Source organism: Hahella sp. NBU794 (genome assembly GCF_050749805.1).
Classification (GTDB): Bacteria; Pseudomonadota; Gammaproteobacteria; order Pseudomonadales; family Oleiphilaceae; genus Hahella.
On sequence record NZ_CP192738.1, the window covers coordinates 689,094 to 746,198 of the forward strand.

Genomic DNA, 57,105 nt, shown 5'->3' on the forward strand with positions numbered 1-57,105 from the left:
ATACACGCCGCGGGCGTCAAAGCGTACGTCCATAGATTCGCTGATGGCGTGCTTGATACCGGCGCCCAGATTGTATTGGGTTTCCTCGTCTCTGCCGCCTTCATCGTATTTAAAGGCGTAGTTGCCGACGCCGCCGACTAGATATGGACGCCAGGCTTCGCCCGGGCTGAAGTGATATAGGGCGTCTAGGCGATAAAAGATGCCATTGAGGTAACCCGTGTTGTGTTTTCTTTCGAGGTCTGCGCCACCGAAGAGAACCTCTGCGGAAATGGCTGGCGTGAAGTTATAACCCAGGCCTGCAGCAAGGTTCGGATCGTCTTCAATTTGACGCTCATGGTCGAAGAATGTGTAGCCGAGCAGGCCGGTGAAATACGCACCTTTTTCGCGACCGTCGGCAAGCGCCGGCTGCGCGGATGCAATAGCGCCCATAAGTAAAATAGATGGGAGTAGTTTTGCTTTCATTGCCACCTCTTTGTGTAATCTATTCCCGAACCTGCCGGCTCGGGGGAACTTTCCAAAAATAAAAGGGATTAAGGGATTTATTGAGTTTCTTGATAAATGTGGACATCCCTTTGGGGGAACGGAATGGTGACGCCTTCTTCGTCGAAGCGCTTCTTCACGTTCTCATGCATGTCGAAGTACAGCGGCCAGTAATCCGCAGTGACGACCCAGGGGCGTACGGCGAGATTAACGGAGCTGTCCGCCAGCGCCATGACGGCGATCACGGGGGCTGGATCTTTCAACACGCGTGAATCGGCTTCCAGCATGGATTTAATTATATTTTTAGCTTTGTCGATGTCGTCGCCGTAGCTGATGCCGAATACCATGTCCACACGTCTGGTTGCTTCCGCTGCGATATTGATCAGGGGATTATTCGCCAGATTGGAGTTGGGAATAATGACCCGGCGGTTATCCGGCGTCATTACGACCGTGGTGAATATCTGGATTTCCCTGACTGTGCCGATGTAGCCGGCTCCATCTATCACGTCGCCGACTTTGAAAGGCTTGAACACCAGGATCATGATGCCGCTGGCGAAGTTCGACAGGTTGCCCTGCAGAGCCAAGCCAACAGCCAGACCGGCGGCGCCTAAGACGGCGATAAAGGAAGTCGTTTCAATGCCCACCATTTGCGCAACGCTGACCAGCAGCAACGCCTTGAGACCTACTGACGCAATGCTGTGCACGAACTTGGTGAGTGTGGGATCAAACTTCTTCTGCAGGCGGTCATCTGTGAACTTGAGCGCTCTGTTGATCAGCCACATACCTACTATGAGAGTAATGATGGCGAGCAACAATTGCGGCGCGTACTCCATCACCAGTTCGACGCCCTTATCTAAATACTGATCTAGGTTCTCCATTGAAGACTCCTTAGCGGTTTTAGTTCTTATGCGTCAGCGCCCGCCACCTGGCATGGGTGGGGTTGGGTATTGCATTGCAAAGGATGACGGCGAGCGCGCGGACATTGAAGCCAGACAGCGCTAGTCTAGCAGAAGCCGCCGCGCTGCCAAGCGCTTTTACGCGCAGAATCCTGGAGTTAGCCGCGCAATAAGTGCATTTCCGTAGGTGTGACGAAAATCTGACGCAAATTCCAAGCTAGAGTCTACGAAAAGTTTTCATAACCGGATTCCCTTGATTTGGCGCTATTTGTGACATAATGGCCGCTATTTTCTGGAATTTTCGTCTTATTCGATAATTTACGTTCAGTAGTGGATGAACCTCTCATGTCGGACTTATTACTGCCTTTGCTGCAGCGCACGTTGCCTCGCAGCGCGCTGCGGGTGGCTGCACCGCCGCTTATTCCTGAAATCCGTCTGTATCTATTCGACCCTGCGGTGATGGAAGGACCGCTCTCCCATGATGAGGCTCAAGCTGTCGTCGCTGAACCGGCCTACTGGAGTTTTTGCTGGGCCAGTGGGCAGGTGTTGGCGCGATATATTCTGGATCACCCTGAGCTGGTGGCGGGCAAAACGGTGTGGGACATCGGAGCGGGGTCCGGCGTGGTGGCGATTGCCGCAGCGCTGGCGGGAGCCTCCGCCGTCATGGCCTGTGACCTGGATTTGGCGGCGCAAGTGGCGGCGGCGGAGAATGCGGTGTTGAATGGCGTGCAGGTGAGGGTGTGTGAGACGCTGCCGTCTGCCGACAAGCCTGATGTGATCACGGCGGCGGATGTTCTCTATGATCGAGACAACCTGCAATGGTTGCCGGAGTGGCGGGATAAAGCGTCGAAAGTGCTGTTAGCGGATTCGCGGGTGCGTAATCTGTCGGCGCCTGGATATGAGTTAAAGAAGACTGCGTCTGGCAGAACGTTTCCGGATCTCAATGAATTTGAAGAGTTTAATGAGGTGAGAATTTACGAGAGCGGGCGCCATATCCCAGGCGAAAAAAAAGGCGACTAATCAGGTCGCCTCATTTGGAATAGGTTTTGGATTCCGATCCGCCGTTCCTTGGTAAAGCGCCATCCTATGCGCCAACTTTATCCTGTTTTTATTCCTGGATTAACTCCAAAAATTCCCTCAAGCATCAATCCTTATCCTTGCTTCCCTTCGCTTCCTGCGAAGAAACCATCCTGGCTGGATTCCATTTCCTTGTCTGCCTTGACGGTTGTAAATATACCTCGGGCCGAATGACCTTTTTGTGACAATCTTCAAGAGCGAGTGCGCCGCTTAACTCAGGCTGTTTTGGAAAGGTTATATAAAACAACGTATTACGAAATGTCTCAGCAAGTAAATCCGTAATGATTACAGTAACTTCCGCTAATTTCCTACGGCTTTGTGAGATATTTCGCACAAGATTTCAGGTCAATGTCTTACTACTAATACATTAGTGCATTTTCTGTAGAAGCCTGCTTACCGGGGAAATCCGGTGGGCGGTTTCAGTAGGAGGCTTTGGGTGGGCGGGCGGAGACGACCAGCCAGTTCGCCAGGGACACGCCAATCGCAATGCCGATAGTATTAGCCACAATATCTCCAAGGCTGCCGTCCCGGTAGGGAATCAAGCTTTGCAGGCCTTCAATGAGCAGGCCGTAGCAAGTCATGGCGATAAAAACATGAACGACCCGGCTATTGCGGTGACTCCACATGGCCATACCGCTCATTACGGCGAAAGAAAATGCATGCCGTATTTTATCGTTCACTGTTCCCAGTGGCGTGTACTCGTTGGGAGTGAGGGCAATGACCAGCCCCACCACCATCAATACGTAGAAGGCGACACGGGTGGACCAATGTCCTCCAAGAACGATCAAGCTTTTATATAATTGAGACAAACTGAACATGGGAAAGCGCTTCCTGGGCATCAAAACATGAAATTATATCTGTACGCCGACAAGCTGAGCATTACCATCTTGAGAGAGGGCAAATTGCCTTTACATGGGCTGGCCGGCTTGCACGATCCGTTTCTGAGTCCAGAACTTCCTTTAGCGGTCGCTCCGGTTAGGGATATCACTCAAGCGGAGTTCGTGGCGGAAGTAAAGCGGCAATATGACGCGCTTCCAGAGGATCTGAGCAGTCTGGTCACCTTCGAGTATTATCTGCAGCAGGCCAAGCATAAACGCAAAGAAATAGAAGCCATATTATTGCAGGGTGTCGCGAGCGATCCTTTGTTTCTCAGCCCTCGTTTTATGCTGTCGTTGGGGGTGCTTGGTCTGTTTGAATCTGTTGAAAGTATTGCGCTGTGGCGGTTTCAGGGGGATCGCCATCGAGGTGTCGCGCTGGAGATAGATCCTGATAAGGCGGGACTAATGGACGGGCACTATCAAGACAGCCCGCAAACATTCAAAAAAGTCGAATATTGTGACGAGCGGCCGCAGACTGGCGCATTCGGCTTCAGTCCTTTGTTTCAGCGCTCCACTGAGTTTTCTGGAGAGGGGGAATGGCGCTTGTTGCGCCCTCTGGATACGGGACAAAAGCAAATACATTGGGATGGTGAGGCATTGTCCCTTTGTAAGTTTCCCTCCAACGCCATATCTGCGATCATGTTCGGCTGCGCCGTGGACCCTGAACTGCGAGATGCGTTGACGCAATTGCTTCAGGTGGATATGCGCTACCGTCAATTGCGGACATTTCAAATGAAAATGAGCGCGTCCCGGTTTCGCCTTAGCGCGGAGCCTTTAAATTGAGTGCTACGGCGGCTCTCACTAATTTTTTGTATGAGGCAGAAAGGAAAAGAGCGTGAAATTATTCGCTAAAGGTTTTAACGACCTGCTGGAAGGGTTTCGCCTGATTCAGCATCCCAAGCTGCGGGTCTTTGTCATTATCCCTTTGATTATCAATATATTGGTCTTTATCGGCTTCATCTGGGGCATGAGCGCTTACTTCTCCGGCTGGGTGGACGCCATGGTCAGCTGGCTACCAGACTGGCTGTCTTTCTTGCGCTGGTTGGTATGGCTGGTTTTCGCCATTCTGGTGGGCGTTCTGGTGTTTTACACCTTTGTGTTTGTCGCCACACTGGTTGGCGCTCCCTTCTACGGTTTGTTGGCGGAGCAGACGCAGAAGTTGCTGACTGGAAAAGAGGTGGATGAAGACACCCCTTGGAAGCAAGTGATCATGAATATTCCCGCCAGTGTTTGGCGAGAGATAAAGAAGTTTCTTTATTATCTTCCTCGTGCGCTTGGGTTGTTTTTGCTCAGCTTCATCCCTGTAGTGAACTTGGTGTCGCCGTTGCTATGGGCGGTATTCTCCTCCTGGATCATGGCGCTTGAGTTTGTGGATTATCCTGCGGATAACAACAAGCGCAAAATTGATGATGTGATTCGTTTCATGCGCGAGCGTCGCAGCCGGACGTTGGGCTTTGGCTTAGGCGTTTGGGGCAGCACTTTGATTCCTATCGTGAATTTGGTGTCCATGCAGGCGGCGGTCGCCGGCGGCGTTAAATTCTGGCTGGAGGAGCACGGTCAGTTACCCAAAGCAAACCCCGCTTCTGGCGCAGGAGTAACGGTGAGGTAATCCTGCTGTGGCGGCGTGGTCGTTACGCCGCCGCTTAAGTACTGAATAAAGTGGGAATTTTGCCAGACAGTGCTAGCCTTATAGTTATGTGATTAACGGAAAGTGTAGCTCTGACATGGCTTTAAAGGTGTTGGTGGTTGATGACGCGAGTTTCGTCCGGGATATGGTCAAGCGGGCGATGCGAACCTATTTTCCTCAGGTGACGGTGGAAGAAGCCATCAACGGGAAAAAAGCGCAGATCCTGATGAATAAGACGCACTATGATCTCATCCTGTGCGACTGGGAAATGCCGGAAATGTCAGGACTGGAGTTGTTGCAGTGGGCGCGTGGACAAGACGCCTACAAGAAAACGCCCTTCGTTATGGTGACCAGCCGGGGGGATCGTGGCCATGTAGTGGAAGCGGTGCAGAGCGGCGTTTCCGATTATCTGGGCAAACCCTTCAGTCCTGAAATGCTGGCGCAGAAAGTGAACAAGCAATTGGCCGCCAAACTTAAACGCGCTGCTGGCGAAAAGTCCTCTTCGGCCCGTCCGGGCTCTGATTCCGCTTCCGTATTGATGCAGGCGTCTGACAGCGCCAAGCAGGCTTCGGCTCCAGCTGCGACGCCAGGCCCGTTTGCTGACAGTGCGGCCCTGTTGACTGGCGGCGCCACTGCGCCCAAAAAATCAGCGCCGGACCCAACCTCTGGCAAGAAAGCGCTGGCGCAGATTCGCTTTGCTGAGTTCAACCTGCCCTGTGTGATCAAGGCTATTACTTTGACTGAAGTGAAAGTGATCGCCAAACGGGGGCAGAAGTTTCCGATGATTCTTGATCCCGCCGTGGTTGATATAGAAGTCGACGATGGCGAAACTCTGGAGCGGATCAACGGCTACGTGCACATGCTGCAGGCGGTGGAGAAGCGGGTGGACACGGACTTTATCAGCATCGTTATTCGGTTTGTGGATGAAGACCCGGATAAGATGGCGTCGCTGTCCAAGTTTATCGCCAAATTCTAACCCTGTTTAATCTCTGACATCCTCGGCTTCCGCCAATGCTTCCGCAGAAGCCATGCGACTGCGAGGGAAGTGGCAGGTGAAGGTGCTGCCTGCGCCGATGTGGCTGGTGATTTCCAGCTCGCCATCATGGTTGATCAGGACATGTTTGACGATCGCCAGTCCCAACCCTGTGCCGCCAGTGTCCGCGGCGCGAGAGGGGTCAGCCCGGTAAAAGCGCTCCGTCAGTCTGGGAATATGCAGGGGATCGATGCCAATGCCGCTGTCCCTTACGGCGAAATGCACGCCTTTCTTATCCTCGAACCAGCGCACCCGAATCTCACCATTGGGAGGCGTGTATTTCACTGCGTTCATAACGATATTGGAAAAAGCGCTGTGTAATTGCGTTTCGTTGCCAGTAAGTCCAGCGCCGCTCTCCAGATTCAGCTCTATGCGGTGGCCTTTTTCCTGGCTCAGGGCGCGAGCGTCGTCGCAGATAGCGCGCAGCATGCTGTCGACATCCACCAATGTGGCTTTGAAGTTGGAGCCGTCATTCTCTATGCGGGAAAGCAGCAGTAAATCATTGACCAGGGCTTCCATACGCTGCGCTTGTTGCTGCATCTGATTCAAGGCGCGATTCCAGCGCGGCGGCAGCTCATCTGCGTTGTCGATGAGGGTCTCCAGATAGCCGGATATGACCGTCAATGGCGTACGCAGCTCATGGGATACGTTAGAAACGAAGTCCCGTCGCATCTCTTCCAGACGATATAGCCGCGTCACGTCCTGCACCAGTAGCAGGCGGTCGTCTTCTCCGAACAGCGTGATATGAAACTGTAACTTCAAGTTGGGATTATTGGGGGCGTTGAGGATCAACGGTTCCTGGTATTTCTTGGAGGTGAAGTAGCGCTTGAAAATGGGCGTGCGGATCAGGTTGTAAATCAACTGGCCCCGGTCGGTCGGATACTTGAAGCCCAGTAGTTTCTCTGCGGATTGGTTCCACCAGTCCATGGCGCCTTCGCTATTAGTCATGACGACGGCGTCTTTAAGGGCGTTGGTGGACTCCTGGATGCGGTCGATCATGGCTTGCAGTCGATCGCGGGAGCGGTAGTGCTGAACCTGGAGACGATGAATACCGTCGAACAGATCTCCCCATAAGCCACGGCTCTCGGGAGGGTCTTCCATTTTCGCCTGATACAGCCAGCGGTGCATGCGAAACGCCTGGGTGAGCGTCCATCCCAGATAGGCGGTGAGGCCGAACACCAGCGCCCAAGCTACTGAACCGATAATAAGGCCGACAACGATACAGCCCAGCAAACTGTAAACCAGTAGCCGTACATAATGACGCCAGTGATTGCGCATGCGTTTTATGAATACTTCTTTTGGAATTATTTATTTTTTAAGACGGATCGCGGCGCTTATGGCGCTCGGGTCGAAAAGCGATAGCCCGTCCCACGCACGGTTTGAACCAGATGATGATGACTGGGCTCCAGCGCTTTGCGTAAACGTCGAATATGCACGTCCACCGTGCGTTCTTCCACGTAGACGTTGCCGCCCCATACCTGATCCAAAAGCTGCCCGCGAGTATACACCCGTTCTTGATGCGTCATAAAGAACTGCAGGAGCTTGTATTCCGTGGGGCCCATGTTGAGCGCATCGCCCTTGGCGGTGACGCGGTGGCACACTGGATCGAGGCGCAGTCCTTCGACTTCAATGGGGGTTTCCATGCCTTGTACGGCGGTGCGGCGCAGCACCGCTTTCAGACGCGCGACCAGTTCTCTGGGAGAGAATGGTTTGGTGATGTAATCGTCTGCGCCCACTTCCAAGCCCTGGACTTTGTTGTCCTCTTCGGTTTTGGCTGTGAGCATGATGAGAGGGATTTCCGAGGTGTTTTGATCGCGCTTCAGTCTGCGTGCGAATTCAATGCCGCTGACGCCGGGAAGCATCCAGTCCAGCAGTATAAGATCAGGCTTCTGATCAATGATCAACGCATGCGCTTCCCGCGCGTCCCCTGCCTCCAGGTAGTCATAGTCAGCCATTTCCAGAGCGACTGCGATCATTTCCCGGATGGCGGGCTCATCGTCCACAATGAGAACTTGTTTGCTTGCCATGCAAAACACCTTTTTGAATACTCGATTGCCGAATTATTACAACGGCGTTTTGTTACAAGTATATGACAGGCGCTTAATTAATGTGATGGAAATGAGCCAGGCTGTTTGCAGTCGGGCTGTAAGCGAGGCGGGACGGGCTTTAGGGCCGGAAAATAAACTCCAGAACCAAACCGAGAAACACAGCTGCGCCGACCCAGTGATTGTTAAGGAACGCCTTGAAACAGTTCTGGGAAACGCGGGCGCGAATCAGGTGCTGCTGATACACAAACAGCACGGCGGCGACGATCAAGGACATTTGGAAGTAAACGCCCAGCTCGTATTGCGCGCCAACCATGAACAGGATGCCCAGCGTCAATACCTGCAGGCCCGCCACGGCGGCGCGATCAGCCTCGCCAAATAGAATGGCGGTGGATTTGACCCCGATCTTAAGATCGTCTTCCCGGTCCGCCATGCCGTACATGGTGTCATAAGCGACGGTCCATACCACCGTTGCGGTATACAGCAGCCATGCCTGCTGGGGAACGGTGTCCAATTCTGCAGCGAAAGCCATGGGGATGCCCCAGGCGAAGGCCGCGCCCAGTACGACTTGGGGCAGGTAAGTATGGCGCTTCATGAAGGGGTAGGTCGAAGCCAGCGCCAGCGCTCCAGCGGAGAGATAAATTGTCAGCGCGTTGGTGAACAGCACCAGTATGAAAGAAACCCCCACCAGAACGCCGAACAGGGTGAGCGCCTCTTTTTCCGTCACTCGATTCTGCGCAAATGGACGGCCTTTGGTGCGCTCGACGTGCATATCTATGCGGCGGTCGGCGTAGTCGTTGATGACGCAGCCTGCCGAGCGCATCAACAGTACGCCGAAGACGAAGATGAACAGGTTCTTGATGGAGGGAGCGCCCTCCGAGGCCAGCCATAGCGCCCACAGTGTCGGCCAGAGCAACAGATAGGTTCCGATAGGGCGGTTCAGTCGCGTGAGGTCGATATATACCGGCAATTTCGCCTTGAATTGTTCCGCCAGGGATGGAAGTGGACGCCCTTGGGATTTCATAGCCAAACAGAATCCTGATTTAGTGTGTGGTTTGCAACTGCGTTCAAGCTTAGCCGCCCAGCAACTTGTTTTCCGCCTGTTCAACCTGGTCCGCCGATCCATGCAGGATCAACGTATCGCCAGGCTGCAGAATGAAATCACCGGCAGGGTCGAAGAATTCCTCATCACCGCGTCGAATACTGTCGACATTACAGGCGGCCAGTTTCATCTGCGCCAGAGAACGATGACAGCTGTAAGCGCCATCCGGCAGCGTCAACGCATGCAGTTTTTCCAGCGGCGTGCCGTCAGCGCCGACCAACTGGGAATTAATGCCCGGGTAATAACCGTGCAGCATTTTGTAGCGGCTACGGCGCACTTCTTCGATTTGACGATGGATCTTCCTGGCCGGCGCGCCCATAAGAGTAAGCACTTGAGTCACCAACATCAAGCTGGCCTCCAGCGTCTCCGGAACGATTTCCGTCGCTCCCGCTTCCTGTAGCAACGACATTTTTGAGTCATCCGCCGTACGCACCAGGATAGGCACATTGGAGCCGGTGGAGCGGACCTTGCGTATGACCGCCAGACTCTTGTCCACATCTGCGTAGGTGATGATCAGCAGACGAGAGCGCTCCAGGCCCAGCGCCTTGAGAATATCCAACCGCTCGGAGTCGCCATAGTGCACGGGTTCGCCTGCGGCCGCAGCTTCTTTTACCCGCACAGGGTCCTTGTCCACGGCGGTCATGGGCATGCTGCTGCGACGCATGAAGCGGGCGACGGTCTGCCCGACCCGGCCGAAACCGCAGACAATGGCGTGGCCTTCTAACTCGGAACAGGCGTCGGTCAACGCCTCCACGCGGGTTTGAGCGACGCCCTGTGCTTTATCGGAGGGGAAGCGGGCGCTGAGATAGCGCGCCAGATTCATCAGCCAGGGCGTCAATGTGATACTGAGAATGACGGTGGTGATCACCACTGCGCCAGCTTGTTTGGATATCAGCTGGAACTTCTCGCCCAATGCGAAGAGCGCGAAACCAAATTCGCCGCCCTGGGCCAGATAGAGACCGGTCTTCAGCGCCACGGCTCTGTCTTTCTGGTGACGATAGGCGAGGGCGCCAATCAGCGTCGCCTTGGCCAGCAGGAGCATTGCAGTGATGAGGATAATCCACGGCCAGTTGGCGAGCACTTCCTGGAAGTCCACGATCATGCCTACGCTGATAAAAAACAGGCCCAGCAGAAGGTCGCGGAAAGGGCGAATATCCGCCTCAATCTGATGTTTATAGTGGGTCTCCGACAGCATCATGCCGGCGATAAACGCGCCCAGCGCCATAGATAGCCCGAAACTGTGGGTCAATGCAGCCGCCAGTAGAGACACCATCAGCACGGTCAGAACGAAGAGTTCTTCCGAGTGAGACTTGGCGACTTCCGTGAAAATAAACGGCAGCAGGTATTTACCAATCGCCAGCATCAATGCGAATAGCAGAGCGCCTTTGCCCAGAGTGATGGCCAGGGCCGCCGCCAGTGAACTGTCTGAGCCGCCCGCCAAAAACGGGATCAGAATCAAAAAGATAACCGCCGCCAGGTCCTGAAACAGCAGCACCCCCATCGACATCACGCCGTGCGGCTGGCCCAGCTCATTGCGCTGCACCAGTTCTTTACTGACCACCGCGGTGGAGGACAGCGCCAGGGCGCCGGCGATGATAATGGCCTCTTCCGTACTGGCTTTGAACAGCCGGGCGATGCCAAAGATCACCAGACTGCTCACCGCCACCTGCCAACCGCCCAGGTTGAACACCACCTTGCGTAAAGCAATCATTTTGGCCAGAGAGAACTCCAGTCCCAGGGAGAACAGCAGAAACACCACGCCGAACTCCGCCAGCACCTGGATCGTTTCTACGTCATCCACCCACCCCAAAGCGGTAGGGCCGACGCCGAGGCCCACCGCGAGGTAAGCCAGGACAGAGGGAATGTTCATGCGCCGGAACAGCGACGATACAACGACCGCCGCGGTTATCAGCACCAAAAACTGACTCAGATTAGCTTCATGCATAAGAGGTAAGGAACCAACATCGCCTGTTAGTGAATTGGTTTAGCGCCCGGGCGGGCTTGGCTTAAAGGCCTTTTACGGCGTAGATGCCGGGTGCGTTGCGCCAGTAGCCTTTGTAGTCCATGCCATAACCGAATATGTAGCGGTCGGCGACTTCCAGGCCCGTGAAGTCGCACTTCTGGCCGGGGTAGACTTTACGTTCATGCTGTTTGTCCACCAGCACGGCGGTGTAGACTTTCTCCGGCTTCTTGTCCTGGCAGTAATCGCAGATGGCGTGCAGGGTGGCGCCTTCATCGAGGATATCGTCAAGGATGATGACCGTGCGTCCTTCCAGATTTTCCGCCGGCTCCACTTTCCATTTCAGGCCGCCGCCGCTGGTCTGGTTGTTGTAGCGGGTGGCGTGAATATAACTGACTTCCAGCGGAAAGCGCAGCTTGGGAAGCAGCTTGCCTGCGAACACGACGCCGCCGGTCATCACGCAATACACCAAAGGGTTGCTGTCTTTCAGCTGCGCCGTGATTTCCTGCGCCAGACGTTCAATCGCCTGGTCTACCTGTGTTTCGTCGAATAGGCAGTCTGCTTCCTGAAATACCTGCTGCATGTTTTCCATATTATGGGACATTGGAATTACCTGAGAGTTACCGTTGTGATGATGAATGTTCTAAGAATTTATAAAAGTTACCGGCTTTGTTGGCGACGCCTGCGCCTCAACAAAGCCTAGTATAACGATTTAGCCCCGGAATGACTTGATCAATGCCGGCCGGAACCTTATAAATGCACTCACTGTGAATCAGGCGTTTTACCATAAATAAGAAGCTCTTTGCGGCTTTTTTGACAAATTTGAATAGGATACTGTGATGCGTAAATGGCAATGTGTGGTGTGCGGATACATTTATGATGAGGCGGAAGGCTGGCCCGAAGACGGTATCGCTCCCGGAACCCGCTGGGAAGATGTGCCGGAAGACTGGATTTGCCCAGACTGCGGCGTCGGCAAAGAAGACTTTGAAATGATTCAAATCGGTTAATTCGCTCTCCAAACCGCTCCACTCTCTACTGGAAACTTAAAAGGATACGTCATGCCGGATACTGCGCCCATCGTCATTATCGGAACCGGTCTCGCTGGCTATACGCTGGCCCGTGAGTTCCGCAAACTCAATAAAGACGCGCCAGTGCTGATGCTGACAGCGGACGACGGCCATTCATACTCCAAGCCGATGCTCTCCACTGGCTTCGCTAAAGCCAAAACCGCGGATCAACTGTCCATGGCGGACCCCGGCAAGATGGCGGAGCAATTGAATATCGAAGTGCGCACCTTCGCCACGGTAACGGCGCTGGACCCGGAAGGCCATCGTTTGTTCATCGGGGATGAGGCGGTGGAGTACAGCAAACTGGTGCTGGCCTGGGGCGCGGATCTGATTCATCTGAATATACCCGGCTCCGGCGCAGGCAAGGTTTTCGCGGTGAATGACTTGATGGATTACCGTCGCATTCGCGAAGCCTTGCAAGAGAAAAAGAGAGTGGCGATTCTCGGCGCGGGCTTGATTGGCTGTGAGTTCGCCAACGACCTGTTGCAAGGCGGTTATGAGGTGGCGCTGATTGCGCCCTCTGATACGGCGCTACCGGGCATGCTGCCGAAGGCCGCTGGCGATGCGGTAGTGAAAGGCTTGCAGGGCCAGGGCGCGGTATTCCATTTGGGACAAGTGGCGACAGCGGTGGAGGATACTGGCGACGGCGTGGCGCTGACGTTGGATAACGGCGTCAAGGTGCAGGCGGATATCGTGCTGTCAGCCGTCGGACTGCGACCGCGTACGTCTCTCGCCAAACATGCCGGCGTTCAGGTTAACCGAGGCATCGTCGTGGACCGGGAGATGCGCACCAGCGCGCCGGATGTCTATGCATTGGGCGATTGCGCGGAAGTGGACGGGCATGTGCTGTTGTATGTCCTGCCGTTGATGGCATGCGCAAAAGCTCTGGCGAAGAGTTTGGCGGGCGAGCCGACCAAGGTCAGTTACGGGGTGATGCCGGTAGTGGTGAAAACGCCGGCTTGTCCGGTAGTGGTCGCTCCGCCTCCGGTGGGTGCGGAAGGCGACTGGCAAGTGGAGCAGTCCGGAGAGTGCGACGTCAAAGCCCTGTTCGTCAACGCCAAGGGCGCATTGGAAGGGTTTGCGTTAACCGGTGCGCATGTGATGGAAAAGCAGAAACTGGCTCAGCAATTGGACCCCATTCATAACGACTGAACGGGGCCCTTGTTATCTCAGCCCTGACCTTTGGTGCGGGTGCTGGATTTATTCTCCTGAATCTTCTTCTCGATAAAGGCGTAAATCAAACCGGCGATATCCTTGCCGGTTGCGTTCTCAATGCCTTCCAGGCCTGGTGAGGAGTTAACCTCCATGACCAATGGGCCGTGGTTGGAGCGCAACAAGTCGACGCCAGCGACGTTCAAGCCCATGACGCGGGCGGCTCTTACCGCGGTGGAGCGCTCCTCGGGAGTAATCTTGATCACCGACGCCTGACCGCCCCGGTGCAGGTTGGAGCGGAATTCGCCCGGCTGAGCCTGCCTCTTCATGGCGGCGACCACTTTATCGCCGACGACGAAGCAACGGATATCGGCGCCGCCAGCTTCCTTGATGAACTCTTGCACCAGAATGTTGGCTTTCAAGCCCATAAAGGCTTCGATAACGCTTTCCGCAGCCTTGCGGGTTTCCGCCAGCACCACGCCAATGCCTTGCGTGCCTTCCAGCAACTTGATGACCAGCGGCGCGCCGCCGACCATGGATATCAGGTCGCGAATGTCGTCAGGGGAGTGGGCGAATCCGGTGACCGGCATGCCCACGCCTTTGCGTGAGAGCAACTGCAATGAGCGCAATTTGTCGCGGGCGCGTGAGATGGCCACGGACTCATTCAACGGAAATACTCCCATCATTTCGAACTGGCGCAATACCGCCGTGCCGTAGAAAGTGATGGATGCGCCGATCCGGGGAATGATGGCGTCAAACCCTTCCAGCACCTGACCCTGGTAATGGATGGTGGGTTTGTGGGTCGCCATGTTCATGTAACAACGCAGTGTGTCGATTACATGCACCTCATGCCCCCTTTTTTCACCTGCCTCCTTCAAGCGGGAGGTGGAATAAAGAGAAGGATTGCGCGACAAAATGGCTATTTTCATAAGTTACCAAGGAAATATTGAACTAAGGTAGATTGGCGTCGTTGATAATCAGCACTTCAACTCTGCGATTAGCCGCGCGCCCTTCTTTGGTGTCATTGTTCGCCACCGGACGGGAGGCTCCGAAGCCTTCTGCTTCTATCCGGCTGGAATCTATGCTGCCCACATTGGCGAGGAAACTGGCGACGTTGCTGGCGCGCTTCTCAGAAAGAGACTGGTTCAGGGCCCGGTCGCCGCGGTTGTCAGTATGACCGGAAATGCGAATTTTGCAATTGGGGAAGGCTTCAATTGCGTCGATGATCTTGTTCAGCAGGGTGACGTTGTCACGTTGCACTTCACTGGAGCCGGAGGCGAACTTGAAGCCGTGGGCGCGGATCAGCACATTGGCGTTCTGCCGGTAAACGTCGGCTTCTGTCAGGGTAAACAGTTCCTGCACGAACTCAAAGCGGCGTTGGATTTCCTCGCTGGCGCGTTTGGCCGCGTCAGTCTCCAACTGGACCGCCAGCAGCTTCTGATCCATTTCCTGCTTCATTGTCTCCAGGCTGGCTGCGCTTTGGACCTCTCGAACTTCCGCTTCAGCCAAAGCATGACGCAGGGTCAGCTTTTCTTGCTGTAGACGGTTCAGGGCTTCGTTGATGGATTCTTTGACCTGCGCAGGCCCTTTCTCGAAAGGAATCTCGGGAACGACAGGCTGCACGGCCTCGGCCAGTCTGGCCTCATGCCAGAGTAAAATATCTTCCAGACTGGCGTCTTTGGCGTCGAAGTCTGCGGCCTGGGCGGCGATGGCGCGGGCGTGTTGCACCTGGGTCAGGGCGCTGTTGGCGTGACGACGAGCCTTTTCTTGTTGCGTGCGGTCATTTTCCAGTGTGGACAGGGCCAGCAACATTTCCTCTTCCGCTACCCGCAGGGTTTTAGGCGCGCGGTCGTCGATATCTTCTTTGCGAGCCTGTTCGATCGCCTTGCGGGCTTTGCCTGTTACGTCCAGTTTCAGTGAGCGCAGTTCGATATCTCGGTATACGCCTGCGAGGGCGGTCTGGGCTTTGCTATTGTCGGCGCCGGGTTGCTTCTCCAGTTGCCCGGCGATATCGCGCAGTTGCTTGTCGGCGGAAGCGAACTCGTCTCCGAGCAGCTCATCTCCGCTCACGGCTATCGCCGCCTGACGGGCGTTCGCAATGGCCTGCAGTTTTCCGCGGGCGGCGTCCGCCTGCTTCTCCGCCTGGGCGGCGTAAGTCAGGCCAGCCTGAGCCTTGGCGGCGGCGACAGTGGGTTTGCTGCGGGAAAGGTCCAGCGCTTCATTATAGGCTTCCACGGCTTTTCCATAAGCGTCCGGCGCGTACAGATGCACATCGTTGTCGCGCGCGGTTTCCATTTGGGCGTATAGCTGCTTCGCCTCATCCAGAGAAACGGCGGCGGGCTCCTGCTTCAGCACGGGTGTGCTGCTGCAGGCTGCGATAGCCAGGGCCAAAGAGGAGGCGGTGAAGAGACGATATAGCTTTTTGGAAATAAACATTATTCGGTAGTCCGTGTTTGATTTGAGGCGGCGACAAAGCCGAATGCAGAGTCTATCTGTCTTCCCCAGTTGAACTTTTCTTATGTCGTTCTGTTGTACGTTATTTGGCTGGCATACTAGCTCAAAATGACGCCGGGCCAAAGTTTACCAAACCTGGATTATCATTATATTCAGAATCATTGACGGTTCACGTAGGTGGCAGACTCGCCCCCTGCAGTTGAAGGCGGCGCTAGCGTTCTTCAATGATGCTCAGTCAGCCGCGTCCGTCTCACTTTGTCTGGCTTTCAGGCGCTCGTTCAGACAGCTTCTGCAGTAACACTTCGCGCCTTCCGTGAATAACTCGGAGGTCAGTCCCGAAGGCGGGAGGGAGAAGCACCAGCATGTGGATTTGCCTTTCTCCAGATCGCATTGAGCTGGACGACCGCAGCCCGGACAGGCGTGCGAATAAGCGGGGTCGGGAAAGGCGATGTTGACGGCGTTTTTCATTTTGCCGGTCTCCGGAAGCTGTAGTATTGATCGTTAGCCAGCCCGATAGCTGCGGGCTGCTTTTTATACTTAGACGTCTTCCAAGTCAATAAAAGGACGGGGCGCTTATCACTAAGGCGACCTGCTTTAGGTTAGGAGCATTTGAAATTCGACGCAAGCCGTCCCGAAAAGCGGGTTGATTTACTGCTGGCCGGCGGTCAGTTAAAGTTTTATGACCTACTCAAACAGGAAAGCAAGATGAACGATGTAGTCCAGAAACTGTTGGATTTGTTGCAGCTGCGCGCGCTTGATGATTGCCTGTTTCAGGGCTCAAGCGAAGACCTGGGATTTAAAAACGTATTTGGCGGTCAAGTCGTCGGTCAGGCGTTGATGGCGGCCTATCGCACGGTGGATGAGACGCGGGTCGCTCATAGCCTGCATGCCTATTTTTTGCGCGCTGGCGACCCTGACCATGACATTATTTATGAGGTGACGCCGATTCGTGATGGCCGCTCGTTCAGCGCCAGGCGCGTCGCCGCCCGTCAGCATGGTAAGGAAATACTTACTCTCATGGTTTCGTTCCAGACGCCTGAACAGGGGTTTGAACATCAGGAGCCGATGGTTGACGTATCAGGGCCGGAGGGAGTCGTATCGGAGCTGGAGATGCGTCGTCGTTTCAAGGATCTGATCCCTGAGAGTCGTCGTGAACAGCTGACCCGTGAGCGCCCGATTGAGATTCGTCCGTTGAATCCGGTTAATCCTTTGAATCCCGAGAAGCAGGAGCCGAAAAAGTACAACTGGTTTCGTGCGGTGCGCGACATGCCTGAGGGCGTGCGTTGGCATCACTGCGTATTGACGTATGCATCGGATTTCGGTCTGTTGGGAACCAGCCTGCACCCTCACGGAGTCTCTTTTTTCCAACGCGGCATGCAGGTGGCGAGTCTGGATCATGCGGTCTGGTTTCATCGCGACTTTCGCGTGGATGACTGGTTGCTGTACGCGATGGACAGTCCCAGCGCCTCCCATGGACGCGGTTTTAATCGCGGCCTGATCTATGACCGTTCTGGTCGGCTGGTGGCCTCCACTGCCCAGGAGGCGCTGATTCGTCGACGCACGGATTGAGCCTCAGGGGATGCTTTATTCTTAATACTAAACGCCTCTGGATAGTTCGGAGGCGGAAGACTTCTATTATCACTGAGAGACTGGCGCATGACCAAAATACTGGACCTGGATGTTCCCCACGCATACCGCAATCGCCCCCACCATGTTGGCGGTCGCTTCCGGTCTCCGCCAGGAGGGCATCATGATGGCCGGCATTCCTCGGAGATGGCGAAAGTCCTATGGGAGCTGTTCCGTCATGGCAATGACCCGGTGCGCGCCACTCACGATCATTGCCTGCATCGTGATGCGGCGATGGCGGAGTTAGCGGCGGCGCGGGCGGAACAAAGTTTGACTTGGCTGGGGCAGTCTTGCTTTTATCTGCGTCTGGGGGATCAGAGAATACTGACGGACCCGTTTCTGGGGGAGCGGGCGTCGCCTCTGCAGTTCAGCGGCCCCAAGCGTCTGGTGGCGTCGCCCCTGCAGATTGAAGACCTGGATGTCGACGTCATCGTCATGTCCCACAATCACTATGACCATTTTGACGCGCCGACGCTGGCGCGGGTGAAGAACAAAGAAAATGTGCAGGTTGTGACAACCTTGGGGTTACGCCCGGATTTTATCCGCCTGGGGTACCGCAAGGTTGTCGAGTTGGACTGGTATCAGAGCTGCCGTATTCACGGGGTGCTTTACACTGCGCTGCCGGCTTATCACTTTTCAGGGCGTTCGCTCTGGGATGCGGACCAGACATTGTGGGCGAGCTTCGCGATAGAAGGTGGGGGCGTTAAGTGCTTCTTCGCCGGCGATACCGGATATGGCGATGAGTTTAAGCGCATTGGCGAGTTAACCGGCCCTTATGATATCGCCCTAGTGCCTATCGGCGCTTATGCGCCGCGGGAAGTTTTCGCGGGGGTGCACGCCAGCCCGGAAGAAGCGGTTTCAATGGGCAAGGACCTGAAGGCGGCGCGACTGGTGGGAATGCATTGGGGCACAGTGCGACTGACCACTGAGCCGTTCTGGGAGCCGCGAGACCGTTTTATGGCTCCTGGCTCTGGGCCGCAGAGACGCGTTATGAAAATCGGCGAAACCCGTGCGATATCCGCGCTGTAACCGCCTCAGCCGGATTTGGCGCGCATATCCCGTTCCGCCGCCCGTTCTTGAGCATGGGCGGCGTAAGTGCGCAGCCACTCGATGGCGAACTCCCAGGGCATCGGCCGGGCCAGCCAGTAGCCTTGAATGTAACGGCAATCCATGGATCGCAGCAGATTGAGCGACTCGACATCCTCCACGCCCTCCGCAATCGCCTCGTAGCCCAGTCCATGGGACATATCGATGGCGGTGCGCGCCACGACGCCGGCGTCCGGCGCGCTGGCGAGATCGCTGACCAGGGAGCGGTCAATTTTCACCTTATGCAGGGGCAGCTTCTTGATATAGGAGAGAGAAGAGTAACCCACGCCGAAGTCATCCAGCGCAATCAACACGCCTGCCGCTCTGAGGGCCTGCAGCGCCGATAGCGCCCCCTCGGGATCGCGCATGAGTGCGGTCTCTGTGAGTTCAAGCGTCAGTCGCGCCGGGGGAACGCTGGCGCCAGCCAGTAATCGTTGCACCTTCTCGATAAAGCTGTTGTTTTCCAGATCCACCATGGAAATGTTTACCGCAATGCCGATGCCTTCGTAGCCTGCTTCGCTTAACTCCTGTAGATGGCCCAGAGCCTGTTTGATCACCCAGAGTGTGAGTTTGGTGATATGGCCGGCCTGCTCCGCCAAGGGAATGAACTCATCTGGGAACACTTGGCCGAAGTCGTCATGAGTCCAGCGGATCAACGCCTCAAACCCGGTAATGACATCGGCCTCAATGTCCAATTGCGGTTGGAAATGCAGACTGAGCTTATTGGCGTCGATGGCTTTGTCCAACTCCGCCAGCAGGGTGAGGCGCCGCTCGCTGTAAGGGTTGTACTGAGACTGGTATACCGCGGCGCAGCCCTTGCTGTGATGGGTGGCGTCCAAGGCGATGCGCGCCAGCCGCAACAGGCCTTCGGCGCTGTCTGTGTGATGGGGGTAGGCCGCGAGGCCAAAGCGTGGATCTAGATCGAGAGAAAGGTAGCCGAACTGGATGCGTTGCCCCAGAAACTTCGACAAGGCCAGCACTTCCTGGTCGTCTTCGCTGTCGCGGCGTCGCTCCAGCAGCATCGCCAGGGTGATTTCGTCCAGCGACGCCACGTAGAGCGGCCCCTGTACGGACTGCTCGATGGGGATGACGCCATCCAGCGTTTCGACGAACTCATTGAGCTGATGAGCGATCTGATACATCAGCTGGCGTGCGTTTTCGTTGCCCAGGGTGCGGTCTATGTCACGGTAGCGCTGCAGGCTGATCAGGCAGGCCATAAAGGCGGCGCCGGGCCTGGCGCTGATGCGATCGGTGATGAAGCGCTCCAGGTAGGCGCGGCTGGGCAGCTCGGTGACATGGCTGTGGGTCGCCTCATATAAACGGCGTTGCTCCAGCAATTGCAGTTCCTGCTGCTCTTCGATGATTTGCTCCTGGGCTTTGAGACGCTCGTTCCGCTCAACATAGATGCGCTCCACAATGGCGACCGACAGCAGCACGGCTTCCGCGGCGGAGCCGATTTCGAAACCGTAAGCGGTCAGCAGGTTATGGGGAACGACCCCCAGGACCAGCAACAGGGTCAAACTGGCGCCCAACTCCAGCATCAGCCAGGCGCAGGTAAACAGGCGAGCGGAGCGCACGCCTTTCCACCAGAGATAGGGGCCGATAATGACAAGTATCAGGTCGGTCACCAGCACTAACGCGGTGGACACGCCTTTTGACAAGTGCGGCGGCGCGGCGAATACACCGACGATTGAAGCCGCTCCGGCGATACTGATGCCGATCAACAGGTAATTCAGGCGCGGGGCTTTGACGGGCAGTTTCAGGAAACGCCGGGAAAACTCCGCCGCCGACAGCGCGATTAGCGGCACGGAGACCAGGATCGTAAAGTTCTGCAGCTGCGGTACGGTGGGCCAGAGGAACTGGAAGGTGCGGCCTTGCAACGTCGCCTGCACCAGTAGAATCATCAGGGTAAAGATGACGTAGAACAGATACATGGGCTCTCTGAGCGCCAGAAAAATAAACAGGTTGAAGGTGACGACGAAGAGCAGGAAGCCGTAATAAAGTCCGTGAGTAAGGGCCTCCCGATCATTGCGCAGGTAGAACGCGTCTTCCTTCCATATCTCCAGAGGCAGACTCAGGGAACCCTCGCTTTGAATGCGGAACATAAACTCATGCGCTTCGCCGGGCTCCAGCTCCACGGGGTAGATATAAAGAGGGTGCAGGGTCTCCCGTTGACTGAACGGGTAGTATTCGCCGGTCTGGCTGCGCCGGACGACCTCGCCATTGATCAGCTCGACAAAGACAACATCATCCAGATGAGGCGCTCGGACTACGAGCAGACGACGCTTCGGCTTATCGGTGGCGTTGGCCAGGGTGAAACGGAACCAGAAGCTGTCTTTGGTATAGCCGAAATTGGCGTGGTTGGCGGCGATGGTCTCCCAAGAGTGGTCGGCGTGGCTGATCAGTTCCTCCAGGCTTTCTTCCCCGGTAACGTCCCGCCAGTAGTCGACAACCGGTATCGCCTTATCCTCCGCGCTGACATAGTTGCGCGGCGCTGCTTCCCCCAGGCAGTGGGCGCTTAGCGCGAGCAGACATAGGAACAGGAACGCTTTGATATTTGGCATTGTTCTTTTGAATTCAGCAATTAGCGTCGCCCCATCAAGGCGGTAATGGGGAGAAGCGAAGGCGGCGTATACAACTTAAGATTAGGTAGGGATGGGCGATCACGCCAACCTGGGGCGTTCATCGGAGAGAGAAAGGGAAGGCCATTGCGAATCAATGGCCTGTTGAAAGTAGTCGTAGACTGGCGTGGCGACGAGAAAGGTTAAGCCAATTGCTGCGCCCAGGTTTGCGCCCAGGCGACGGCTTCCGCGGCGGGATCGGCGGTTTCCATCGCGTCGATCTTGAGACCGTCTCCCACTTTCACCGCCGCCAGCTCGGTCATGGCGTGCTCCATCAGCTCGCCTGCGCCGCAATAGCTGTCGAAATAAGAGCTGTCGCCCAGGGTGATAACGCCAAAAGGCTTGCCGACGATATTGGGGAATTGCGTGGTCAGCGCCGTATATAAAGGCGCGATGTTGTCGGGCAGGTCGCCGCTGCCGGTGGTGGAGGTGCAGATCAGCGCGGCGGAGTCTGTTTCCGTGATGTCTTCCAGAGTGGGATTTTGCGCCACCCGGGCTTCATATCCTTCCTCATTCAGCGCCTTTTGCACCGCTTCGGCGGTTTCCAGCGCGGCGCCGTACACAGTGCCGACGCAGATAACAATCTTTTTCATGCTCTTTCCCGGTTACTGGGACGATTCAATGTCCGATTAATTCAGTCGGGTATTGTAAGCATCCGCGCCAGGAATTTTAAGCGCCCCCGCCAGGTTTTGTTATCGGAGTGCGCCGCATTAGAATTTTCCCGGCTTAGCATTTATTGTTTAGACCCCGCCATCCCGCATCTCAACAGGAGGACAAACCTATGGCGTACTGGCTGATGAAAACGGAACCCGACGCATTCAGCATCGATGATCTGGCGAATTCGCCGGAAGGCGTGTCCGGCTGGGATGGCGTGCGGAATTATCAGGCGCGTAACTTTATGCGCGATGATATGAAAGTGGGAGATCAGGTGTTCATCTATCACAGCAGTTGCCCCGAACCGGGCGTGGCTGGGATCGCGGAAGTCTGCCGGGAAGCCTACCCGGACCCGTCCTCTTTTGATCCTGAGTCGCCTTATTACGACCCCAAGTCCACGGAGGAGACCCCCCGCTGGTGGTGCGTCTCAGTGAAATTCGTGCGCAAATTGAAAAAGGTCGTTCCGCTGGCGGAGATTAAGCTGAATCCGGCGCTTCAGGACATGGCGCTGGTCAAACGCAGCCGGCTTTCCGTGATGCCGGTAGAACCCCATGAGTGGGGCGCGATTATGGCGATGACTTGACGGGCTTAGACGGGCTCATCCTCGCTGGCTTTTTGCACCACTAACGGAATCACCATGTTGCGGCCTTTGATTTTGGCCTGATACAGATTGACGTCCGCCTGCTTTAATAGAGAGGCCAGATCCTTCGCCTGACTGATGGAGCAGACGCCGCAACTGATGGTGTAGCTGATATCCTGGTTTTTGTACTGCAGCGGACTGGCCTCGATGCTCTTGCGCAGCCTTTCCGCCAAAGTCAGGGCCTGCACCAGTGAGGTATCCGGCAATTGAATGAGGAACTCCTCGCCACCCCAGCGCGCCGCCATGTCCATTTTGCGGCAGGCGTTGACCAATAACTCTGAAATTTTCATCAGTACGAAGTCACCAGCGTCGTGGCCGTATGTGTCATTGATCATCTTGAAGTGATCGATATCCAGCAGGATCACCGAAAAGTGGCTGCCATGACGCTTGTAGCGGAAATACTCTTTCTCAAGCTGTTGCTGCATGTCGCGTCGGTTCGGCAACTGAGTCAGCTCGTCGGTGCGCGCGGCCTTTTCATACAGGCGCGCCATGTTGATCAGCTCCTGGCGCGCCTTGCGTCTGGAATGGTCCATCACAAAGGCGAAGACGGAGACGAAGGAAACCGTGGCGGCGAAGCGGAGTTGGAAATCCAGATTGTAGACGGTGCGCACCCAGGGGAGTTCCGGGAAGCGGAAGATAATAGCGATCAGCGTCACCATGATGATCAACATCCAGCTGCCGGTGCGCAGCCCCGCCACATAAAAGACGAAGGGCGGGAACACGTAAAACCACAGAATGCCGGTGTTGCTCTCGCCGCCGCCGGCGATGAGATACAGGAATAAAAGACCCACCAGCCACAAGAACAGGGTTTTGAACAGTTGCTGATTGAGAGTGCGGTTGTAGGAAATCACGTTCATCAGCATCAGCGCGCAAAACAGGAACAGCGCGGATGCGTGCGCAGTATGGGACCACAGCCAAGACTTCACGCCGATAACGAAGGACATGAAGGACGCCGCATAAGCCAGCGCTTTAATGACGCTAACGACTTTGGCTTCTTCGTCGAGGACTGCGCTTAACAGATGGAAGTTGGTTTTGCGGTTACGCTCTGTCATGTCTTATTGTTATGGCCGCCTCTGCAAGTGACTGTTTCTATTATAGTCCACATATATTCGATAAATTGCCGACACTATCAGGTATTTCCCGCAACAACTGTTAAATATTATTTCGGAATGCGATGGCGGCGGTCGGCGAAAGTTCAGGAAATCAGGCGGCGCCCGTCGGATTAACCTAACGGGCGGCGATGGGTTTGTTCGGAGCTGATTCCCGGCAGTGAAATAGCGGCCAGCCTGAAGCGTACGAAATCCAGCGCCTGTTGCGCGGAAGAAAACCGGAAACTGGCGTAACGGCTGGCTCCGCGGCGGTCGCGGTATTCCGCGTAGACCCAGTAGCAGGCGTGGCTTCCCTGAGTTTTGCACCGGTATGAGCCGTGCGCCATCCAAACATACAGGGGACAAAGGTGAACGTAATGACTGATCGTCGCGCCGGACGTGAGAAGCTGTTCGAGACCGGGCGGCGGTAGCTCGGGCTGATCCTGAAGCTCATGGGCCTCAGCTTGATCTGCTATTGAAGCGGTTAATGACATGTTCTTGGTTCTCCACGTTAATACTATCGATTAAAACGTGCGAGAACTGACGTGGGGCTTGCCTGTGAGTTGCCAGGATGGCCACATCTCAGAACCCGGAAAACAGTTTTTTGGTTAAGTCATTCCCGCACGTGGGAGTTTTTTCTAATGTCTATTGCCTAAAGAGGCGCAAACGATCGGGGCTTATTTACCGGTTGGTAACATGCCCTTGGTAATTCGTTTGGTAATCGACATTAAAGACTTAAACAAAATGTTTCCTGTAATGGTTCTGGCACCACCTTGCCCAGGTCGGCAGGTTGGTGAGGACGTCAGTCCTTCTCTTGATGCACGAACTCGCTTAATGTATACAAAATAATCGGTTGAATCAATAACCTGGCGAGACGCAGATCAATCTTCCAGGAATTTCCCCGTTAATAGCCGTTATTTCCGCGATTTTGGACTATGTCCATCAGATGACTGTTTTGTTAAAGTTGCGCCTTCAAATTTACTGAGGGGAAAATCTGATGGAGTTTCGCAACCTGGGTCAGTTGGAAGAGGCCGCCTCCAGTGGGCAGCAAGAACTGGCTCGCATTGGTATTGCGCTACTTTTTATTCTGGGCATCCTGATATACACCAATCTTCGGATCGGCGATCTTGAGGGAGGATACCTGCTTGTAGTCGCCGCTATGATCGGCGGTTATATGGCGTTGAATATCGGCGCCAACGACGTAGCCAATAATATGGGGCCCGCTGTGGGCTCGAAAGCGATCACTCTGCTGGGCGCGCTGGCGCTGGCGGCGATATTTGAAGCGCTGGGCGCGCTGGTCGCCGGGGGCAACGTAGTCAGCACCATCAAGAACGGCATTATCAACCCGGAGTTCATTCAAGATTCAACCACCTTTATTTGGCTGATGATGGCTGCGCTGTTAGCCGGCGCGCTGTGGCTGAATGTGGCGACCTACCTGGGCGCGCCGGTATCCACCACGCACTCCATTGTTGGCGGCGTATTGGGCGCGGGCGTTGCAGCCGGCGGCTTTGGCGTGGCGAACTGGGGACAAATGGGCGCGATCGTCGCCAGCTGGGTCATTTCGCCGGCATTGGGCGGCGTTATCGCGGCGGGAACCCTGTACTTCATCAAGCGCTCCATGCTGTATGAAGAAGACAAACTGGGCGCAGCCCGTCGTTACGTTCCTGTTCTTATCGCGATCATGGCATGGGCGTTCGTCACCTACCTGTTGCTGAAAGGCACTAAAAACATCATCAAGCTGGACTTCTTGACCGCCTTGCTGGCGGGGCTGGCCGCCGCCGCCGCGCTGTACTTTGCGCTGTTGCCGTTGGTGGGCCGCGCCGCACGGAAAATGGAAAACACCCGTGAAAGCGTCAACAAGTTGTTCACTGTGCCTTTGATTTTCGCAGCGGCGTTGCTGAGCTTCGCCCATGGCGCCAATGACGTGGCCAACGCAATCGGGCCGTTGGCGGCGATCAATGACGCTATCGTTAACCACGGTATCGTGCAAAAGGCGTCCATTCCGTTGTGGGTAATGATGGTCGGCGCGCTGGGTATCTCCATTGGTCTGCTGCTGTACGGACCAAAGCTGATCAAGACGGTCGGCAACGAGATCACCGAGCTGGATAAGACGCGGGCTTTCTGTATCGCGCTGGCCGCGGCGATCACTGTAATTGTGGCCTCTCAGTTGGGCTTGCCGGTCAGCTCCACTCATATCGCTGTCGGCGCAGTCTTTGGCGTGGGCTTCCTGAGGGAATATCTGAAAGTGAACTACGCCAGCCAGCTGCACCTTATTCTGGATGAGCATGCTGGCCTGGAGCGTGAGAAGCTGCAGAAGTTCCTGAACAACTTCGAAAAAGCGTCTGTGGAAGACATGAAGCAGATGTTGAAGCAGGCCAAAAAGCACAAAGAAGACGTGCCTCTCACCAAAGAAGAGCGCAAGCGTTTGAAGCATGTGTATCGTGAAGAACTCGTCAAGCGCGCCAGCATCAAGAAGATTGTGGCCGCCTGGGTTATTACAGTGCCTGTGTCAGCGTTGCTGGCGGCCCTGTTGTATTTCATGATCCGTGGCATGCTGTTGCCATAGGCTGTCTCTGCTCTACGAAAGCCCGGCTTTCCTGATGGAAAGTCGGGCTTTTTCATTTTGGCTTACCGGAAAGTGGCGTTGAGCCGTGCTCTGAACTTAGCGTATATATGCAGTTATAAGGACTGTTAAGGTGAGCGATCGGTGATTCAGACTCTCGTAATTTATCATGGCAATTGCCTCGATGGCTTCGGCGCGGCTTATGCGGCGTACCGACGTCTGACGATGTTGGATAAACAGGATGCGGACTACTACGCGGCGACCCACGGCGAACCTCCGCCGGACTGCGCGGGCAAGCGCGTTTACCTGCTGGACTTCTGTTACAAGCGAGAGGCGTTGAAGCAACTGTGCGCCAGCGCTGACGCCGTTATCGTGCTGGATCACCATATCAGCGCGGCGGAAGAGGTCGCCGGGTTGGATCAGGAATGCCCGAATTTAAGTCTGACGTTCGATATGAGCCGCTCCGGCGCGGTAATCGCCTGGGAGTACTTTCACGAAGACCCGCCTCCAGCCTTGCTGGCGATGATTCAGGACCGCGACCTTTGGCAATGGCGCATCGCTGACAGCCGTGACGTCAATGCGGCGCTGATGTCTTATCCCAAGGACTTTGAGGTATGGGATGAGCTGGCGCAGTCAGGGGCGGCCTTGTCGCGTTTGGCGGACGAGGGGCGCGCCATTAACCGGTTTCGTGAACAGATGATCGAGTATTACAAGGGACGGGCGGTGATGGGGGAAATCGCCGGCTATGCGGTGCCTATTGTTAACTGTCCTCTGGCTGTGACCAGCGAGTTGCTCAATGTGCTGGCGCAAGGGCATCCCTTCGCAGCAGGGTATAGTGATAAAGGCGGTAAGCGCGGCTGGTCGCTAAGATCTACGGAAGATGGCGTCAATGTAGCGGAAGTGGCGATAAAGTTCGGCGGCGGCGGGCATCCGCGCGCAGCGGGCTTCTCCACTCGGATAGATGAACGCTGGTTGACCCTGGAGCCGACGGAAGTCACATCGGAATGAGCGCCTCAACGCCTTCTCTCTACAGTATTGGTTACGCCACCAAGCCGATAGCCGTCTTTATCAGCCAGTTGCAGAACCATCGTATCGACGTGGTCGCTGATGTCCGCTCTGTGCCATATAGCCGCGCCTTTCACGACTACCATCGGGAAACCCTGATCCAGCACCTCAAGGAACATGGCTTACGTTACGTTTATCTTGGCGAGGAATTGGGGCCGCGCTCCAAGGACCCGACCCACTACGACGAAAGCCGACAGGTGCAGTTTGACCGCCTGATTCAATCCGATTTGTTTCAGAGTGGGGTGGGAAGGCTGAAAGAAGGAATGAACAAAGGCTTTCGCATTGCCCTGATGTGCGCCGAGAAAGACCCCGCCAGCTGCCATCGTAGCCTGCTGATCGCCTACGCCCTGCAACGTGAAGGCATTACCGTCAGACATATCTCCCATGAGGGCGACATCGAGGCGCAACCTGAACTGGAGCGCCGTCTGATGGAACTCACCGGCATTCAACCGGATATGCTGACCCCAGAGGAAGAGTGTCGCGACCTGGCCTATCGTAAATATTGTCAGGTCATGGCTTATCGGAAGCCGGAGTGAGGAGGACTTAATAAGCCTGACGACAGGGGCGCGCTTATGGTTGAGGCGTGAGCGATATTTTGTATGCGGCCCTTTAAACTCTTGTGTGAAGCGCTTTAGGAATCGGGATTGTAGTCATACTTGAGATAGTGCTCATTATAGAAAGCCTCCAGGTCCAGGTCTGACTCATATAATACAGACCATATTTCATATCCGTTTCTCAGTTTTTTTCCGTCTTGTTTATAAGCACTTTGCTCCGGGTGTAACTCGAAGTTGCAGTCCTTTGCGTATTTCTCAGCTTCCTTTAGGGCTTTTGCGTGAGCGGAATCGAAACTCTTCGCTTTAAAACATACGATGCGTTCTTCGTAAATATTTTTGCCTGACTCCTTGATTCCAAAATGGTAAAGGCTCTTGACTGCATACCAGCTCATTTCATGTTCTCCGTTGGAATATTAATTCAATGCCAGCGATCTAAGTTTGATCTATTTGATGCGCCCAAACTGGGGTGGCGTATTTCTATGGAACGTTTGCGATAATCTGAGGAGACAGATACGCAGTATCTCTATAATTATGTTGAAGGCTCGCACAGAGGCAGGAGAAATAGCCCTTGCCTTGCTGACCGTTCCCTCTATTTATTCTGCTCAATCCGATCCCCATGGCTGGGCGGGGTTGAGGTTACCGTGAAAATTAAGTCCTCTGTTGACTCGTTCCTTAGTTGATGAGGCGCGCCGGCGGGGACATGCTTGCCTTGGTGAGGATACAGGGTATAGGTTTCTCCGCTGACCTCCAGCGTCGCAATGCCGGATAGGACGAAGAAGAACTGTTCCGCCTTTTGATGCAGGTGGCGCACTTCCGAGCAGCCGCTGGGAACCCGCTCCTGGATAACGCTTAATGTCGGACTTTTAACCAGATGCCAGCCGTCGCAGCGTTCTCCCCAGATGTAATGCTCGGCGTTGTCCTTGGATACTACGCTCATCATTTCTTCCTTTAAGTTTTTGTTTTACTGACGCTTATTAATAAGTTGGCGACTATATTCCCTTATGTGGGGCTCTGACTCAAGGTGGGCGGTTGCAGTAACTGATGCAAGGTAAAGGGGCTGGATCTGTCACCAGTCCGGTACGAGACCGCTTTCGACTTCACAGTAACCCGCGTAGTCCTGATTTTTCAGCTAATCTCTTATAGATAAAAAGCGGCGTCGTCATAAATCCTGGCGGGGCGGCTTCTCATTCTGGCGCGAGGAGGCGGCTGGCCATTGGCGGCGGCGCTTGTTCGGGCCCGCCGAACAGGCGACGGGAGCTTGGATGTCAGGGAAATCCTCCTCAGCTCAATGGCGAATCCTATCTGCGCTGATAGTCGTTGTCGGCGTCTGTCTGCTTGTCATTTACATCAGTATCGGCGTTGAGCGTCGCCGGCTTTATGCGGAAACGGACTCGCTGATGCAGGCGCAGATTGCTTTCCGTTCGGAGAAGTTCACCCAGCGACTGGAAGGGCTTTCCCATGATGTGCGCTTTCTCCTCTTCACTCCTCCCATTCAAGGCATCGTGCGCGCTTCGGAAAACGATGGCTACGATGTCAGGGAAGATAGTTCCCTGGCGCTGTGGCGGCGGCGCTTGAATACGATTTTCTCCGGCTATGTGGTGACTCATCCCGAGGTCACGCAGGTGCGTTTAATTGGCGTTGCGGACGGCGGCAGGGAGATCGTCAGGGTCGACCGCATCGGTGAGCTTCCAGAGATTGTCTCGGATGACGAGCTGCAACCGAAAGCGCAACAAGGCTACTTCCAAGAGGCGATTTTGATTCCGCCCGGCTCTTTGTATGTGTCAGACCTGAACCTGAATCGTGAATACGGGATGGTGCAATGGCCGCATGTGCCGACAATCAGGGTGGCGACTCCGGTTATTAACTCCGCCGGCTCTGTGTTCGGCGTTCTGGTGATCAATATGAGCGCGGAGTTCATGTTTGCCGACATTACGGAGCAGACGCCGCCGGGATATAACATTTACCTCACTAATCAGGCCGGCGACTTTTTGATTCATCCTGATGATAACAAAACGTTTGGGTTCGACCTGGGCAGGCGACATGTCTGGGAGGATGAATTTACACAGGAGCAGGTCGATGCTGACTTGTTCGGCGCCATGTCTTTATTTGAAGGAGAAGAGGAGGGCCGATTACTGGTAACAAGTCGAGATCTGCCTTTGCAGGAGGGGCAGCCGGACCGCTTTCTAAAGCTCTACATTACCTACCCTCAGGAGATGGCTGAGAAACGAGTTGGGCGTATCGTTTCGAATATCATGCTGGCTTTGCTTGGCGGTATGGCGGTGGTCGGCGGCTTCTTGTATCTCTACTGGTTGAACATGCGGCAGCGACAACTGGTCAGCGCCGGGCAGGCGCGATTGGCGGCGATTGTGGAGAGCGCCCAGGATGCGGTTTTGGGGATGGACCTGGACGGCGTCATTACGGATTGGAATCGAGGCGCCGAATTGATGTTCGGCTTTCGTCGCGATGAGGCGATTGGGCGCTTCGTACAAAAGCTCACTGTGCCGTCGGAGAGAGTGGCGGAAGAAGAAAATATCCTGCGCATGATTGGAGAGGGTGAACCTGTGAAACCCTTCAATACTCAGCGTAAATGCAAGAATGGCCGGATGGTGGAAGTGTCGGTGTCCGTATCGCCGATCAGAAACGCGGATGGAGAGATTGTCGGCGCCGCCAAGACGATTCGCGATATCAGCCGCCAGATCTCCATAGAGAATCAAATTCGCGAATTGAATGCGTCTCTGGAACGCCAGGTCGAGGCGCGGACGGCGGAAATACAGCGCTATCTGGCGTTGCAACAGGCGATTCTCAACAATGCCGGCAATGCGATTATCGCCACGGACCTGGAGGGCGTGATCACGCTTTTTAATCCCGCTGCGGAGCGTATGCTGGGATACAGCACGAAGGAAATGGTGGGCAAAAGAACGCCCGCGGTTTTCCATTTGCGGGAGGAAGTGGCGGCGCGGGCGCGGGAGTTTTCCGAAGAACTGGATGAGAAACTGGCGCCGGGCTTTGAGGTATTCATCGCAAAGACCAAGCGCGGCCTGCCCAATGAACACGAATGGACCTATGTGCGTAAAGACGGTTCCCGTTTTCCTGTGCAACTCTCTGTGACCGAGCTGCGCGATGAACATAACCGGACCAGCGGCTACCTTGGCGTCGCCACGGATATCTCCCGGCAGGTGCAGGACAGACGCAACCTAACTTCCATGCGCGATCAGCTGCTGAAAGCGGCGGAAGTGGCTGAGCTGGGAATCTGGACCTGGGACCTGGAGAGCGACACGCTCACCTGGAACCGGCAGATGTTCGAGATCTATCAGGCGCCCTATGAATTGAATAAAGGCGGTCTGAGCCATCGCCACTGGCGCCATGCGCTGCATCCGGAAGACGAGGCGACCACGGTGGCGAAACTGGAGGCGGCGCTGGCGGGCGAGGGCGTATACGACCCCATTTATCGCATCGTGCGCCCTAGTGGCGAAGTGCGCTATGTGCAGGCCGCCGCGGTGGTGGAATTCAATGATCTGGGCAAACCGATATTGGTGCTTGGCGTCAACCGAGATATCACGGAGCAGCGTGAGTACGAACAGCGCCTGCGTGAAGCCAAGTCGATGGCGGATAAAGCCAGTAATGCAAAATCGGAATTTCTGGCCAATATGAGTCATGAAATCCGTACGCCCATGAACGCGATTCTGGGGATGGTCAACTTACTCAAGCGCACCGACCTGGAAGAGCGTCAGCGAGACTATGTGCAGAAGGCGGAGTCTTCCGCTAGAGCTTTGCTGGGCATTCTTAACGACATTCTGGACTTCTCTAAAATCGAAGCCGGCAAACTGACTCTGGATTTGGAGCCTTGCAGCCTGGATAAACTGCTGCAGGATGTGGCGGTCATTATCACCGCCAATATTGGCGACAAACCGCTGGAGGTGCTGTTTGACGTTGATCCGAAAATTCCTGACTGGCTGGAGCTGGATGGCCTGCGTTTACAGCAGATTCTGATTAATCTGGCGGGCAATGCCGTGAAGTTCACGGAGCAGGGCGAAGTGGAGATATCCGTCAGACTGGAGTCTGCGCAAGATGATAATCTGGTTTTGTCTTTCGCTGTGCGCGACACCGGTATCGGCATCTCTCCAGAGCAGTTGCAGCGCATCTTCGAAGGCTTCACGCAGGCGGAGGCGTCAACCGCCCGGCGCTTCGGCGGCGCGGGTCTGGGATTGGCTATCTGTCGGCGTCTGGTGCGTTTGATGGGGGGGGAAATTACGGCGGAAAGCAAGGAAGGCGAGGGCAGCCTGTTCCGCTTTTCTATCTCTTGTCTCCGGGCGCAGCCATGGAATGCGGCGAAAAAAGCCTGCAGTCTGCCTAAACGGCTGCGTGTGTTGGTGGTGGATGATAACGCCAGCGCCAGAGAAGTGCTCAGAGGCGTGATTGAATCCTTTGGCTGGACGGTGGAGATCGCAGTCAGCGGCGAGGAGGGCGTCGACAAGTTGATGGAGGCGGCGGATTTCGCCACGCCATACAACCTGGTGCTGATGGACTGGATGATGCCCGGCATGGATGGCTGGCGGGCCGCAGAGCTGATCAAGGCGCAATATCCGGCGGGCCAGGCGCCGCTGATCATGATGGTGAGCGCTCAGGCCCGTGATGAGATGGAGCGTCGTCGCCTGTCTTCGCCGAACACGATTGACGGTTATCTCACCAAACCCGTGACCGCCTCCATGATTCTTGACGCCGCCTCGGATACCCTGAAGTTGGATCGCTCCCGCAATCGCGTCAACGGTGCAGCCGCGGGTAAACGCCTGCATGGGATGACCATCTTGCTGGTTGAGGACAACCCGACCAATCAGCAAGTGGCCATGGAGCTGCTGCAGAGCGAAGGGGCGAATGTAAGCATTGCCGGGGACGGTCTGGAAGCGGTGGCGGCGATACAGAGCGCGGAGTCGATGTTTGATGCGGTGCTGATGGATATCCAGATGCCGGGCATGGATGGCTATACCGCCACCCGTGAGATTCGCGGCAAACTGAAAATGAATGCGTTGCCGATTATCGCCATGACCGCCAATGCCATGTCCTCGGACCGGGAGGCGGCGCTCTCCGTGGGGATGAACGAGCATGTCGGCAAACCCTTCGACTTTGATCATCTACTGGAAGTATTGATAGAACAAACGGGCTGGGATAGCTCACTGGAATCAACGCCAACGCCAACGCCAACGCCAACGCCAACGCCAACGCCAACGCCAACGCCAGCTACCGCTGCTCCTGAGGCGGAAGCGAAAGAGGAAACAGTAAAAGAAATGGAGTCGGTAATGGAAGCTCAGCCAGAAACGGAGACTGTCCCACAGGAAACCGCTGGTTGCGCCATCGAGAGCAGCGGCGCCATAGACTCCGCTTGCGCACTGGCGCGGATGAGCGACAACTGGGGGATATACTGCCGCGCCATTCAGCTGTTTCTGCGCGACGCGCCGAAATTGATGGAGCTGTATCCCGCGCAATGGCCTTCGGACCCCGAGGAGACCCGGCGGAATTATCACAGTCTCAAAGGCATGTCCTCCACAGTGGGGGCCAACAGGGTGTCTGAGCTGGCGGCGGAGCTGGAACAGCTGGTTAAAGGGGGGCTGCGCGACGACGCTCGCTATCAGGCATTGCTGGAGCAGCTCAGGCTTCACATCAAGGCGGCGTACGCGGAGGCGGAAGCGTTGTTGCAACGTCGTGACGTCGGTTAACGCTCTTTCGACTATGCTTAAGTCCTTTCAATGGGTAATGGAAACGCAAGCAATGAAAAGAATAGTCATATTTACTGCCCTGGCGCTGTTCGCGATAGGCGCGCAAGCGGCGGAGCTGAGCAAGCAGGCCTTGCAGGGAAGCTGGTTGATTCTGTCCATGAACGGAGAGTCTGACGACGAAAATGACAAGTGGGAATTTGAGGGCGATAACTTCTATCAGAACCTGGGCGGACGGCGTATTTCTCCCGACGCTTTCACGGTGAAAGGACAAACCATTGACCTGGGCTACGCCAAAATCAAAGTGCTGGCTTTCGATGGCGACACGATGACGGCGGATATGGCGGGCTTCACCTATGAACTTAAAAAGGATTGAGTCAGTTTTATATAAGGAGGACTGACAGCCAGCTTTCCCGGCCCCGCTCTGGCGGTCGTGGGTCTATGTGCGCATAATGCCGCTCGGATTTAATCGAGCGGCTGTCGACGCGCAGGACTAACAGCCGCCAGTAGCGCAAGGATCATATGAAGTTACGAGTATTACTGTTCACGCTTATCACCGGGCCGTTTTTTAGCGCGTTTTCCTTTGTTACGGTTATCTTCGTAATGGGTGCGATTCAAGCTCCTGACTCTTTCATGGACAGGGGCGTTGAAACGCTGGGAGTCTATTTAGGTTCTATTTTCATCTCCACCATTGCTGGTTATCTGGTGGCCTTTTTGGGCGTTGAGGAGCTGCCGCCAGGCATCTTCCCTCTTGTCATCTATTCAGTCTTATTTTCTGTAGCGATCAGTCGATATTTCCTGTGGACCTACTTTAAGGAATATTCGAGAAAGACGGTGGTTCTGCATATCACGCTGATCAGTATGGTCGTCGCTTTGATCGACTACGGCGTGTTCTTTCTGCTTTTTCCTCTGTCGCCTCAAATGAAGTTTGTTATGCCGTATATGGTTCTGCCGACCAGCATTGTTCTGGGGGTTATCTGCGGTGTCTGGGAGAGCGGTAAAGAAAATCGTAAAGGCGTAAGGACGAGGGAAATGGGCAAGGAAAAAAGTGGATTAAGCCCGAGTGCTGAGGCTGAAGAAAAGCTTCAGACGACGGACGTCATCTGAAGCCAGATATGCTGTTATCAGCCTTTCGCCGGCGAGCGTCCAGCAGGTTTTCCGCGCTTGGGCCCGGCGCCCTGACGGGGAGGCAGGCCAGTGTGCTGGGTTAGAACCCGGCCTTTGCGCGGCTGTCCGCCTTGCGGATTCAGCTTGGAGCCGTACTTTTTGGCGCTGGGGTGATTCGCTGGCTGCGTCGGCGGCACCAGGTGCTTCTTGCCGTAGCCAATCAAATGCGCCTTGCCCATACGCTGCAGGGCTTCCCTGAGCATCGGCCAGTTGTCCGGATCGTGATAGCGCAGAAACGCCTTATGCAGACGGCGCTGCCGTTCGCCTTTCGGGATGTATACCTTGTCCGTCTTATAGTTGATGCGGTGCAAGGGATCGCGCTCAGAGTGATACATGGCGGTGGCGCTGGCCATGGGAGAAGGATAGAACGCCTGCACCTGATCGGCGCGGAAGCCGTTTTCCTTCAGCCACATCGCCAGATTCAGCATGTCTTCATCCGTGGTGCCTGGGTGGGCGGCGATGAAGTAGGGAATCAGATACTGTTCTTTACCCGCTTCTTTGGAGAAGCGTTCGAACATCTCCTTGAACTTGTAGTAGGTGCCCATGCCAGGCTTCATCATTTTCGACAGGGGCGCTTCCTCAGAATGCTCCGGTGCGATTTTCAGATAGCCGCCGACATGGTGAGTCACCAGCTCGCGTACGTATTCAGGATCTTCCACCGCCAGGTCATAGCGTAAGCCGGAGGCGATCATTACTCGCTTGACGCCAGGCAACGCGCGGGCGCGACGGTACAGTTGCGTGGTCTCCGAATGATCGGTTTTCAGGTTCTTACAGATCGTCGGATAAACGCAGGACAAACGACGGCAGTTGGCGTGAATCTCCTCACTCTTACAGTTGAGGTGATACATATTGGCGGTCGGGCCGCCCAGGTCGGAGATGGTGCCGGTAAAGCCGGGCGTCTTGTCGCGGATGTTCTCGATCTCGCGGATGACGGAATCCTGAGAGCGGCTTTGAATCCAGCGGCCTTCATGCTCAGTGATGGAGCAGAAGGAGCAACCGCCGAAACAGCCGCGCATGATGTTCACGGAGAAGCGGATCATGTCGTAAGCAGGAATGCGCGCCTTGCCATACGCAGGATGAGGAATGCGCTGGAAAGGCAATTCGAAAACGTCATCCAGTTCCTTGGTCTGCAGGGGAATCGCCGGCGGGTTCATCCACAGGTAACGGTCGCCATGCTTCTGCGCCAGCGTGTGAGCGTTGGCCGGGTTGGTTTCCAGGTGCAGCACGCGGGACGTATGCGCGTACAGAACTGGGTCGTTGCGTACTTTCTCGTAGGAGGGCAGTTGAATAAAGCGCTTGTGGCCACCGCTGGGGGGCAGAATATGCACGACTTGCTCTTCCGGCTCATTAGCGACGGCCTGCTTGGAGCTGCAGCCTTCTTCCGTTCCTTCCTCATTGGCGTACACATAAGGATTGGGCAGCGGATCGACTCTGCCGGGCTTGTCGATGCGAGTGGAGTCCTTCATTTCCCAGTCGTGGGGAAGTTCAGACAATACGCACGCGGTGCCGCGGATATTGGTCATGTCTTTCATTTGTTCGCCGGCGGCGGCGCGATGGGCGATTTCCACCACCGCTCTTTCCGCGTTGCCGTAGACCAGCAGGTCGGCCTTGGAGTCGAACAGAACCGAGCGGCGCACTTTGTCCGACCAGTAATCATAATGAGCGATGCGGCGCAGACTGGCTTCGATGCCGCCGACCAGCACCGGCACGTCGCTGTAAGCTTCTTTACAGCGCTGGGTGTACACCAGTACGGCGCGGTCTGGACGTTTGCCGCCTTCGTTATTGGGCGTGTAGGCGTCGTCGTGACGCAGTTTGCGGTCCGCAGTGTAGCGGTTGATCATGGAGTCCATGTTGCCGGCGGACACAGCGTAGAACAGGTTGGGTTTGCCCAAAGTCATGAAGGCGTCTTTCGAGGACCAGTCCGGCTGCGCAATGATGCCGACGCGGAAACCATGGGATTCCCACAGACGCCCAATTACCGCCATGCCGAAGCTGGGGTGATCGACATAGGCGTCGCCGCTGATGATGATAATGTCGCAGCTGTCCCAGCCCTGCGCCTCCATCTCCTTGCGCGACATCGGCAGAAATTCCGCCGTGCCGAAGCATTCAGCCCAATAGCGTTGATAGGAAAACAGAGGACGCGCCGCGTGCATACAGAACTCACCGGGAGGGTTGATTAAAAAATGGCCGAGTATTTTACTCGATTATTCCGGCGGACGCGATAGCGGAGACCCGGCGCGGAGAATAATTCCCCTTCGACCGGGCAATATAGGGTTGCTACGAAGCCTATCTCTTAGCTTGTTTACTCCGGCGGCAGGCGCTTGCGTATCTTTTCGGTCAGCGCCTTATTCCGGGTGTTTGCGATCGACTGCTGGCGTTGGTGCAGCGCAACTTTCGCCAGCATATGCGCCGTAACTGGCGCAGTGATCATCACAAACAGGGTGATCAGCAGTTCATGGGCGGAAAGGCGTTGCTCACGCACAGTGAAGGCGATAATGGAGGCGATCAACAGCGATCCCATGCCCACTGTCGCGGCCAGAGTCGGCGCATGTAGACGGGTATAAAAGTCACTCATCTTCAGTACGCCAATGGAGCCCAGCAGGGCGAAAAGGCCTCCAAGCAGGACCAAAGCGCAGATAATCAGTTCTACCGTAAAGCTCATATCACTACTCTCACATTCTTTTCCGGCCTCATTCGATGATGTCGCCGCGCAGAAGAAACTTGCACAACGCCGCCGTACTGGCGAAGCCTAGCATGGCCACCAGCAGCGCGGCCTCGAAGAACAGGGCGGCGCCTTGCCAGAGTCCAAACAAAATAATCAACGCCATGCTGTTCAGATACATGGTTTCCAGGGCCAGAATCCGATCGGCGGGTTCCGGGCCCAGCAGCAGACGCCACAGGTTGAGAAGCATGGCGATGGAAACCATGCCGATGGCGATTTGCAGAGCCAGATTCAGCATTCGAATATCTCCTTCAAGGCGGCTTCGTAACGGCCTTTGATATGCGCAATCAGCTCGGCCTCGTCGTCCAGGTGCAAGGTGTGGATATAGAGCCAAAGCTTATCTTCGGAGATCTCCACGCTGACGGTGCCGGGGGTCAACGAGATGGTGCCGGCGAGAATGGTGAGAGGAAGAGGCTCGTGCAGTGCCAGCGGCAAGGCCACGAAAGCAGGCTGCAAACGCTGATTCGGCCCCATGATCAACAGGGCGACGCGGAAGTTGTCGCGAATAATATCGCCCAGCACGCGTAGACCATAGCGGATCGCCAGGACAGGCCGTTTCATGGTGGGCTGTGGGTCGCCAAGTCGGGCGGTCAGTCTTGGAATCGCGATCGCCAACAAGGCTCCCAACACCAAGTGACCCGGCGCCGCGCTGTTGTTGAGCATCAACCAGGCGACGAACAACAGCAGGCTGAGCCAGGGCGAGGGAAACCAGAACAGGCGTAAGCGGTTAACCATCAGGAGCCTCCTTGTTGCATCATGCCGCTCAAGGCGGCTGAGTCATGCAATTGCGTTGCGGCGGCGTCAGTAAATTCGGTAATCGGCCCGCCGAACACGACCAGCAAAGGCGAGGCCGCCAGCAGCAGATAGACCGCGATTATCCTTAGCGCCGGCGTCGGCTCCGCCACAGGCGCATCTTCACTGTGACGCCAGAACAGGGACGAGCCGGCGCGGGACAGGGCGATAATCGCAGCGAGTCCGCTGATCAGCACGATAGGCCAAATTAAACTCGTTTCCACTGCGCCTTCTGTGGCCTGCAACAGCAGCACTTTACCGACGAAGCCGGACAATGGCGGCGCGCCAGTGGCGGCGACGGCGGCGATAACAAAGGCGACGCCCAAAGCAACCGGACGCTGCATACGCCGTGAGGCGACGAAGCGGTCCTCCGCCTTTCCGCGCTGTCGCCCGATCATGTCCGCCAACAGGAACAGCGCGCCGGTAACCAGAGTGGTGTGAATGGTGTAGTACAGCGCCGCTGCAGTGGCGTCAGCGCGCTGCAGGGCGATGGCGGTCAGCAGAATGCCCATGGAGACCAGCGTCAGGTTGGCGGTTAACGTGCGTAAACTGGGGCTGGCGAGCGCGCCAATGGAGCCGATGATCAGCGTCAGCAACGCCAGAGGCTGCAGCCACGGGGTGGCGATTTCCGCCAACGCGCCGGCGCCGGCGCCGAAAATCGTCGTGTGGATGCGCAGGATGCTATATGCGCCCACCTTGGTCATGATGGCGAACAAGGCGGCCACTGGCGCCGAGGCGGAGGAATACGAACGCGGCAACCAGAAATAGAACGGCAGCAGCGCGGCCTTCAAGCCGAACACCGCCAATAACAGCAGCCCGCCCGCTTTCGCCAGCGGTTGTTCGTCCGGTCCCAATAGCGTGGCTTTGGCGGCCATATCCGCGATATTGAGCGTGCCCAGGACGCCATACAGCGTTCCCAGCGCAAACAGGAACAGGCAGGAGCCCACCAGGTTAATAATCACGTAGTGCACCGCCGCCCGGGTTTTCTGCTTGCCGCCGCCATGGATCAGCAAGGCATAGGAAGCGATGAGCAGCACTTCAAAGAAAACGAACAGATTGAAAATATCACCGGTCAGAAACGCGCCATTGACGCCCATGAGCTGGAACATAAACAGCGGGTGAAAATACATGCCGTTTTTGTCGTCGCCGGCGCAGGCGTACAACAATGCGCCCAGGCCCAGCAAAGAGGTCAGCAGCGTCAACAGAGCGGAAATGCGGTCCGCCACCAGCACAATGCCGAAAGGCGACGGCCAGTCTCCCAAGGCGTAGGTGAGAGCGCCTTCCAGATGCGTCCGCTGCAGCAGCATGACCGCCGTGACGATCAGCGCCAGATTCACTGCGACGGCGATGAAACGCTGCCTGGGCAGGGAGTGGCAGAGCGGGGGCAGCAATAACAGGACGCCCGCCAGCAAGGGAATGACGATGGGAAGGATTGGCAAATGCTGCATCATCCTTTTCTCCCCGTGCGTCTTTGCACCAGAGAAGGCTCTGAGGGAATGCGTCCGTCCACATGATCATTGCCCAGGTCCGCCCGCGAACGCATCGCCAGGATAACCAGGAAGGCGGTCATGGCGAAGCCGATGACGATGGCGGTCAGCACCAGGGCCTGTGGCAGAGGGTCGCCGTATTTTTCAGTGGAGCCCAGGACCGCCGCGCCGTACAGGGCGAGGCGCCCGCTGGCGAACAGGAACAGGTTGACGGCGTAGGACAGCAGCGTCAGCCCAAGCACCACAGAAAAGGTGCGTCCGCGCAGGCATAAGAATACGCCGCAGGCCGTCAGCAGGCCGACACAGAATGCGTAAACGCCTTCCATTTAAAACTCCTCTTTGTGATGCGTCGCAGGCGCGCGCGGGGCGTCGCCGTTTTCAAAAGTCGGGCGCTCGCTGGTGGTGAGCTTGCCCAGATTCGCCAGAATCAGCATGGCGGCGCCCACCACAGTCAAATAGACGCCAAGGTCAAACAGCATGGCGCTGGCGAGTTCGAAGTCGCCGATCCAGGGCAGATGAAAATGATCGAACCAGCTGGTCAGGAAGGGGCGGTCGAACGCCCAGGCGCCGGCGCCGGTAAGGGCCGCCAGCAGCACGCCGCCGGCGATCAGAGCCTGATAGTTGATGCGTACGCGGTGTTTGATCCAGTCCACGCCATGGGCGATGTATTGCTGGATAATCGCCACGGCGGTGATCAAGCCGGCGATGAAGCCGCCGCCGGGCAGGTTATGGCCGCGCAGCAGGATGTAAACCGACACCAACAGCGCCAGGGGCAGCAGGTTTTGCGACACCAGGGCCAGGATCATCGGGTGACGGTCCTGGCTCCAGGGGCGACCGCTGTCATCTCCCGCTGGCATGTACAGACGCATGCCGGCGATCAGCTTGTATATTCCCAGGGCGGCGATGCCCAGCACGGTGATTTCCCCCAGGGTGTCGAAGCCGCGGAAATCCACCAGGATGACGTTGACCACGTTGTCGCCGCCGCCTCCGGTTTTACTGTGAGTCAGGTAGTAATCGGAAATGCTCAACAATGGACGCGTCATCAGTGCATAGCTGATGCTTCCGACCACGCCGCCTATCAGCGCCGCAAGACTGAGGTCGCGGGTCAGCCGGTTGGGACTGGATTCTTTGAGGGTGGTCTGAGGCAGGAAGAACAGGGCCAGCATCAGCAGTATGACGGTGATGATCTCAACGGACAGCTGTGTCAACGCCAGGTCCGGCGCGGAGAAGTAGGCGAAGGCGATGGAAACGATCAGCCCCGTCACGGACAGCGACAACAAGGCGATAAAGCGTCGCCGCGCCCAGATTACTGTCGCCACTGCGCTCAGGCTCAGCAGGATGGCTCCTGTCAGCACTACGCCGTTGAGTTCCAGCTGCGGGCGGGAGCCGGCGCTGTGGTGTAAATCCAGCAAAGGACCGGCCATAAACATCAACGCGAACAGCAGCAGCAAAAACACGTAGCGTTGCAGGGAGCCGTTCTCCAGCGCGTCGATAATACGCTCGCACTGCTTGGCGACGTATTGCACCGCGCCTTCGAAGATCTGTTTGGCGTCGTGCTGGGGAAACTGGGCATGAAACTGAAACAGCATGCGCCGGTTGTAATAGATATAGAGGCCGCCAGCCATGGCCGCCAGACTCATCAGCATGGGAATGTTGAAGCCATGCCAGATGGCGAGGCTGTATTCCGGCAGGCGCCCATTGAGCACCGCGGCCGAAGCGGCGTTCAGCAGGCTGTTGACGACATAGTTGGGGAACACCCCAACCAGCAGACAGAGCGCCACCAGAATTTCCACCGGAACCTTCATGTAACGAGGCGGCTCGTGAGGCGTCCGCGGCAAATCAATGGGGTCGCCATTGAAGAAAACGTCGTGAATAAAACGCAGCGAATAGGCCACGGAAAACGCGCCGCCGACAGTGGCGAGAACGGGAATGACCCAGGACAGCCCGCCCAGGGTGCTTTGATCCAGGGTTTCCGCAAAGAACATTTCTTTGGACAAGAAACCGTTCAGCAGTGGCACGCCGGCCATGGAGGACGCCGCCACCATGGCCAGCGCCGCCGTATGCGGCATGTATTTCCACAAGCCGTTGAGCTTGCGCATATCGCGAGAACCGGACTCATGATCGATGATGCCCGCCGCCATAAACAGCGAGGCCTTAAAGGTGGCGTGGTTGATAATATGGAATACCGCCGCCACTGCCGCCAAACGGGTATTCATACCCAACAGCAGGGTGATCAGTCCCAGGTGGCTGATGGTGGAGTAGGCCAACAACCCTTTCAGATCGTGCTGGAACAACGCGGTGAAAGCGCCGTAGAGAAGAGTAATCAACCCGGTCATGCTGACCGCGAGGAACCACATGTCAGTGCCGGACATGGCCGGGTAGAACCGCGCCAGCAGGAAAATACCGGCTTTCACCATGGTGGCGGAGTGCAGATAGGCGCTGACCGGCGTCGGCGCCGCCATGGCGTGAGGCAGCCAGAAATGAAATGGAAACTGGGCGGATTTGGTAAACGCGCCCAGCAACAGCAAAATCAGGGCGACGGGATAAGCGGGGTCCGCCTTGATCAACGCGCCATTCGCCAAGACGGTGTCCAGACTGTAGTCGCCGACCATATTTCCAATCAGCAGTAGTCCCGCCAATAACGCGAGTCCTCCGGCTCCCGTGATGGCCAGCGCCATGCGCGCGCCTTTACGGGCGTCGCTTTTGTGGGACCAGAAACTGATCAGCAGGAATGAGCTGATGCTGGTGAGTTCCCAGAACAGCCAGAGCTGCAACAGGTTATTGGACAGCACGATGCCGAGCATCGCCGTCATAAACAGGAGCAGGTAGGAGTAGAACCGCCCCATGTTTTCCTGTTCGGAAAGGTAGTAACGCGCGTACAGAATCACCAGCAATCCGATGATCAGTATCAGCAGGCAGAATAGCAGGCCGAGTCCATCCAGGCGGAAAGCCAGTTGCAGCCCGATGGCGGGTATCCAGTCCACCGCGAAGCGCAGGGTTTCGCCATCCAGCACGGCTTGCGCCTGGATCAGCATGTAGACCAGCGCCCAGGCTGGAAACAACGCGACGGAGAGCGCCAGGGCGCTACGGCCCGAGCGTCCGGAGAATAAGGGAACCAACGCCCCCAACAGGGGAGCCAGTGGAATTAAATACAAACTCATCCGCAGACGTACTCCTTTGTTTTTCCTGCCTGTCCGTGTGGCGCGGGGCATCCGGACAGGGGCCTTACACTATAAAGGTCTGACTGCAAAAGGGAATGCTCAAGGCAGGATTATAGTCTCTCCGGCGCGCCGGGACGGGGCTGAGGTGAAAAAAACGTCAATCCTGGGGAAAACCGAGGGCCTGATGATCAATTATTCTACTGTTATCCGTGGATGGATCGCTTGGTAGCCTTTAGCCGTTCGAGAAGGATAAAACCGGTCTTTAGCGACTTGTCGTTGGACAGGGAATTGATGCGCAGGGTTATTAACATGTCGGGCGTCTCCACGTTACTATTTTCCGCCTGCGCAGAGTCGTCTTATTGCGCTACTTTAAATAGTCGTTAATCGCCATCACTCATTTCAAGGAGAGAAATATGCATACGTTGATCAGGAATTGCGTCTGTCTGCTGTTGGGCCTGCTGGCCTTCACGGCCGCAGCGGGCCCTTTACCCTACGATGAAAGCGCCGACGCCAGGCGCGATATTCAAGCCGCCCGCTCCGCTGCGAGCGAGGATCATAAGCTGATATTACTGACCTTCGGCGCCAACTGGTGTCCGGATTGTCGCGTTTTCGATGAAGCCATGCAGGATGCAGAGATCGCCGCGCTGGTCAGCAAACACTTCAAGGTCGTCAAAGTCGATATCGGCGACTGGGACAAGAATCTGGATATTGTCGAGACCTACGGCAATCCCATTGAGAAAGGCATTCCCTCCATTGTCGTCACCGATAACGATGACAAAGTGCTGTTCGCCACCCGGGGTGGACAGTTGGCCACAGCGCGCAGTATGGGCAAAGACAAGTTTATTGAGTTTTTTGAATTTCTGGCTACGTTGAAGCAATGAGCGTCGCCCTGTTTCGCCTTGCGGGTTGTGTGCGGGCGTAGAAACAGGTAAATATGCTCTAAAAATAAAAAGCCAGAAAACAACGAGTTAAGCGGTGTCTGGTTGCACATTTTCGTCAATAAGGAGAAAAGCAAATGATCAGACGTCTGATATGGGTATTGGCTGGCGTGACCGTATGCGGGCAGGCATTGGCCAGTGGCGAGTCGCATTGGGGATATGATGAACCCGAGCGTTGGGGAGACCTGAAACCGGAATACACCATGTGCTCCGCCGGGAAAAATCAGTCGCCGGTGGATATCAGCGGCCTCATCAAAGGCGAACTGCCTGCCGTGGGTATGAGCTACAGCAGCGGCGGCCATGAGGTCGTCAACAACGGCCATACCATCCAGGTGAATTACAAGCCAGGCAGCAAAGCCAGTGTGGAAGGACGGGAGTTCGAACTTAAGCAGTTCCACTTCCATGCCCCCAGTGAGAATACGGTCGACGGCAAGAGCTTCCCGCTGGAGGCGCACTTTGTGCACGCCAATGAAAAAGGCGAGTTAGCGGTGTTGTCCGTGTTGTATGAAGAGGGCGACCATAACGAACATTTGGCGAAAGTCTGGGAGCATATGCCTAAGGAAGCGGGCGGCGCCAAAGCGCTGCCGACTGAGGTTCACGCCGGCGACATGGTGTCAGCGAACTCGGGCTACTATCGCTTTAACGGCTCGTTGACCACGCCGCCTTGTTCCGAAGGCGTACGTTGGCTGGTGATGAAGGATTACCGCAAGGCTTCCAAAGAGCAAATCAATCAGTTTACGGAAACCATGGGCGGTCCCACTAACCGTCCCGTTCAGGGCACAAACGCCCGCGTTATTCTGCATTGATCGATACCCTCGCGCAGGCTCTGCCATAGAGCCTGCTTTTCCTGCCGTTTTTTACCTGGCTGACCCAGGCCAAAACAAACGCCAGTTCGAGGCGCCCCATCTTTCTTGACGACTCACCCCATTTTTCTAGGGCGTATGGGGGATTTACCCGCTCATCGTGAATTTGGATTATGAAAACGTATTCATAAATCTGAATGCTATGCTTCTTATAGCGCGTAAGACACGCGCCCATTACCGCCAAATAATGAGTTTACGGAAGGAACAACAATGAACAGAAACTGTAGATCCCTCTCCGCCGGCGCATTGCTGGCATGCATGGCTGGCGGCGTTAACGCCCACGGCCTGATTGAAGACCCGCCCTCCCGCAACTGGTATTGCGGCGCTGTGACCAAGCCCGATGAAATCGACAATGGCACAGCGGAATACGAAGAATGCCGCGGCGCCTTCGCCCAGGACCCGGTGGGCGGTTACCAGTTCATGAGCGTGTTGACTCACGCTCAGGGGCGCGCTGTGGTGGACCCGTTGCCTGAGCATGTCTGTGGCTTCGGCAGTGAAACCTGGCAGGGCGGGGCCACTCCCTGGGACAGCGCTATCGACTGGCCTACCTCCCACATGAGTCCAGGTCCGAGAACCTTTACCTGGAATATTTCCTGGGGTCCTCACTTCGATGACACGGAAGAGTTTCGTTACTGGATCACCAAGCCAGGGTTCCAGTTTCAATCCGGGCGTGCGCTGACGTGGGATGACTTTGAAGAAGAAGCGTTCTGCGTTCTCAACTATGACGACAAAAACCCAGACGCCAATCCCAATGTGGAGCCGGACAAAGGCAACGCGCGTTTTCGCACGACCTGCGATATTCCAGAGCGTAGCGGTCGGCACGTGATCTATGGGGAGTGGGGGCGTAATCAATACACCTTTGAGCGTTTCCATGGATGTGTGGATGTGGTGTTCGACGGGACTGATCCGGGCGATGGTGAAAACGTTTTCGCAAAAATCGGTCTGACGCCGGATGTCAGCGAGTTTACTGGCGCAGGGGAGCTGCGTCTGGACGCTGGCGAATCTCAAGGCGAGGGCTTGTCTTATCAATGGAGCGTATCGTCGCAGAATCCAGGTCTTTATGAACTGGAAGGGGCCAGCCAGAAGGTCGCTACCTTACGTATGGCGAATCCGGAAACCGCCGGTCGCGTCACTATCTCTCTGCATGTGAGCAATGCGGACGAAAGTGATGACGCCAGCGTCGCCATCACGCACCTGCCAGCGGGCTCTTCGCCATGGCTGGACTTAGGCGCGCTCACTGCGCAGCCAATGAATCTGTCCGCAGGCGACAAGGTCAGCGTACGCGTGGTGCTGCAGGACGGGCGTGATCTTTACTATCCGGCGCAGCCTTTGGCGCTGGGCGACGCTGATTCCGCGGCGGCGGAATGGCCTTATGCGCTGGCGCAGGCGGTCAACGCGGCGGGAGCGGAAATCAAAGTCGGCGTGGTGAACGCGGATGGCGAGGTGAGCCCGGTGCGCGACCCCGTGGCGAACAAGGTCTACGCTAAGACCGACGCGGCGGTGGCGAACGCCTATCTGCAAGTGAAGAAAGGCGGCGATGAGCCCGCCGCGGACTGCGCGGTCGACTACGATGTGGTGAATGAGTGGGATGGCGGATTCCATACCGTGGTGACTGTCACCAATAACAGCGACGAACCCGTGCGTGGTTACGAGTTGGCCTGGACACTGGGGGCGGGCGAAAGCTTCGACTATGGCTGGAACGCCAACTTCAGCGCTGATGGCGCTGGAGTGACCGCCGCCGTTCCCGCGACGCAATGGAACGGAACTTTGGCCGCTAACGGAGGAACCTCCACCTTCGGCTTCATCGGCAAAAAAGGCGCTGCCTCCGCCAGCGTCCCAGCGATCATTAAGCTTAACGGGAGTGAGTGCGGGCAATAGTGCGTTAACAGTAGCCTGTTAAACGGCAATATCTCTTAACCACTACCTCTTAACTATTGCCTCCAAATCATTACCTCCAACCCAATGCCTCTGACAATTCAGAGGCATTGGCTCTTTCGAAGAAAAGTCAGACCTTTTGCTTGACCGCGAGGACGCCTTTTTACGTTACTCTTTAGTCTGTCGTGTTGATAAGAGAAACGTTTACTAAGGAGTCGTCGCAGTATGTCCGGTACATCAACCAGCAAAAAAGTCGTCATTATTACTGGCGCGGGAAGAGGAATTGGCGCGGCGGCGGCGATGCTGGCGGGCGCTCGTGGTTACGCGGTGTGCGTGAACTATCTGAACAACCATGATGCGGCGCAGCAAGTGGTGGCGGCGATTCGCAATAACGGCGGCGAAGCGATCGCCGTGCAGGCTGACGTTTCTCAGGAGGAGGGCGTGCAGGCCTTGTTTGCGACGGTGGATCGCGAACTCGGAAAGGTGACCGCCCTGGTTAATAATGTCGGCGTGCTGGAGCGGCAGATGCGTCTGGATCACATGGACGCCGAGCGGCTGACGCGTATCTTCCGCAACAATGTCGTCAGCTACTTTCTGTGCTCGCGGGAAGCGATCAAACGCATGTCCACGATCTATGGCGGTGCTGGCGGCGTAATCGTGAATGTCTCCTCCACGGCGGCGAAGCTGGGCTCTCCAGGGGAATACATCGACTACGCCGCTTCCAAGGGTGCGGTAGACTCTATGACCGTGGGCCTGGCGAAAGAACTGGCGCAGGAAGGCGTGAGAGTCAATGGCGTGCGGCCCGGATCGGTATACACGGAAATCCACGCCAGCGGCGGCGAGCCGGGTCGCGTGGATCGGGTGAAAGCGAATATCCCCATGCGCCGTGGCGGCCAGCCGGAAGAGCTGGCCAATGCGATTTTATGGTTGCTGTCGGAGGAAGCGTCCTATGTCACGGGAGCAATATTGGACGTAGCCGGCGGGCTATAGAACCAATGCTTTATCGGCGGTGGTTTATCGACAGTGGTTTATATCGCCTCCTTTGGATTAACTGACCGGCCGGGTGTTGAGGTAGTGGTCGAAATGCCGGGCCAGTTGCTCACTGGCGGAGACAAAGCCCGGCAACAGGCGGTTAACTTCTTCGATATCATCCAGGCTGGCGGCGTTCTCTAATGCACTGGCGGCGTGCTGTAATTGCTGCGCATGCAGTTGCCCCGCCGCGCCTTTGATCGAGTGGGCAATGAACTCCACTTTGCCGGTATCGCTTTCGCTGATGGCTTCCTGCAGCGCCGCCAGGCGCTCCGGCAGCCGGCTGCAGAATCCGCCCAGTAAGCGACTCAACAACGCATGTTTCCCCATCAGACTTTCCAGCGCCGCTTTTTCATCCCAAAGCTGCAATGGCTCCTGACCTACGGTATCCGCCTCAGCCCCTTCTTCTGATGCGGCGCCTAATATCTGGAGGCCAGGTCTGGCGCTGGAGCGGCGGAACAGCCAGAGCTTGAGCTTTTCCTCCAAACCGCTGGCGCTGATCGGCTTACTGAGATAATCATCCATGCCCGACGCGAGGCATTTTTCGCGATCGCCTTTCATGGCGTTGGCGGTCATGGCGACAATGGGGATATGACGGTTATGCTCGCCGGCTTTGCCTGCGCGAATTTGACGGGTGGCTTCATAGCCGTCCATTTCCGGCATCTGGCAATCCATTAGGACCAAGTTATAAGGCGCTTCCTCCAGCGCGCTCTGCAGAGCCGCCAACGCCTCCAGGCCGTTGCCTGCGACATCCGCCGGCAGTCCCATTTCCTCCAGCATCAGTTGCGCCACCTCCTGGTTGACCTGATTGTCTTCCACCAGCAAGAGGCGACTGTGTGCTGGCCATTGCATCGGCGGATGCGTTTCCGCCGTGTCCGATTCGGCGGCGTCACTGGCGGGGAGGGAGCGCGCGTAATGGCGTGTGACCAGCGGCTTGGCCTGACGCAAGGCATCGCCGCCTTCCGCCACCACGGAGAGTGCGGCGCTCAACTCCGCAACGGTAACCGGCTTGGGCAGATAGGCGCTGAAACCCAGCTCTGCGAAATAACGCGCATCGCCCCGGTGGCCGATGCTGGTCATCATTACTAACGCCATATTGCGGTAAGCCGCGTTGGCCTTGAGTTCACGTCCCAGCATAGCGCCATCCATTTGCGGCATATGCATGTCCAGAATGGCGATGTCAAAGGGACGTCCGTAAACGGCGGGAGAGCCATTGATTTTCGCCTCGCACATGGCGAGCGCTTCTTCGCCGCTGGCGGTTTCAAGCACATGCGCGCCCCACATCCTGAGCTGCCCGCAGAGCACTTCGCGATTGGCGGCGTTATCGTCCACCACCAGCAAGGAAAGCGCACGCATATCCACTTTGGGAAGAATCGGTTGCGTCAGTTCGCTGCGTTGCAGACGGATGCAAAATTCGAAGCAGCTGCCTTTGCCTTGTTCGCTATGGACGGTAATGCCGCCGTCCATCAGCTCGCTAAGGCGTTTGCAAATAGCCAGTCCCAACCCGGTGCCGCCGAACTGACGGGTAGTGGAGGCGTCCACCTGGGTGAAGGGTTCGAACAGCCCGCCGATTTTCTCTGCGGGAATGCCGATCCCGGTGTCGGTGACGGACACGGTCAACAGCAGGTGATCCTCTTCCGGCTGCAACTGGCAGCGGATGACGATTTCGCCTTCGGCGGTGAATTTGATAGCGTTGCTGACCAGATTGGTGAGGATCTGCCGCAGCCGTCCGGGGTCGCCCCGCACCATGGATTGCTCGACGGCGCTTTGATCCAGCACCAGCTCCAGCTCTTTCTCCTGCGCCCGCAAAGCCATGGTGCCGGCGAACTCGTCCAGATGATGGCGCAGGTCGAAGTCGAGAAGCTCCAGCTCCAGTTTGCCCGCATCCACTTTAGAGAAATCGAGGATGTCGTTGATCAGGCTCAGTAAGGACTCCGCACTGGATTTGGCGATATTGACCTTGCGCTGCTGTTCCGAATCAAGTTTGGAATGCAGCACCAGATTAAGCATGCCCAAAACGCCGTTCATTGGTGTGCGAATCTCATGACTCATGGTCGCCAGAAAGTCGCTCTTGGCGCGGGCGGCGGCTTCGGCGGCTTCTTTCGCCTCAGTCAGCTCCATTTGCGCATTGCGTTGGGCGGTTATGTCCACCGCCGTAGCGTAGATTTTGCCGGAAGCCGGATCACAGGCGGCGTTCCATAGCAGGGTCACGATTTCTCCGCTGTAACAGCGATAGCGATTGACGAAAGAGATGGCGGGCTTGCCCCGGGCCAGTTTTTTCAGCTCCAGCAATGTGCTTCCCACATCGTCAGGGTGTATGAAGTGAACGATGGGTTCCGACAGCAGTTCTCGCTCCGAATAACCCAACACTTTGCTGAAGGTGAAGTTGATTCTTTCGAAGTAGCCTTCGGTGTTGGCGATGCACAGGAAGTTGGTGGAGAGATCGAAGAAGTTCTGCAACTCCTTCTGGGATTGTTCGATTTGCTGGCGTGCGACGCGACTTGCCGCCTCCGCCTGTTTGCGCTCGGAGATGTCCTCGATGATCGACCAGATATATTCCCGACCCTGGGTATCGGAAATCAGCACGCCGTTCAACAGCACCGGATAGCGGTCGCCGCTCTTGCGTATGTACTCTTTCTCGTAGGGGCCGTAGCGCCCGCGAATGCTGAGTTGCTCCAATTGCTGTGACTCTAGTTCTTCGTAGTCCTTGGGGGTGATGTCCCAGTAACTCAGCATGAGAAACTCTTTGCGGGTGTACCCCGTCGGGCCCAGTAATGCGTTGTTGACCTCCAGGAAGTCGCCGGTTTTGTAGTCATTGAGGGCGATGCCCAAAGGGGACAAGTCAAACAGGCTGCGCAGCAACATTTCATTTTCATGGCGTTTGCGTATTTGCCGGAACACCAGTAGCGTCGGCGTCAATATCAGCAGCCCGATTGTGAGGACGCTGATGCGCAGTGCGATGGCGCCTTCCGCCAATTGCGGCCAGCCGCCCTGGGGCGTGGCGCCGATACGCCAGGCCCCGTTGGGCAGCGTGACTTCAGCGATAACCGGGTTGGCGTGAAAAATTTCCGGATCGCCATAGAATACGTCGCTGTCCGTGTCGTTGTTATAGGCGGAGCGGATAGCGATATCCAGCCCCTGGGCTGCGCCGGTCAGGCCGCTGGCTTTGTATAGCTCCTCAACGTCAATAACGGCGGACACCAGCCCCCAGAAGCGCTCTTTTTTGCCGCTTTCAGAGTAAGTGAAAACTGGAATGCGCCCGATAAATCCGTAGCCTCCTTGCACCAGTTTGACAGGGCCTGTCACCAGCGGTTGGCCGGAATGTCGCGCTTGTTCGGCGGCCTCTCGCTGGTCGGGCGTCGCGCTCAAATCCAGCCCAATGGCGCCTTCATTGCCTTGCAGTGGATAAATCAGCCGGATAACCATATCCGGCGCTGCGCCGATGTTGCGTAATTGCGCGCGGCCATCGAACAGGGGGTGTGCGAACTCGGTGAAACGATCCTGGTTCATGTCCGGCTCAACGCTGATGGCCGCCACCAGACCTCGAACGGTTTGGATATTGCTGCTGATGGCGCCTTCCAGGCGTGCGCGCACCACGCTCAACTGGCTGAGTACGTCGTTGCGGACTTCCTGCTCATGACGAATGTTGTTGAGACGGTCGATATAAAAGCCGGCGGCGATGACGCCAACCGTGATGATCAGCGCAGCACAGCGATACAGCCACTTGGACCTGCCGAGGCCGCTGCTATCAGGCTGTTGCATGGGGCGGTCAAGAGTAGCGCCTTCCTTTATCCCAGGCTGGCTGTTCATAAATCGCTTCGTCCAAGAGTTCCGCTACATTGAGTTCGGCGCCAGCGGCCAGGCCGTCCAGCGTTTTTCATGTCTGAAGTCTGTCTTTGTTTGCGCGGGGAACCGCTTTCTTCGCCGCAGACCTGATGGCGTTTCTGTATCGTCAACAAGCCTTAGATTCTAGCTTAGCATGTATCGCCGGGCTCGCTTCCGCAATGACTGCGATGCTTGCGTCGACATAGTCGATGTTATTGGGGAAAACATAATAATTCGTTATAGTTTTGCCCAAATAAAAATAACCATCCCATGCAAATAACTGAAAACACTGAATAAGCAAAGGCGACGGACCTGGGAGGGTTTATGAGCACGCACGTTGACAGAAAGCGCATCACTATTCCGCAGATACGGTCGATGAAAGGCAGGGGAAGCATCGTTTCCCTGACCGCCTACACGACGCCCATGGCGCAAATGATGGATGAGTTCGTGGACTTGATTATCGTCGGCGACTCCACTGGCATGGTGGCCTACGGCTTTAACTCCACCATGTCCGTCACCCTGGACATGATGATCAACCATGGCGCGGCGGTGACCCGGGGAGTCAGCAAAGCCTGTGTGATTGTGGATATGCCATTTGGGACTTTTCAGGAATCGCCGCAACAGGCTTATCGCAATGCAGCCCGAGTTTTAGTGGAGACCCAGGCGCAAGGCGTGAAAATGGAAGGCGGCGAGGAGTTGCTGGAAACCGTCGATTTTCTGGTGCGCCGGGGTATCCCGGTCATGCCCCATATTGGCCTGACGCCGCAGCACGCGAATGTGCAGGGCGGTTTCAAGGCGCAGATCCGCACCGAGGAAGAAATCAACGCGTTCATCAAACTGGGGCGGGCCTTTGAAGACGCGGGCGCATTCGCCTTATTGGTGGAAGGCGCGTTTGAAGAGGCGGCGCGCAAAGTCACCGCGGCGGTGAGCATTCCTACCGTCGGCATCGGCGCTTCGCCGGAGTGCGATGGCCAAGTGTTGGTGACCGAGGATATACTTGGCTTGTTTTCGGGCTATACGCCCAAATTCGCCAAACGCTACGTGGATTTGAGCCAACCTATTAAAGAGGCTTTCTCCAGGTACGCTCATGAAGTGCGCTCCGGCGAGTTCCCGGCAATGGAACATTGCTTTGGCGTGCGCAAAAACAGCGAAGGAGGCTGACTCCTCGCGAAAATCCGAAGATAACGCCGTCGCCGTACGCGCAGTCGAAGCTGCGATGGCTTTATCTCCGACATTAGACGTTATTGAAGAAGTATTAAAATGGATTTATCTGTAAAACCTGATTACTACCTGATCATTGATCTTGAGGCCACCTGTTGCGACCAGGGCTCCGTTCCCCGTAGGGAAATGGAAACCATTGAAATTGGCGCAGTGATGGTTGACCCCGCGTCTCTGGCGGTGGTGGATGAGTTCCAGACCTTTATTCGGCCAGTGCGACACCCGCAGTTAACGGACTTCTGTCGTGAACTGACTACAATCCAGCAAACGCAAGTCGATGACGCGCCGACTTACCCGGAGGCGATTGAGTCTCTGCAAGACTGGATGCGCCATTACCCCAATTATCTGTTTTGCTCCTGGGGGGATTACGATAAAGGTCAGTTCGAGCAGGATTGCCAATATCATCGGGTCGCCTATCCTTTCGCCAGCGGGCATCTCAATATCAAGAAGCAGTTCTCAGAGACGCAAGGGCTCAAGAAAAAGTATGGCATGGCGGGCGCCTTGCGCGTTGTCGGTTTGTCCCTGGAAGGCTGTCATCACAGAGGTATCGACGACGCCCGCAATATGGCGAAACTGATGCCTTATATAGTCGTACCAAAAATAGTCGTTCAGGAAAAATAGTGGGTCGGGAAAAGGTGAAACATTGATTCTAGCGGTAGACGTTCAATACGAAGACGATGGCGGCGCAACCGTGGCGGGCGTGCTGTTCAAAGACTGGAGCGACCCGGAGCCGACGCGAGCGGTGCTGACGCATGTCAGCGAAGTGCAGGATTATGAGCCTGGCCAGTTCTACAAGCGTGAGCTGCCCTGTATTTTGCAGTTGCTGGACGCTATTTCCGAATCAGTCGATATCATTGTCGTGGACGGCTATGTCACGCTGGGCGCGGATGATCGACCCGGTCTTGGCATGCATTTGCATAACGCGTTGCAACAACGTATTCCGGTCATTGGCGTGGCGAAAAAAGCCTTTCTGGACACGCCGCCGGACCGTGAAATCTTACGCGGCGACAGCCTTAAACCTCTGTATGTTTCCGCCGTGGGCGTCCCACTGACTCAGGCTCGGGACTGGATTCTTGCAATGAGCGGCAAGCACCGCATCCCCACACTTCTCAAGCGGGTCGACCAACTGTGTCGAGGCTCCTGGCGTCCATAACGAGAGTATTTCCTCCTCTGTTCTATACTGAAAAATAATGCCTGTGACTTGCTGAGAAGATTTCCAATGCGGGTCAGTGGGTTTTGTAATGAATTCAGGACGGATGACAGAGCTTTGCGAGCGAGCCGCAGAGCGGGGAGCCATGTGCGTTATCTGTTATGTCTGTGTCTTAGCTGTTGTTTTGGCATATCCGCTGTCTTCAGCGCGGAACCCGTGGTGGTGCGCCATGTGGGGCCGGAAGACGTTGGCGATATCCGCAAAAATTACTTCATTGGCGTGCTGCATCTGACGCTGGAAGAATCCGTATCGAAGGTGGGCCCCTACGAGATGAAGCAGATCCAGGCCCCGATGTCGCAAGGGCGGGCGTTTAAAAGCCTGCAGGAAGGGCTGGTCGATGTGGTCTGGTCCATGACCTCGGAAGAGAGAGAAACCAACTTTCGCGCCATCCGTATTCCTTTGATGCAAGGTTTGATCGGCTATCGGGTGCTGGTCATCCGTAAAGAAGACCGTTACAAATTCAATGCAATCACTGAGCCTGAGCAGCTCCAGGCGTTGCTGGCCTATCAGGGCCACGACTGGCCTGATGCGCAGATCCTGCAGGCTAATGGCTATCGCCTGAACACCAGCTCCTGGTACAAGGGATTGTTCAAACTGCTGGCGCAGGGCGGCTTTGACTACTTCCCGCGCAGCGTGTTGGAAGCCTGGGATGAGCTGGCCGCCTATGATCAGGATAGTTTGATGGTGGAAGAGAGTATTCTGTTGCATTACCCGACGGCGGTTTACTTCTTCGTGCGGCGGGAGGATGTCGATCTGGCGGAGCGGATACGTCTGGGGCTGCGCAACGCTATCGATAATGGCAAATTCGAACGCCTGCTGTATGGATTTGAACCCCATCGCCGCGCGTTGCAGGCGGTGGACTTCAAACATCGTCGTATTTTTCAGCTACATAATCCGCTACTGACCGAGCAGACGCCGTTGGATGACGAATCGCTCTGGTTTGACGTGGAAGCTTACGTGAAGAACCATTCCCAATGAACTGATCGTCGCGGTGAGCGGCGGATGCGGTTCACTCCTGGTTGACGCAGGGACGCCGGCCCTGAAGAGGACCGGCGTCGTGTTGACGGGACAAAATGATCCCGTTCCCTGCGTGTTTACAGGTCGCCATGGTCACTGATTCCTTGTGGAGAGAGTTTCGGCAAGCCTCGCCGAAGGGGGAGACTATTCTGACGCCAGTTGGATGCTGGTGTGCACCAGCGTCAGATCGTCGCTGAGTGCGTCGCTCTTCAGGTCAGCCGCCCAGACTTCGATATAGTTGAAGCCGGAATCCAGCGCGAACTGAATGGAGCCGAGCAACTCTTCTTCGGTGAGCTGGATGTTGGCGCGGTCGGATGACGCCGTGCCGACGATTTGCACCGCTGCGAAGCTGGTCGCCTGAGCGGACACCAGCAAATTGTACATCTCCGGATAGGCGGTCATCGCGTTCTCTTCGCTGAACCAGGCGGCGAACAAACCGAATCTCTGACCGATGCTGGCGTGGCCGTAGGCGGCGACTTCCTGAGCCACTACCGGGCTACGGAATACCGGATGAATTTCCACGTCCAGTTTAGTGTTGGGGAACGCGTCGTCGTAAGCGTCCATAATCTGCTTCCAGGATTCCACCAGCGCCTCGTTGGAGAACCCCATGGATCTGAAACGGTTCTCCGTATCGCGGTCGAAGAAATACTGCATTTCAAAACCGTTAGTAGTGGAGTTAGTCATGTGCACCAGCGCGATGTTGGGATTGCCGTCGTAGCGTTGACCCAGGGCGTCAATAAACTGCGAATAGCGATCCAGGAAAACGCTGTCCCATGGCAACGGCATGCTCTTCGGATATACGCTGCGGAACAGATAGTCCAGGGTTTGCGCGCCTTCCGACTTCAGCCAGGAGGGCGCCTCCGCTCCGTTAGTGATCGCCAACGCGATTTTTACGCCTTCCTGTTGCGCTTTCGCCAGCTGGCTGTCCAGGCGGCTCCAGTCGTAGACCCCGGGGGTTGGTTCCAGCAGCGCCCAGCTGATGCGCACCAGTACGCCGTCCATGTATTCGATTTCTCCGGCGTTGTGGAATACCGAGGAGTTACGCTCAGTGGTTGGGCTGCAGCTACAGTAAATACCTGACAGGTTCGGACTCTGCATGGCGTTGGCTGTGCTGGAGACGGCGCCGGAAGCGGCGATGGCTCCGCTGATGAGCAAAGAATTGAAAGCCGCTTTCCAGTTGTTGCGGATAGAAGAAAATGTGTGTGAACGGGTGGCGAAGATCTCCTTGTACATGATGCTATACCTGCTTATGTTCTGCCCATGAATGGGACGATGGATATCGGGTTAATAACTCTCGAAAGTACCGCTCAGCTCATTCGTTGGGCGCAGAATAGGCATCATGAAGGAGGGGTTAAAGGCAGTTTCCGTAAAACTGTGACGCGCCTGCCGGGGCGTTACCATAAGCCAACGCAAGTTAATGGTTTTGACCGGGTATGTATCTGTATGTATGTGAAATTAAAGAATATATTTCTGGCGTGAAACTGCAGAAATGGGACTTGCCGCACACTGGAAATGTGACCGTTCCGCTTGTTGAGGTGTCTGCTATGACGTTAAAGGGATATACTCCGCCGCGTTAACGGCCGCCTAAGATGACAGTGACGAGGAAATGGCATTCATGAAAGTAGAGCTGGAGAAGATTTTCAGTTTCATCATCGAACTGGAAAAGCTGAAAAGCGTCAATCGCATGACCAAAGTGATTGGAACCGATCGCCGGGAAAATTCGGCTGAGCACAGTTGGCAAATCGCGGTGCTGGCGATGTCCCTGGAGAGTTACGCGAAAGAGAAGGTGGATATCAACCGGGTCGTGCGCATGCTGTTATTACATGACGTGGTGGAAATTGACGCTGGCGACAAGTTTGTCTTCTCCGCCGCCCATGCGGACACGGAAAATGAAATGAAGGCGGCTGAACGGATATTCGGGATGCTGCCGTCGGAAGTAGGGAACGAATTTAAATCCTTGTGGCTGGAATATGAAGAGAGGCGGACCCCGGAGTCTCGCTACGCCTACGCCATGGATCGATTGATGCCGGTATTGATCAACCTGAATAACGGCTGTCAAAGTTGGGTGGAGAATGGCGTGCGTCTGGAGCAAGTGCTGTCGAAAACGGGAATCCTGGCCGACTTCAATGAAGCACTGTGGGAGATGATCAGCGGTCGCTTGCATGAAGCCCATCAAAAAGGTTTTTTAGGCTAAAAATTATTTTAAAACAGTGTGGTGGAGAGCCGAAAAGTACAGGCTAAATAACATGTGACCTGCTCGGCGTTATCAATTGGCTTAAGCGTTTTACGCTGGACGTTAAGCGGCATTCAAGGTAATTTACGCCCACCTATAGTGCTTACTGATAAACCCAGCACTATATTACCGCCTGCCGGCGACGCATTGCGCGCCTCAGGCGGTTACCTCCCCTCCCTGATTTTCCTCTAT

50 protein-coding genes and 1 riboswitch (1 of these 51 cut by a window edge) are annotated in these 57,105 nt (G+C 56.0%); of the genes, 24 read left to right on the forward strand and 26 right to left on the reverse strand.

The genetic code is table 11. The annotated features are described in order from the left end of the window. Positions 1-462: the beginning of an OmpA family protein gene (locus tag ACQYWX_RS03100; RefSeq protein ID WP_216739374.1), read on the reverse strand. Its footprint begins 825 nt before the window's first position; only the first 462 of its 1,287 coding nucleotides appear in the window; its start codon is at positions 460-462; the stop codon falls past the left edge of the window. A 77-nt stretch (positions 463-539) separates the two neighbouring features. Then, a complete protein-coding gene (locus tag ACQYWX_RS03105) occupies positions 540-1,358 on the reverse strand; it encodes a mechanosensitive ion channel family protein (protein ID WP_216739373.1) in 819 nt (272 codons plus the stop codon). 363 nt (positions 1,359-1,721) lie between these two features. On the opposite strand from ACQYWX_RS03105, the gene ACQYWX_RS03110 reads away from it, so the two are divergent. Further along, positions 1,722-2,396, forward strand: coding sequence for a class I SAM-dependent methyltransferase (locus tag ACQYWX_RS03110; RefSeq protein ID WP_431687846.1), 675 nt, complete (start codon positions 1,722-1,724; stop codon positions 2,394-2,396). A 476-nt stretch (positions 2,397-2,872) separates the two neighbouring features. Here ACQYWX_RS03110 and ACQYWX_RS03115 read toward each other — a convergent pair whose 3' ends face one another. After that, positions 2,873-3,271, reverse strand: coding sequence for a VanZ family protein (locus tag ACQYWX_RS03115; RefSeq protein WP_431687847.1), 399 nt, complete (start codon positions 3,269-3,271; stop codon positions 2,873-2,875). Between the two features lie 27 nt (positions 3,272-3,298). Between ACQYWX_RS03115 and ACQYWX_RS03120 the strand changes: the two genes are divergently transcribed. The 3 genes from ACQYWX_RS03120 (at position 3,299) to ACQYWX_RS03130 (ending at position 5,934) form a co-directional block, all read left to right on the forward strand. After that, a complete protein-coding gene (locus ACQYWX_RS03120; RefSeq protein WP_216739370.1) occupies positions 3,299-4,114 on the forward strand; it encodes a DUF2971 domain-containing protein in 816 nt (271 codons plus the stop codon). Positions 4,115-4,166: 52 nt separating this feature from the next. Beyond that, entirely contained in the window at positions 4,167-4,940 is a 774-nt protein-coding gene (cysZ, locus tag ACQYWX_RS03125) for a sulfate transporter CysZ (RefSeq protein ID WP_431687848.1), read from the forward strand. Between the two features lie 115 nt (positions 4,941-5,055). Next, positions 5,056-5,934, forward strand: coding sequence for a response regulator (locus tag ACQYWX_RS03130; RefSeq protein WP_279504020.1), 879 nt, complete (start codon positions 5,056-5,058; stop codon positions 5,932-5,934). Positions 5,935-5,940: 6 nt separating this feature from the next. On the opposite strand, the gene phoR is transcribed toward ACQYWX_RS03130, so the two are convergent. The 5 genes from phoR to ACQYWX_RS03155 all read right to left on the reverse strand — a co-directional run bounded on the left by phoR (position 5,941) and on the right by ACQYWX_RS03155 (position 11,702). Further along, the gene (phoR, locus tag ACQYWX_RS03135; RefSeq protein ID WP_431687849.1) at positions 5,941-7,269 is read right to left on the reverse strand and encodes a phosphate regulon sensor histidine kinase PhoR; all 1,329 of its coding nucleotides are present in this window, start codon (positions 7,267-7,269) and stop codon (positions 5,941-5,943) included. Between the two features lie 56 nt (positions 7,270-7,325). Next, entirely contained in the window at positions 7,326-8,018 is a 693-nt protein-coding gene (phoB, locus tag ACQYWX_RS03140; RefSeq protein ID WP_011394745.1) for a phosphate regulon transcriptional regulator PhoB, read from the reverse strand. Between the two features lie 139 nt (positions 8,019-8,157). Continuing rightward, complete coding sequence (gene ubiA, locus ACQYWX_RS03145) at positions 8,158-9,060, reverse strand: 4-hydroxybenzoate octaprenyltransferase (protein WP_216739366.1); 903 nt, start codon at positions 9,058-9,060, stop codon at positions 8,158-8,160. Positions 9,061-9,109: 49 nt separating this feature from the next. After that, the gene (locus ACQYWX_RS03150; RefSeq protein WP_431687850.1) at positions 9,110-11,083 is read right to left on the reverse strand and encodes a monovalent cation:proton antiporter-2 (CPA2) family protein; all 1,974 of its coding nucleotides are present in this window, start codon (positions 11,081-11,083) and stop codon (positions 9,110-9,112) included. A gap of 61 nt (positions 11,084-11,144) precedes the next feature. Then, entirely contained in the window at positions 11,145-11,702 is a 558-nt protein-coding gene (locus tag ACQYWX_RS03155) for a hypoxanthine-guanine phosphoribosyltransferase (RefSeq protein WP_216739364.1), read from the reverse strand. Positions 11,703-11,937: 235 nt separating this feature from the next. Between ACQYWX_RS03155 and rd the strand changes: the two genes are divergently transcribed. Then, positions 11,938-12,105, forward strand: coding sequence for a rubredoxin (rd, locus tag ACQYWX_RS03160; RefSeq protein WP_011394749.1), 168 nt, complete (start codon positions 11,938-11,940; stop codon positions 12,103-12,105). A gap of 51 nt (positions 12,106-12,156) precedes the next feature. Next, positions 12,157-13,317, forward strand: a complete 1,161-nt coding sequence (locus ACQYWX_RS03165; protein ID WP_431687851.1) for an NAD(P)/FAD-dependent oxidoreductase — start codon at positions 12,157-12,159, stop codon at positions 13,315-13,317. A gap of 17 nt (positions 13,318-13,334) precedes the next feature. On the opposite strand, the gene rimK is transcribed toward ACQYWX_RS03165, so the two are convergent. From rimK to ACQYWX_RS03180, 3 genes are all read right to left on the reverse strand, one after another. Then, positions 13,335-14,246 carry a 30S ribosomal protein S6--L-glutamate ligase gene (rimK, locus tag ACQYWX_RS03170; protein ID WP_127968342.1) on the reverse strand — a complete coding sequence of 304 codons (912 nt, stop codon included), beginning with the start codon at positions 14,244-14,246 and terminating at the stop codon, positions 13,335-13,337. 22 nt (positions 14,247-14,268) lie between these two features. Continuing rightward, on the reverse strand, positions 14,269-15,753 hold the full coding sequence (locus ACQYWX_RS03175; RefSeq protein WP_431687852.1) for an OmpA family protein: 1,485 nt from the start codon (positions 15,751-15,753) through the stop codon (positions 14,269-14,271). 249 nt (positions 15,754-16,002) lie between these two features. Then, positions 16,003-16,239 carry a cysteine-rich CWC family protein gene (locus ACQYWX_RS03180; protein ID WP_431687853.1) on the reverse strand — a complete coding sequence of 79 codons (237 nt, stop codon included), beginning with the start codon at positions 16,237-16,239 and terminating at the stop codon, positions 16,003-16,005. Between the two features lie 237 nt (positions 16,240-16,476). On the opposite strand from ACQYWX_RS03180, the gene tesB reads away from it, so the two are divergent. Together tesB and ACQYWX_RS03190 are read left to right on the forward strand one after the other, a co-directional pair. After that, entirely contained in the window at positions 16,477-17,340 is an 864-nt protein-coding gene (tesB, locus tag ACQYWX_RS03185; RefSeq protein ID WP_431687854.1) for an acyl-CoA thioesterase II, read from the forward strand. Positions 17,341-17,427: 87 nt separating this feature from the next. Then, positions 17,428-18,426: an MBL fold metallo-hydrolase gene (locus ACQYWX_RS03190; RefSeq protein WP_431687855.1), complete on the forward strand. Its 999-nt coding sequence runs from the start codon at positions 17,428-17,430 to the stop codon at positions 18,424-18,426. Positions 18,427-18,431: 5 nt separating this feature from the next. On the opposite strand, the gene ACQYWX_RS03195 is transcribed toward ACQYWX_RS03190, so the two are convergent. Together ACQYWX_RS03195 and ACQYWX_RS03200 are read right to left on the reverse strand one after the other, a co-directional pair. Next, complete coding sequence (locus tag ACQYWX_RS03195) at positions 18,432-21,047, reverse strand: EAL domain-containing protein (RefSeq protein WP_431687856.1); 2,616 nt, start codon at positions 21,045-21,047, stop codon at positions 18,432-18,434. A 200-nt stretch (positions 21,048-21,247) separates the two neighbouring features. Beyond that, positions 21,248-21,697, reverse strand: coding sequence for a flavodoxin (locus ACQYWX_RS03200; RefSeq protein WP_216739357.1), 450 nt, complete (start codon positions 21,695-21,697; stop codon positions 21,248-21,250). A 188-nt stretch (positions 21,698-21,885) separates the two neighbouring features. On the opposite strand from ACQYWX_RS03200, the gene ACQYWX_RS03205 reads away from it, so the two are divergent. Then, positions 21,886-22,341: an EVE domain-containing protein gene (locus tag ACQYWX_RS03205; RefSeq protein WP_431687857.1), complete on the forward strand. Its 456-nt coding sequence runs from the start codon at positions 21,886-21,888 to the stop codon at positions 22,339-22,341. A 5-nt stretch (positions 22,342-22,346) separates the two neighbouring features. Here the strand turns inward: ACQYWX_RS03205 and ACQYWX_RS03210 are convergent, their stop codons facing one another. Continuing rightward, positions 22,347-23,450 (reverse strand): GGDEF domain-containing protein, encoded by a 1,104-nt coding sequence (locus tag ACQYWX_RS03210; protein WP_431687858.1) that lies wholly within the window; start codon positions 23,448-23,450, stop codon positions 22,347-22,349. Between the two features lie 170 nt (positions 23,451-23,620). After that, on the reverse strand, positions 23,621-23,980 hold the full coding sequence (locus ACQYWX_RS03215) for a hypothetical protein (protein ID WP_216739355.1): 360 nt from the start codon (positions 23,978-23,980) through the stop codon (positions 23,621-23,623). Positions 23,981-24,220: 240 nt separating this feature from the next. Next, positions 24,221-24,312: riboswitch (SAM-I-IV-variant riboswitch) on the reverse strand. 171 nt (positions 24,313-24,483) lie between these two features. On the opposite strand from ACQYWX_RS03215, the gene ACQYWX_RS03220 reads away from it, so the two are divergent. The 3 genes from ACQYWX_RS03220 (at position 24,484) to ACQYWX_RS03230 (ending at position 27,650) form a co-directional block, all read left to right on the forward strand. After that, positions 24,484-26,052 carry an inorganic phosphate transporter gene (locus tag ACQYWX_RS03220; protein WP_431687859.1) on the forward strand — a complete coding sequence of 523 codons (1,569 nt, stop codon included), beginning with the start codon at positions 24,484-24,486 and terminating at the stop codon, positions 26,050-26,052. Positions 26,053-26,193: 141 nt separating this feature from the next. After that, positions 26,194-27,057, forward strand: a complete 864-nt coding sequence (locus ACQYWX_RS03225) for a DHH family phosphoesterase (protein WP_431687860.1) — start codon at positions 26,194-26,196, stop codon at positions 27,055-27,057. Beyond that, on the forward strand, positions 27,054-27,650 hold the full coding sequence (locus ACQYWX_RS03230; protein ID WP_431687861.1) for a DUF488 family protein: 597 nt from the start codon (positions 27,054-27,056) through the stop codon (positions 27,648-27,650). Before ACQYWX_RS03225 ends, ACQYWX_RS03230 begins: the two co-directional genes overlap by 4 nt. A 95-nt stretch (positions 27,651-27,745) precedes the next feature. Here the strand turns inward: ACQYWX_RS03230 and ACQYWX_RS03235 are convergent, their stop codons facing one another. Both ACQYWX_RS03235 and ACQYWX_RS03240 read right to left on the reverse strand, forming a co-directional pair. Further along, positions 27,746-28,060, reverse strand: a complete 315-nt coding sequence (locus tag ACQYWX_RS03235) for a DUF4288 domain-containing protein (protein WP_431687862.1) — start codon at positions 28,058-28,060, stop codon at positions 27,746-27,748. A gap of 197 nt (positions 28,061-28,257) precedes the next feature. Continuing rightward, the gene (locus ACQYWX_RS03240) at positions 28,258-28,605 is read right to left on the reverse strand and encodes a cupin domain-containing protein (RefSeq protein ID WP_431687863.1); all 348 of its coding nucleotides are present in this window, start codon (positions 28,603-28,605) and stop codon (positions 28,258-28,260) included. Between the two features lie 325 nt (positions 28,606-28,930). Between ACQYWX_RS03240 and ACQYWX_RS03245 the strand changes: the two genes are divergently transcribed. The 3 genes from ACQYWX_RS03245 to ACQYWX_RS03255 all read left to right on the forward strand — a co-directional run bounded on the left by ACQYWX_RS03245 (position 28,931) and on the right by ACQYWX_RS03255 (position 34,483). Continuing rightward, positions 28,931-33,379: a PAS domain S-box protein gene (locus tag ACQYWX_RS03245; RefSeq protein ID WP_431687864.1), complete on the forward strand. Its 4,449-nt coding sequence runs from the start codon at positions 28,931-28,933 to the stop codon at positions 33,377-33,379. Between the two features lie 52 nt (positions 33,380-33,431). Beyond that, on the forward strand, positions 33,432-33,752 hold the full coding sequence (locus tag ACQYWX_RS03250) for a hypothetical protein (RefSeq protein WP_431687865.1): 321 nt from the start codon (positions 33,432-33,434) through the stop codon (positions 33,750-33,752). A gap of 146 nt (positions 33,753-33,898) precedes the next feature. Continuing rightward, positions 33,899-34,483: a hypothetical protein gene (locus tag ACQYWX_RS03255; protein ID WP_431687866.1), complete on the forward strand. Its 585-nt coding sequence runs from the start codon at positions 33,899-33,901 to the stop codon at positions 34,481-34,483. 17 nt (positions 34,484-34,500) lie between these two features. On the opposite strand, the gene ACQYWX_RS03260 is transcribed toward ACQYWX_RS03255, so the two are convergent. The 7 genes from ACQYWX_RS03260 to ACQYWX_RS03290 form a co-directional block, all read right to left on the reverse strand. After that, entirely contained in the window at positions 34,501-36,696 is a 2,196-nt protein-coding gene (locus ACQYWX_RS03260) for a YgiQ family radical SAM protein (RefSeq protein ID WP_431687867.1), read from the reverse strand. A gap of 149 nt (positions 36,697-36,845) precedes the next feature. Then, complete coding sequence (locus tag ACQYWX_RS03265) at positions 36,846-37,205, reverse strand: Na+/H+ antiporter subunit G (protein ID WP_431687868.1); 360 nt, start codon at positions 37,203-37,205, stop codon at positions 36,846-36,848. 28 nt (positions 37,206-37,233) lie between these two features. Beyond that, the gene (locus ACQYWX_RS03270) at positions 37,234-37,503 is read right to left on the reverse strand and encodes a K+/H+ antiporter subunit F (protein ID WP_279504063.1); all 270 of its coding nucleotides are present in this window, start codon (positions 37,501-37,503) and stop codon (positions 37,234-37,236) included. Further along, positions 37,497-38,000: a Na+/H+ antiporter subunit E gene (locus tag ACQYWX_RS03275; RefSeq protein ID WP_431687869.1), complete on the reverse strand. Its 504-nt coding sequence runs from the start codon at positions 37,998-38,000 to the stop codon at positions 37,497-37,499. Before ACQYWX_RS03275 ends, ACQYWX_RS03270 begins: the two co-directional genes overlap by 7 nt. Further along, entirely contained in the window at positions 38,000-39,505 is a 1,506-nt protein-coding gene (locus ACQYWX_RS03280) for a monovalent cation/H+ antiporter subunit D (RefSeq protein ID WP_431689494.1), read from the reverse strand. The genes ACQYWX_RS03275 and ACQYWX_RS03280 overlap by 1 nt, the downstream gene beginning before the upstream one ends. Further along, positions 39,505-39,870 (reverse strand): Na+/H+ antiporter subunit C, encoded by a 366-nt coding sequence (locus tag ACQYWX_RS03285; RefSeq protein ID WP_216739957.1) that lies wholly within the window; start codon positions 39,868-39,870, stop codon positions 39,505-39,507. Before ACQYWX_RS03285 ends, ACQYWX_RS03280 begins: the two co-directional genes overlap by 1 nt. Beyond that, on the reverse strand, positions 39,871-42,705 hold the full coding sequence (locus ACQYWX_RS03290) for a monovalent cation/H+ antiporter subunit A (RefSeq protein WP_431687870.1): 2,835 nt from the start codon (positions 42,703-42,705) through the stop codon (positions 39,871-39,873). A 413-nt stretch (positions 42,706-43,118) separates the two neighbouring features. On the opposite strand from ACQYWX_RS03290, the gene ACQYWX_RS03295 reads away from it, so the two are divergent. The 4 genes from ACQYWX_RS03295 to ACQYWX_RS03310 all read left to right on the forward strand — a co-directional run bounded on the left by ACQYWX_RS03295 (position 43,119) and on the right by ACQYWX_RS03310 (position 47,371). Continuing rightward, on the forward strand, positions 43,119-43,586 hold the full coding sequence (locus ACQYWX_RS03295; RefSeq protein ID WP_127968365.1) for a thioredoxin family protein: 468 nt from the start codon (positions 43,119-43,121) through the stop codon (positions 43,584-43,586). A gap of 134 nt (positions 43,587-43,720) precedes the next feature. Then, positions 43,721-44,449: a carbonic anhydrase gene (locus ACQYWX_RS03300; RefSeq protein ID WP_431687871.1), complete on the forward strand. Its 729-nt coding sequence runs from the start codon at positions 43,721-43,723 to the stop codon at positions 44,447-44,449. Positions 44,450-44,716: 267 nt separating this feature from the next. Next, on the forward strand, positions 44,717-46,384 hold the full coding sequence (locus ACQYWX_RS03305) for a lytic polysaccharide monooxygenase (protein ID WP_431687872.1): 1,668 nt from the start codon (positions 44,717-44,719) through the stop codon (positions 46,382-46,384). 222 nt (positions 46,385-46,606) lie between these two features. Further along, positions 46,607-47,371, forward strand: a complete 765-nt coding sequence (locus ACQYWX_RS03310; RefSeq protein ID WP_431687873.1) for an SDR family oxidoreductase — start codon at positions 46,607-46,609, stop codon at positions 47,369-47,371. Positions 47,372-47,428: 57 nt separating this feature from the next. Here ACQYWX_RS03310 and ACQYWX_RS03315 read toward each other — a convergent pair whose 3' ends face one another. Then, positions 47,429-51,220 (reverse strand): response regulator, encoded by a 3,792-nt coding sequence (locus ACQYWX_RS03315; protein ID WP_431687874.1) that lies wholly within the window; start codon positions 51,218-51,220, stop codon positions 47,429-47,431. A 339-nt stretch (positions 51,221-51,559) separates the two neighbouring features. Between ACQYWX_RS03315 and panB the strand changes: the two genes are divergently transcribed. The 4 genes from panB (at position 51,560) to ACQYWX_RS03335 (ending at position 54,641) form a co-directional block, all read left to right on the forward strand. Next, a complete protein-coding gene (gene panB, locus ACQYWX_RS03320) occupies positions 51,560-52,396 on the forward strand; it encodes a 3-methyl-2-oxobutanoate hydroxymethyltransferase (protein WP_431687875.1) in 837 nt (278 codons plus the stop codon). 99 nt (positions 52,397-52,495) lie between these two features. Then, positions 52,496-53,074, forward strand: a complete 579-nt coding sequence (locus tag ACQYWX_RS03325; RefSeq protein ID WP_431687876.1) for an exonuclease domain-containing protein — start codon at positions 52,496-52,498, stop codon at positions 53,072-53,074. A 22-nt stretch (positions 53,075-53,096) separates the two neighbouring features. Further along, positions 53,097-53,606, forward strand: a complete 510-nt coding sequence (locus ACQYWX_RS03330) for an endonuclease V (protein ID WP_431687877.1) — start codon at positions 53,097-53,099, stop codon at positions 53,604-53,606. A gap of 144 nt (positions 53,607-53,750) precedes the next feature. After that, positions 53,751-54,641 carry a hypothetical protein gene (locus tag ACQYWX_RS03335; RefSeq protein ID WP_431687878.1) on the forward strand — a complete coding sequence of 297 codons (891 nt, stop codon included), beginning with the start codon at positions 53,751-53,753 and terminating at the stop codon, positions 54,639-54,641. A 183-nt stretch (positions 54,642-54,824) separates the two neighbouring features. Here the strand turns inward: ACQYWX_RS03335 and ACQYWX_RS03340 are convergent, their stop codons facing one another. After that, entirely contained in the window at positions 54,825-55,913 is a 1,089-nt protein-coding gene (locus ACQYWX_RS03340; protein ID WP_431687879.1) for a beta-galactosidase, read from the reverse strand. A 382-nt stretch (positions 55,914-56,295) separates the two neighbouring features. Here ACQYWX_RS03340 and ACQYWX_RS03345 point away from each other — a divergent pair, with 382 nt between their 5' ends. After that, positions 56,296-56,874, forward strand: coding sequence for an HD domain-containing protein (locus tag ACQYWX_RS03345; protein ID WP_431687880.1), 579 nt, complete (start codon positions 56,296-56,298; stop codon positions 56,872-56,874). Positions 56,875-57,105: the final 231 nt, after the last annotated feature.

Excerpts from the sequence above, each read along its gene's own strand:
- ACQYWX_RS03105 (WP_216739373.1), bottom strand. The coding sequence starts at position 1,358 with ATGGAGAACCTAGATCAGTATTTAGATAAGGGCGTCGAACTGGTGATG.
- ACQYWX_RS03110 (WP_431687846.1), top strand. The coding sequence starts at position 1,722 with ATGTCGGACTTATTACTGCCTTTGCTGCAGCGCACGTTGCCTCGCAGC.
- ACQYWX_RS03115 (WP_431687847.1), bottom strand. The coding sequence starts at position 3,271 with ATGTTCAGTTTGTCTCAATTATATAAAAGCTTGATCGTTCTTGGAGGA.
- ACQYWX_RS03120 (WP_216739370.1), top strand. The coding sequence starts at position 3,299 with ATGAAATTATATCTGTACGCCGACAAGCTGAGCATTACCATCTTGAGA.
- ACQYWX_RS03130 (WP_279504020.1), top strand. The coding sequence starts at position 5,056 with ATGGCTTTAAAGGTGTTGGTGGTTGATGACGCGAGTTTCGTCCGGGAT.
- phoR (WP_431687849.1), bottom strand. The coding sequence starts at position 7,269 with ATGCGCAATCACTGGCGTCATTATGTACGGCTACTGGTTTACAGTTTG.
- phoB (WP_011394745.1), bottom strand. The coding sequence starts at position 8,018 with ATGGCAAGCAAACAAGTTCTCATTGTGGACGATGAGCCCGCCATCCGG.
- ubiA (WP_216739366.1), bottom strand. The coding sequence starts at position 9,060 with ATGAAATCCCAAGGGCGTCCACTTCCATCCCTGGCGGAACAATTCAAG.
- ACQYWX_RS03150 (WP_431687850.1), bottom strand. The coding sequence starts at position 11,083 with ATGCATGAAGCTAATCTGAGTCAGTTTTTGGTGCTGATAACCGCGGCG.
- ACQYWX_RS03155 (WP_216739364.1), bottom strand. The coding sequence starts at position 11,702 with ATGTCCCATAATATGGAAAACATGCAGCAGGTATTTCAGGAAGCAGAC.
- rd (WP_011394749.1), top strand. The coding sequence starts at position 11,938 with ATGCGTAAATGGCAATGTGTGGTGTGCGGATACATTTATGATGAGGCG.
- ACQYWX_RS03165 (WP_431687851.1), top strand. The coding sequence starts at position 12,157 with ATGCCGGATACTGCGCCCATCGTCATTATCGGAACCGGTCTCGCTGGC.
- rimK (WP_127968342.1), bottom strand. The coding sequence starts at position 14,246 with ATGAAAATAGCCATTTTGTCGCGCAATCCTTCTCTTTATTCCACCTCC.
- ACQYWX_RS03175 (WP_431687852.1), bottom strand. The coding sequence starts at position 15,753 with ATGTTTATTTCCAAAAAGCTATATCGTCTCTTCACCGCCTCCTCTTTG.
- ACQYWX_RS03180 (WP_431687853.1), bottom strand. The coding sequence starts at position 16,239 with ATGAAAAACGCCGTCAACATCGCCTTTCCCGACCCCGCTTATTCGCAC.
- tesB (WP_431687854.1), top strand. The coding sequence starts at position 16,477 with ATGAACGATGTAGTCCAGAAACTGTTGGATTTGTTGCAGCTGCGCGCG.
- ACQYWX_RS03190 (WP_431687855.1), top strand. The coding sequence starts at position 17,428 with ATGACCAAAATACTGGACCTGGATGTTCCCCACGCATACCGCAATCGC.
- ACQYWX_RS03195 (WP_431687856.1), bottom strand. The coding sequence starts at position 21,047 with ATGCCAAATATCAAAGCGTTCCTGTTCCTATGTCTGCTCGCGCTAAGC.
- ACQYWX_RS03200 (WP_216739357.1), bottom strand. The coding sequence starts at position 21,697 with ATGAAAAAGATTGTTATCTGCGTCGGCACTGTGTACGGCGCCGCGCTG.
- ACQYWX_RS03205 (WP_431687857.1), top strand. The coding sequence starts at position 21,886 with ATGGCGTACTGGCTGATGAAAACGGAACCCGACGCATTCAGCATCGAT.
- ACQYWX_RS03210 (WP_431687858.1), bottom strand. The coding sequence starts at position 23,450 with ATGACAGAGCGTAACCGCAAAACCAACTTCCATCTGTTAAGCGCAGTC.
- ACQYWX_RS03215 (WP_216739355.1), bottom strand. The coding sequence starts at position 23,980 with ATGTCATTAACCGCTTCAATAGCAGATCAAGCTGAGGCCCATGAGCTT.
- ACQYWX_RS03220 (WP_431687859.1), top strand. The coding sequence starts at position 24,484 with ATGGAGTTTCGCAACCTGGGTCAGTTGGAAGAGGCCGCCTCCAGTGGG.
- ACQYWX_RS03230 (WP_431687861.1), top strand. The coding sequence starts at position 27,054 with ATGAGCGCCTCAACGCCTTCTCTCTACAGTATTGGTTACGCCACCAAG.
- ACQYWX_RS03235 (WP_431687862.1), bottom strand. The coding sequence starts at position 28,060 with ATGAGCTGGTATGCAGTCAAGAGCCTTTACCATTTTGGAATCAAGGAG.
- ACQYWX_RS03240 (WP_431687863.1), bottom strand. The coding sequence starts at position 28,605 with ATGAGCGTAGTATCCAAGGACAACGCCGAGCATTACATCTGGGGAGAA.
- ACQYWX_RS03245 (WP_431687864.1), top strand. The coding sequence starts at position 28,931 with ATGTCAGGGAAATCCTCCTCAGCTCAATGGCGAATCCTATCTGCGCTG.
- ACQYWX_RS03250 (WP_431687865.1), top strand. The coding sequence starts at position 33,432 with ATGAAAAGAATAGTCATATTTACTGCCCTGGCGCTGTTCGCGATAGGC.
- ACQYWX_RS03255 (WP_431687866.1), top strand. The coding sequence starts at position 33,899 with ATGAAGTTACGAGTATTACTGTTCACGCTTATCACCGGGCCGTTTTTT.
- ACQYWX_RS03260 (WP_431687867.1), bottom strand. The coding sequence starts at position 36,696 with ATGCACGCGGCGCGTCCTCTGTTTTCCTATCAACGCTATTGGGCTGAA.
- ACQYWX_RS03265 (WP_431687868.1), bottom strand. The coding sequence starts at position 37,205 with ATGAGCTTTACGGTAGAACTGATTATCTGCGCTTTGGTCCTGCTTGGA.
- ACQYWX_RS03270 (WP_279504063.1), bottom strand. The coding sequence starts at position 37,503 with ATGCTGAATCTGGCTCTGCAAATCGCCATCGGCATGGTTTCCATCGCC.
- ACQYWX_RS03275 (WP_431687869.1), bottom strand. The coding sequence starts at position 38,000 with ATGGTTAACCGCTTACGCCTGTTCTGGTTTCCCTCGCCCTGGCTCAGC.
- ACQYWX_RS03280 (WP_431689494.1), bottom strand. The coding sequence starts at position 39,505 with ATGCAGCATTTGCCAATCCTTCCCATCGTCATTCCCTTGCTGGCGGGC.
- ACQYWX_RS03285 (WP_216739957.1), bottom strand. The coding sequence starts at position 39,870 with ATGGAAGGCGTTTACGCATTCTGTGTCGGCCTGCTGACGGCCTGCGGC.
- ACQYWX_RS03290 (WP_431687870.1), bottom strand. The coding sequence starts at position 42,705 with ATGAGTTTGTATTTAATTCCACTGGCTCCCCTGTTGGGGGCGTTGGTT.
- ACQYWX_RS03295 (WP_127968365.1), top strand. The coding sequence starts at position 43,119 with ATGCATACGTTGATCAGGAATTGCGTCTGTCTGCTGTTGGGCCTGCTG.
- ACQYWX_RS03300 (WP_431687871.1), top strand. The coding sequence starts at position 43,721 with ATGATCAGACGTCTGATATGGGTATTGGCTGGCGTGACCGTATGCGGG.
- ACQYWX_RS03305 (WP_431687872.1), top strand. The coding sequence starts at position 44,717 with ATGAACAGAAACTGTAGATCCCTCTCCGCCGGCGCATTGCTGGCATGC.
- ACQYWX_RS03310 (WP_431687873.1), top strand. The coding sequence starts at position 46,607 with ATGTCCGGTACATCAACCAGCAAAAAAGTCGTCATTATTACTGGCGCG.
- ACQYWX_RS03315 (WP_431687874.1), bottom strand. The coding sequence starts at position 51,220 with ATGAACAGCCAGCCTGGGATAAAGGAAGGCGCTACTCTTGACCGCCCC.
- panB (WP_431687875.1), top strand. The coding sequence starts at position 51,560 with ATGAGCACGCACGTTGACAGAAAGCGCATCACTATTCCGCAGATACGG.
- ACQYWX_RS03325 (WP_431687876.1), top strand. The coding sequence starts at position 52,496 with ATGGATTTATCTGTAAAACCTGATTACTACCTGATCATTGATCTTGAG.
- ACQYWX_RS03340 (WP_431687879.1), bottom strand. The coding sequence starts at position 55,913 with ATGTACAAGGAGATCTTCGCCACCCGTTCACACACATTTTCTTCTATC.
- ACQYWX_RS03345 (WP_431687880.1), top strand. The coding sequence starts at position 56,296 with ATGAAAGTAGAGCTGGAGAAGATTTTCAGTTTCATCATCGAACTGGAA.